The organism is Roseateles sp. GW821-FHT03B02 (assembly GCF_059421025.1).
Map to the genome: position 1 here is coordinate 1 of NZ_JBWKUV010000006.1, position 55,111 is coordinate 55,111.

The following is a 55,111-nucleotide window of genomic DNA, read 5'->3' on the forward strand; positions in this document are numbered from 1 at the left end:
CCAACCCCCACTGCCGAAAGGCCGTGGGGGTTTGTGCTTTGTGGGCTGCAAAAATACTCGCTGCAATAAACTGCAGCAATGCGCGCCCCGCCGTCGAAGGTATTCCGCACGGATTCGATACTGCCGAACGTGGTGAATGCGCCGGCGGCACGGCGCGCCAGAGAGTCAGCGTCCTTCCAGCAGCGAATCTCGGACAAATCTCACCAGCACCCTCGCAGTTTCTGAGCCAGCCGGCAGTGGCAGCGTGAGCGCCTGCACCGTGTCCAGCCCCACCAGCAGGCGCCATCCCGGCAGTGACGTGGAGTCGCCCGCCGGCGTGCAAACTCAGCGTGGGCCTGCGTCAAACTCTGAAACCTAGTGCTTGTTCAGGCGCTTGTCGCGGCGGGACATGCTGTTGAAGCTCTCGATGCAGGCGCTCGGCTTGCGGGTAGCCTCTGAACTGCGCCACTTGGTCCAGCAGCGCACGAGGTCACGGCAGCGCGGGCGCCCTTGCCGCTGAGCTTTGAAGATGAGGCAGACAACAAAAAGCCCGCCGAAGCGGGCGATCGAGGCGACTGGACCTCGGTTCAGACGTTGAACAGGAAGTGCAGCACGTCGCCATCCTTGACGACGTACTCCTTCCCCTCGGCGCGCATCTTGCCCGCGTCCTTGGCGCCCTGTTCGCCGCGGTACTGGATGAAATCGTCGTAGGCGATGGTCTGGGCGCGGATATAGCCGCGCTCGAAGTCGGTGTGGATGACGGCAGCGGCCTGAGGGCCGGTGTCGCCGATGTGGATGGTCCAGGCGCGCACTTCCTTCACGCCCGCCGTGAAATACGTCTGCAGGCCTAGCAGGTTGAAGGCCGCGCGGATCAGGCGGTTCAAGCCGGGTTCGTCCTGCCCCATCTCCGCCAGGAACAGCGTGCGGTCTTCGTCGCTCATGTCAGCCAGGTCGGCTTCGGTCTTGGCGCAGATGGCGACGACCGGTGCGTTCTGCCCGGCGGCGTACTCGCGCAGGCGGTCGAGGAAGGCGTTGTTCTCGAAGCCGTCTTCCGACACGTTGCCCACGAACATTGCCGGCTTGGCCGTGATCAGGCACAGCGGCTTCAGGATGGCGAGCTCTTCCTTGCTGAAGTCGATGGAGCGCACGGGCTTGGCCTCGTTCAGCACGGCTTCGCACTTCTCCAGCACCTTCACCAGGGCGATGGCCTCCTTGTCGCCGGCGCGCGCCACCTTGTTGTAGCGATGCAGGCTTTTCTCCACCGTGCCCATGTCGGCCAGGCACAGCTCGGTCTGGATGACCTCGATGTCGGAGATGGGGTCGACCTTGCCGTTGACGTGGATGACGTTCGGGTCTTCAAAGCAGCGCACCACGTTGACGATGGCGTCCGTCTCGCGGATGTGCGAGAGGAACTTGTTGCCCAGGCCTTCACCCTTGCTCGCACCAGCCACCAGGCCGGCGATGTCGACGAACTCGACGACGGCCGGCAGCACCCGCTCGGGCTTCACGATCTCCGCCAGCGCCGCCAGGCGCGGGTCCGGCAGTTCGACGATGCCGACATTGGGCTCGATCGTGCAGAAGGGATAGTTCTCGGCGGCGATGCCGGCTTTGGTCAAGGCATTGAAAAGCGTGGACTTGCCGACGTTGGGCAGGCCCACGATGCCGCATTTGAGGCTCATGGCGGGGCTTTCTGGTGGGGAGGCAACCGGCGGCGGGCCGGAGCCGAAGTCGGCGATTTTAGTCGGCCGGCGCGAGGACTGCCCCGGCCCGCGGTGCGGTCATACCCCCTGCCTACAATCGCCGCATGCAAAGCGTTGACGTATTGGTCAAGGGCCGGGGTGCGGTAGGCAGCTGCCTCGCCCTCAGTCTTGCCGCCCAGGGGTTGACCGTCGGGATGACCGGCGTGCCGGACACTGCGCGCGAGGACGATGTGCGCACGTATGCGCTCAATGCCGCATCCGTCGCCCTGCTGGTCGAGTTGAAGATCTGGGACAGCCTGCCGGCGGACGCCGTCTGCCCCGTCTACGACATGGTCGTCTGCGGTGATGCTGCCGCCAATCAGCCCGCTGGCCGGCTGAGCTTCTCCGCGTGGCAGCAAGGCGTGCGCGAGTTGGCCGTCATCGTCGATGCGGCGTCGCTCGATGCGCAGCTGGCTACGGCGCTGCGCTTCTCGCCGCACGTGCACAAGGCCGGTCCCCATACCTCGGCCGCCTTGACAGCGCTTTGCGAGGGGCGCGACTCGGCGGCCCGCGAAGCCTTGGGCGTGACCTTCGAACCCAAGCTCTATGGGCATCGTGCCCTGGCCACGCGCCTGGTGGCGGATCGGCCCCACCAGGGTGTTGCCCGCCAATGGTTCGGCGAGGGGGGCGAAGTGCTGGCCTTGCTGCCTTTCGAAAAACCCAGCCCCTCGCAGTCCTATGGCCTGGTCTGGTCGTGCGTGCAGGAGCGTGCGCAGGAGCTGCTGGCCATGACCGAAGCGGACTTCGAGGCCGAACTCAACGCCGCCACGGCGGGGGCTGCCGGCACGCTGAAGCTGGCGGGGCCGCGTGCCGGCTGGCCCCTCGTGCTGGCGCGGGCCGATGCGGTCACCGGACCCGGCTGGGCCCTGCTCGGCGATGCGGCCCACCTGGTCCATCCGCTGGCCGGACAGGGGCTCAACCTGGGCCTGGGCGACGTCGTGGCGCTGTCCCGTGTCATCGCTGCGCGCGAGCCGTGGCGCCCGCTGGGCGACGAGCGCCTGCTGCGCCGCTATGCCCGCGAGCGCCTCGCGCCGACGCTGGCCATGGGCGAACTGACCGACGCTTTGCAGCGACTCTTCGCCCACTCATCCCCAACGGCGCGCGGATTGCGCAACCGCGGCCTGGACGCGCTGAACCAACTCACTCCCGTCAAGCGCTGGTTGACCCAGCGCGCCCTCGGCCTCTGACCTCTTTTCTGGACGCCAACGTGCTCAACCGTTCCCTTCTGCTCGCCGCGCTGCTCGCCGCCAGCCTGCCCGCCCTGGCCAACGAGGCCGCCATCCGCAAGGCCATCGCCGAGCGCATGCCCAATGCGCCCAAGATCGACGAGGTGCGTCCGGCGCCCATGCCGGGCCTGTGGGAGATCCGCATCGGCAACGAGATCCGCTACACCGATCCGACCGGCAGCTACCTGATCGAGGGCGAGCTCATCGACCTCAAGGCCAAGAAGAACCTGACGGACGAGCGCATCACCCAGCTCAACCGCATCGACTTCGCGACGCTGCCCTTCAAGGACGCGCTGATGTGGAAGAACGGCAACGGCAAGCGCCGCATCGCCGTCTTCGCCGATCCGAACTGCGGCTACTGCAAGCGCTTCGAGAAGGGGCTGCAGGAGCTGAAGGACGTCACGGTCTACACCTTCCTCATTCCCATCCTCGGCGGAGACTCCCCCGAGAAGACGCGCGCCATCTGGTGTGCCAAAGACGGCGCCGGCACCTGGCTGGCCTGGATGCTGCGCGGCGAGCAGCCGCCCAAGGCCCCGGCCAGCTGCGACGACGGGGCCATCGAGCGCAACCTGGCGCTGTCGCGCAAGATCCATGTGAACGGCACGCCGGCCATCCTGCTGGAAGACGGCAACCGCATCCCGGGCGCCGTCGGTGCCGTCGAACTCGAGAAGCGCCTTCAGGCTCTGGCAGCTGCCAACGGCAAGTCCTGACCCCATGAGCCCGGAAAACCGCCAGCTCGCGCACCGCCTGGGCTACGCCGGCCTCATCCCCTTCGTGCTGGGCTGCGCGCTGATCTGGCTCATCGCCGACCGCAATCTCGACCAGCACGCCTTCGTCAGCCTGGCGATGTCGGCCTACGCCGGCCTCGTCATCGCCTTTCTCGGCGGCATCCACTGGGGGCTCTCGTTCGCGCGCGGGCTGCCGGGGCGTCAGCCGCTGGTCTGGGGCGTCTGTGCGGCCTTGCTGGGCTGGTTGGGCGTGCTGATGTCGCCCTACGCCGGCCTGGCCCTGCATGGTGGCGTGCTGATCGCCTGCTACGTGGTCGACCGCCGCGTCTACCCGCAACTCGGGGCCGGGGACTGGCTCACGCTGCGCTTTCGGCTCACGGCCGTCGCCTCGTTGAGCTGCTTCCTCGCCGCTGCGGGCAGCTGATGGCCGACGCGCCGCGCTACTGCATCGAGCTGGCCGATCTCGCGGCGCACCGCTACCGCGTCACGCTGACGTTGCCGGCCCCGGCCGCCGAGCAGGATTTCAGCCTGCCGGTGTGGATTCCGGGCAGCTATCTGGTGCGCGAGTTCGCCAGGCATCTGAGCCGCCTGCAGGCGCGCCAGGGGCGTCGAGAACTGGCCGTGGAGCAGCTCGACAAGGCCAGCTGGCGCGTGCGCTGCAGCGGCCGTGCCGCGCTGGTGCTGAGCTACGAGGTCTACGCCTTCGACGCCTCGGTGCGCACGGCCTGGCTGGACAGCCAGCGCGCCTTCTTCAACGCCAGCAGCCTGTGCCTGCGCGCTCATGGCCGTGAAGCCGGTGTGCATCGTCTCGAACTGGCTGGTGTGCCCAAGGGCTGGCGGGTGGCGACCGAGATGCGCGCCCGGCAGGGGGGCTACGAGGCCGCCGGCTATGACGAACTGCTGGACCATCCCTTCGAGATCGGGCCGCACTGGCAAGGCGAATTCGAGGCTGCCGGCGTGCCGCATCGCGTGGTCGTCGCCGGTGCCTGGCCCAGCTTCGACGGCCGGCGACTGCTGGCCGACGTGCGGCGCATCTGCGAGGCGCAGATCGCCTTGTGGGGCGGTGCGCCGTTCGAGCGCTACAGCTTCCTGCTCTGGGCCGTGGACGAGGGTCATGGCGGCCTGGAACATCGCGCCAGCACCGCGCTGATCTGCGCTCGGCGCGAGCTGCCGACGACCGCCGAGCCCGGCGTCCCGGGCGACCCCTACGCCCGGCTGCTGGGCCTGTTCAGCCACGAGTACTTCCACGCCTGGAACGTCAAGCGGCTGCGCCCGGCCGAGTTCGCCTGCTTCGACTACCAGCGCGAGAACTACACCGAACTGCTCTGGTTCTTCGAGGGCTTCACGAGCTACTACGACGAACTGATGCTGCTGCGCAGCGGCCTGGTCGACGCGCCGCGCTACCTCAAGCTGCTCGCCGCCTCCGTCAACGGGGTGCTGGCTGCGCCCGGGCGCCGCGTTCAGCCCCTCGCCTCGGCCAGCTTCGAGGCCTGGACCAAGTACTACCGTCCCGACGAGAACAGCCCCAACGCGACGAGCAACTATTACAGCCAGGGTGCGCTGGTCGCGTTGTGCCTGGACTTGAGCCTGAGGTCGCACAAGTCCAGCCTGGATGCCTTGATGGCGCGCCTCTGGAAGGCCAGCGCCGGCGGCCCGGTCAGCGAAGGCGACATCCTCGACGCCGTGCAGGCGCTGGGCGGCCAGGACCTTCGGACTCGGCTGCACGGCTGGGTGCATGGCATCGACGAGCTGCCGCTGCGCGAGCTGCTTGCGGCGGCGGGCGTCGCCTGGCGCGACGAAGGGCGCCAGAGCGTGGCCCAGCGCATGGGGCTGCGCGTGCGCGAGAGCGCGCTGACGGGCGTCACCGTCACCCATGTGCTGAGCGGAGGCGCTGCGCAGGCGGGCGGGCTCAACGCGCGCGACGAAATCATCGGCTGCAACGGCTGGCGGCTGCGGCGGCTGGACGACTTGCCGGCCCTGCTGCCCACCGGGAGCGATCCCGTGCGCCTGCTGGTCAGCCGTGATCAGCGCCTGGTCGAGCTGGACGTGGCGCTGCCGCCGTCCGGTGCCGCCGGCGTGGCGTTGAGTCTGGCCGAGGGTGCCCACCCCGCGCGGCGGCGCTGGCTCGGCGCCTGAACCGCGGATGGAGGCCGTGCGGCCACCGGGGCTGCTGGTGCTGGCCGTGCTGGCCTTGCATCTGCTGCTCGGCCAGGAGGTGCAGCGCATTCACGAGGGCTGGCTCAGCGCCGCTGCGCCGCCCATGCCCACCCGTATGCAGGTGGCCTTCGTGCAGGAGATGGTGCTGCAGGCGCCGGCGCGCGCACGCATGGCACCGTCTGGCGAGGCCAGGCGGCAGTCCTCGCCTGCGGCGGCCCCGGGCGCGCCCCGGCCGGCCTCGGCACCCGATCCCGTGCAGGAGGCGCCCGCGCCGCCGCCGCAGCCCGCTGCCGCGGCAGCCACCCAGCCGGCCGACGTGGCCGAAGTGGCCGCTCCTGCCGCCGCCACTGCCTCCGCAGCAGCCGTCGACGAGCCGGGGCCGGAGTGGCCCCTGTCCACGCGGCTGAGCTATGTGTTGACCGGCAACTACCGGGGGCCCATCAATGGCCAGGCCCAGGTCGAATGGCTGCGCAAGGGCAGCGACTACCAGGTCCACCTTGACGTCGACCTGGGCCTGATCACGCGGCGCATGAGCAGCCAGGGCCGGCTGACGCCCGAAGGCATCGCGCCGCAGCGCTATGACGAGGAGACGCGGCTCGTCCTCGTCGAGGCTCGGCGCAGCAGCGTGTTCTTCCTCGGCAACGAGGTGCAGCTCGCGAACGGGCAGCGCGAGCCGGTGATGCGCGGCGGCCAGGACTCGGCCAGCCAGTTCGTGCAGCTGACCTGGCTCTTCCTGACCGGCCGCGAGACCTTGCAGGCAGGGCGGGTCGTGCGTTTCCCGCTGGTGCTGCCGCGCCGCCAGTACGCCTGGCAATACGAAGTGCTGGGCGAGGAGATGATGGACACGCCCATGGGCCAGGTGGCCAGCTGGCATCTCAAGCCCAGCCGGCCCGCCAGCAGCGGCGACCTGACCGCGGAGGTCTGGCTCGCGCCCGCCCTGCAATACCTGCCGGTGCGCCTGCTCATCCGCCAGGACGCCGACACCTACATCGACCTCATGCTCAAGCACGCGCCGCTGCAAGCCGCGCCAGAATCACCCAACGGCATCCCCAGGAGACTTTCCCAATGACCTACGAATGCATCACTACCGCCGTCCATGGCGACGGCCCGCGCAAGACCGCACTGATCACGCTGAACCGCCCCAAGGCGCTGAACGCGCTGAACGACCAGCTGATGGACGAGATGGGCGAAGCCCTGCTCGCCTTCGATGCCGACGACACCATCGGCTGCATCGTGCTGACCGGCTCCGAGCGCGCCTTCGCAGCCGGTGCCGACATCCCCACCATGCTGCCCCACACCTTCGCCAGCGCCTTCAAGAGCGGCCTGATCTCCAAGAACTGGGAGACCATCCTGCAGGTGCGCAAGCCCGTCATCGCGGCGGTGGCAGGATTTGCGCTGGGCGGCGGCTGCGAGCTGGCCATGATGTGCGACTTCATCATCGCCGCCGACTCGGCCAAGTTCGGCCAGCCCGAGATCAAGCTGGGCATCGTGCCTGGCGCCGGCGGCACCCAGCGCCTGCCGCGTGCGGTCGGCAAGAGCAAGGCCATGGACATGCTGCTGACCGCCCGCATGATGGGCGCGGCCGAGGCCGAGAGCGCCGGCCTGGTGTCGCGCGTCGTGCCCGCTGAAAAGCTGCTGGAAGAGGCGCTGGCCGCCGCCGACACCATCAACGGCTTCAGCGGCCCCTCGGTCATGCTCATCAAGGAACTCGTCAACCTGGCCTACCAGGGCCCGCTGACAGACGGCGTGGCCGTCGAGCGGCGCTACTTCCACGCTCTCTTCGGCAGCCACGACCAGCGCGAGGGCATGGAGGCCTTCCTTGCCAAACGGGCGCCAAGCTTCCAGCACCGTTGATGACGTGTGGCGGAACGATGACGATCTAGGGATGACTGTTTGCGTTGAATGAATAGTCAGTTCCCTCCAGCCTAGTATTTCTACTGAGATTGACTGCCTACAGTTCAGGCCATGGACAACGCGGTCGCGATGTCCAAGTGATCCAAACGCAGGACGTTCCTGCCAGTAACTGAAGGAGCCCGTCATGAGCAAGCTGTCTACCGTCATCGCCGCCACCCTGCTGATCGCCGCTGGTGCCGCATCCGCCCAAACCATCCCGCTGACCCGCGAGCAAGTCATCGCCGATCTGGTCGCCGCCCGCAACAGCGGCGAACTGGCCGCCATCCAGGGCGAAAAGGGCGTCGAAGTGACGACCCCCGCCACTGCCAAGGCTGCCGCCGTCGCCACCGTCAAGCTGCCCCGTCAGGCCGTGCTGACCGTCAAGCCGACCGAAGTGCGCGCCGACGAGAAGACCGCCGCTGCGCTGGCCGCCGACCACGGCGAGAACGCCGCCCGCGAGCTGGGTGATTTCCCGGCCCCGATCGTGCGCCGCGCCTCGGCCCTGGCTGCCCGCTGAAACAAAGCGGTTTCAAGCCGATGAAAGGCGACCCGAAAGGGTCGCTTTTTTGTTGTCTGCATTCCTAGAATCCGCGGCCCGGACAACAGGGCGATGGAGACAAGATGCGAATGCAGCAAGTGTGGGCAGCGGCGGCGCTGCTGGCGAGTTCAATGGCGTCGATGACAGCGTTGGCTGCCGGCCCGGTGGTGGGCGTGAGCTGGTCCAACTTCCAGGAAGAGCGCTGGAAGACCGACGAGGCCGCCATCAAGGCCGAACTGGCCCGGCTGGGCGCCAGCTATGTGAGCGCCGACGCCGGCGGCTCGCCCGAGAAGCAGATCGGCGACGTCGAGTCTCTGCTGGCCAAGGGCGCCAAGGTGCTCATCATCCTGGCCATGGACAAGGACGCCATCGTCCCCGCGCTGAACAAGGCCAAGGCCCGCAAGGTGCCTGTCGTGGCCTACGACCGTCTCATCGAGGCGCCCGAGGTCTTCTACCTGACCTTCGACAACCGCGAGGTGGGGCGCCTGCAGGCCAGGGCCGTGCTCGCCGCCAGGCCGCAGGGCCGCTACGTGATGATCAAGGGATCGCCCAGCGACCCGAATGCCGACTTCCTGCGTGCCGGCCAGCAGGATGCGCTGGCGGACGCGGTGAAGAAGGGCGACGTGAAGATCGTCGCCGAGGAGTACACCGACGGCTGGAAGCCCGAAGTGGCGCAGAAGAACATGGAGCAGATCCTCACCAAGCTCAAGGGCGGGGTGGATGCCGTGGTGGCCAGCAACGACGGCACGGCCGGCGGTGCCATCGCGGCGCTGGCGGGCAAGGGCATCAAGGGTGTGCCGGTCAGCGGCCAGGACGCCGACCACGCCGCGCTGAACCGTGTCGCGCTGGGCACGCAGACGGTGTCGGTCTGGAAGGACTCGCGCGCGCTCGGCAAGGAAGCCGCCGCCGCCGCGGTGCAGCTCGCATCGGGCCAGAAGGTGCCGGGGGCTGCGCCTTGGGCGGGTGGTGAGCGCAAGGTCAGCCTGCAGGCCAAGTTCCTCGCGCCCGTGGCCATCACGCAGGCCAACCTGGGCGAAGTCATCAGCGCCGGCTGGATCAGCAAGGCCGTGGCCTGCAAGGGTGTCGACGCCGCCAAGGCGCCAGCCGCCTGCCGTTGAGGACTGCGATGAACGCCCAGACCCAGCGGCTCGCCGTCATGGCGGCCGTGCTGGTGGCCATCGCCATCGGCTTTCACGCGCTCACCGGCAGCTTCCTGACGGCAGAGAACCTCTACAACATCGCCCAGCAGACGGCGGTCGTCGGCATCGTCGCCAGCGGCATGGCGCTCATCATCGTGGCGCGCCAGATCGACCTCGCCGTGGGCTCGCTGCTCGGTGCCGTGGGCGTGCTGATGGCCTGGCTGCAGTACACCCAGGGCTGGTCGGTCGTCGCCTCGCTGTTCGCGGGCCTGGGCCTTGCGCTGGTGGTGGGGCTGTTCCAGGGCTGGCTGTCGGCGGTCATCGGCATCCCGTCCTTCGTCGTCACGCTGGGCGGGCTGGTGTCGCTGCGTGGCGTGGCCTTCCTCGTGGCCGACGGCAAGACCCAGCCGGTCACCGAACCCTGGCTGCTGGCCCTGGGGGGCGGGCTGGACGGCTCGCTGGGCGAGCGCGGCAGCTGGCTGCTGGGCATTGTCCTGGTCGCCTTGCTGTGGGGCTGGCAGGCCGTGCAGCGGCGCGCACTGTCGCGGGCCGGCGGCGTGCCGGGCGACATGAGGCATGAGCTGCTGAAGGGTGGGCTCGCGGCGCTGGCGGTGCTGGGTACCGTGGCCGTCTTCAACGCCTATCGCATCGAAGGCCAGGAGCAGGGCCAGGGCCTGCCGCTGCCGCTGGTGATATGGGTGGCTGTCGTGCTGCTGCTGGGCTTCATCGCCAAGCACACGCGCTTCGGTCGCTACGTCTACGCGATCGGCGGCAACCCCGACGCCGCACGCCTGGCCGGCATCCCGGTGCGCCGCGTGATGATCCAGCTCAACCTGCTGCTGGCCGCGCTCGTCGCACTGGCAGCCGTCGTTGCGATGGCGCGCCTGAACGCGGGTACGAACTCGATGGGCACGGGCATGGAGCTGACCGTCATCGCCGCGGCCGTCATCGGTGGCGTGAGCCTCGCCGGTGGTAGCGGGAGCGTCGGCGGCACGGTGCTGGGTGCCCTCATCATCCAGAGCATCGACAGCGGCCTGCTGCTGACCGATGTGTCCATCGGCTGGCGCATGGTGGTGCTGGGCCAGGTGCTGGTCGCGGCCGTCGTCTTTGATCGTGTGGTGCAGAAATGAGCGCGTTGCTTGAAGTGCGCGAAGCGCGCAAATCCTTTGGCGGCGTGCACGCGGTCGACGGCGTGTCCCTGAGCCTGGCGCCCGGCGAGGTGCTGGCCGTGCTGGGCCACAACGGTGCCGGCAAGTCCACGCTGATGCAGATGCTGGCCGGGGCCCTGCCGTTCGATGGCGGCGAGCTGCTGCTGAACGGCCAGCCGGTGAAGTTCGCCAGCCCGGCCGACTCGCGTTCGGCTGGCATCGAGACCATCCACCAGAAGCTGGCACTTGCAGACAACCTGGATTCGGTCGCCAACCTGTTCCTGGGCCGCGAGCTGCGTACGCGCTTCGGCCTGCTGGACGACGCCGCCATGCGTTCAGCCGCCGTGCCGCTGTTCGCGCGGCTGAATCCCAACTTCAAGAACATCGCCGACCCGGTGCAGTCGCTGTCGGGCGGCCAGCGTCAGGTGGTGGCCATCGCGCGGGCGCTGCAGTTCAAGGCCCGCGTGCTCATCATGGACGAGCCCTGCGCGGCGCTAGGCCCGTCGGAGACGGCCATGGTGCATGACCTGATCCGGCGCCTGTCGGCAGAGGGCGTGGGCATCCTGCTCGTCACGCACGACATGCCGGATGTGTTCGCGCTGTCGAACCGGCTGATGGTGATGAAGAACGGCCGCCCTGTAGCCACCTGCCGCACGGCAGACGTCAACGAGGACGAGGTGCTGGCGATGATCATCGCGGGCAAGGCGCCCGCGGCCTGCCTGCCCGCCTGATCGCCCTCAGTACGAGATCAGCACCAGCGCGTTTTCGTCCACCACCAGGGCCCGTCCCGGCGTGATCACCACCACGCCCTGGACGGCGACGCCCTGGTAGACCGTCTTGACCTGGCCGTCCGGTGCGACGCGCCGGACAAGGTCCGGGCCGTCCGCGACCAGCAACTGCCCTGCCGCGTCGACCGCGATGTGCTCGGCGCGCTGGAAGCTCGCGCTCGAGCGGTAGCCGTCGATGCTCGTCATCCGGCCGGGCTGGCCGGCGACCGTGGTCACGACACCTAAAGCGTCGATCTTGCGGACTGTGTGTTGGTCGGCCACGTAGACATTGCCGGCGCCGTCCACGGCGATGCCCCTGGGCATCGAGAACGTCGCCGCCGCGCCGCTACCGTCCTGGCTGCCCGTGACGCCGGCCTGACCCGCCAGCAGCGTGACCTCGCCGGTGGCGGACATGCGCTGGACCGTGCGGTTGACGACGTCGCTCACGAACAGGCCGCCGTTGCTGCCATAGGCCAGCCCGCCAATGCCGGGGAAGTCGCGGAGAGTGGTCAAGCTGCCGTCGGCGGCCACCTTGCGAACCCTCTGGTAGTCCGCCACGAACCAGGTGCCGTCCGGACCGGCTGCCACATCGCCGGGCAGATCGAAGCCGCCCGTGCCGCGCGGGCCGTCCGCCGCGCTGCTGCCGGCTTGACGGTTGCCCGCCAGCAGGCCCGCGGTGCCATCTGCGGTGACACGCCTCAGCAGGCGGTTGAAGGAGTCCGCGACCGCAATCGTCCCCTGACTGTCGATCGCCACACCTGCCGGATTCCTGAAGCGAGCCACGCGCCCCACGCCGTCGACATCGCCTTCGCCGTTCGCCATCCCGGCCAGTGCCTGGATCGAGCCGTCCGCCCCGATCTTGCGGAGCAGCCCATCGTCCAGCACCGCGATACCTGCCAGGGGGCTGACAGCCACGGCCACGGGCCGCTTCAGCCGCGCCTGCTCCCGCGTGCCGTTGCTGGCCCCGGACTGCAGCGCGGTTCCTGCCACGGTGCTTACCCGGCCGTCGACCTGCACCCGGCGCAGGGTGAAATTGCCGGCGTCCACCACCAGCAGGCTGCCATCGGTGTCGAACGCCAGTGACGAAGGCCTGTTGAAGCGGGCCGCAGCGCCCACGCCATCGGCGCTGCCTGCGCTGCCGCTCTGACCCGCCAGGGTGCTCACCTGGCCGAGGGTGTCGATTTTGCGCAAGCTGTGATTGCCGCCATCGGACACGAGGATGTTGCCGGCGCCATCCAGCGCCAACCCCGAAATGCTGCCGAAGCGTGCCTGCGCAGCCGGTCCGTCAGTGGTGCCCGCAAGACCTGCCGTGCCGGCCACCACCGTGATCACACCCTGGGCGTCGAGCCGGTACACGCATGCGATGCCGCTCAGGTAGAGGTTGCCCTGCGAGTCGCCGGCGATGGCGGTCATCGCCGTCGTGGGCGTCGAGCTGCCAACGGCCTGGTTGAAAGCGGCCTGGTCAATGATCAGGGTTGCCGTTGAGGTGGCGCGTGAGATCCTGTCTAGGCGGATGAAGCTGGTGTCGATGAAGCCACCAGGCAGGTTGGTGATGAAGTTGGTGGCCACCACCCAATCACCACCCGGCAGCGAGGCGAGCAGACTGGGTGCGCCGCCCTCGTACCGGTACGGTGTCAGCGTGGCCACGGTCCCGTCGGCGGCAACACGCCGCAGCCGCGAAGGGGCGTCGAGGACCTCCCAGCCGCCATCCGGCCCGGCCACAAGGGCGGTGGGGGCGCTGAAGCGCGCCTGCTCGCCCACGCCATCGCGAAAGCCCGGCCCGCCGGGTTGGCCGGCCAGCACGCCGACCGCCTTGTTCAGGTGAATCACGGCGCTGGAACTCGCCACCTGGCCCGCGCTGTTGCTGGCGAGCAGGCGAAGGCGCGTACCCTCGTCAGCGTCGGTCAGCGTGGGCAGTGTCAGCGATGCGCTGGTGGCGCCAGCCAGATCGGTCCAGTTCACGCCGTCTGCGCTGCGCTGCCACTGCAGCGCCGGGCTGGGCGAGCCGCTGACCGAAGCCGACAGGACTGGACGGGTGCCGACGAAGGCGGTCGTGTCCAGCGGTGAAGCGCTGAATGCCGGCATGGTGGCCGTAGGCCCGGGAGGCGTCGTGGTGCCACCACCGCCGCCACCGCCGCAACCATTCAGCATCAGCACGATGCCGATGCCAGCCCCCAGGCGCCGCGTCAATCGCCCGATGCAATCAGCGGTGTTGCTCACCGTTTTCCCCTGTCGTCTGAACGGGCCGCATGCTAAGAGCGCGAGGGGGCGATTCGTGTCTTGGCTTACCGACTGTCACCAGGGGAATATGCACGCGGCGCTGCCGCCGCGTGGCGTGGTTAGGGTTCTTGCCTCAGCGCCGGGAACAGGATCACGTCGCGGATCGACGGCGAATCGGTGATCAGCATCATCAGCCGGTCGATGCCGATGCCGCAGCCGCCCGTCGGGGGCATGCCGTATTCCAGCGCGCGGATGAAGTCGGCGTCGAAGAACATCGCTTCCTCGTCGCCGGCATCCTTGTTGGCCACCTGGGCGTGGAAGCGCGCGGCCTGGTCCTCGGCGTCGTTCAGCTCCGAGAAGCCGTTGGCGTACTCGCGGCCCGTGATGAAGAGCTCGAAGCGCTCGGTGATCTTGGGGTTGGCGTCCGATGCGCGGGCCAGCGGCGAGACCTCGACGGGGTAGTCGATGATGAACGTGGGATGAAGAACGGTCGCCTGGTCGGGGTGTACCGCATGGCCGATGTGACGGAAAACGAGGTGCTGGCGATGATCATTGCGGGGAAAGCGCCCGCAGTCGCTGCAGCTTGATTGTTTCTCATTTTGTTCAAAATTCAGCCTTTGACTAAAATGAGAAACATATGCCCGCCAAAGCGCCGCCCGTTCCGCCCCATGTCGCCACCCAGCTGGAAGCGCTGGGCGAGCGCATTCGCGCCCAGCGCGAGCGGCAGAAGGTGACGGCAACCGATGCTGCCGAGGCCGCCGGCATGTCGCGCGTGACGCTGCACCGCGTGGAGCGCGGCGAGCCTTCGGTGACCATGGGCGCCTATCTGAGCGCCATGTCGGCCGTCGGGCTGAGCCTGCAGGTGCGCGAGCCCGACGCGGCATTCGCGTCGGCGCTGCCGGCTACGGTGCGCCTGGACGACTACCCCGCGCTCAGGCAACTGGCCTGGCAGCTGCCCGGCGTGACCGAGCTGAGCCCTGCCCAGGCCCTCGACCTCTACGAGCGCAACTGGCGCCACCTCGACCGTGACGGACTGCAGCCGCAGGAACGCCGGCTGATCCAGGCACTGGTCGACGAGTTGGGGGGAGGGCGGCTGCTTGTTTGAGCGCGAGCACCACCGCCGCATCGCGGCCGTGCTCGCCGCGCTGGATGCTGACGTGTTGGCCGCTCACGCCTGCTGGTTTGGCGGCGGCACCGCCATGGCCCTGCGTTATGGCGAATACCGCGAGTCGCTGGACATCGACTTTCTCGTGTCCGACCTCGCCGGCTACCGCGCACTACGCCAGTTGCTGACCGGCCCGGCAGGCCTGGGCGCCCTCGTGAAGACAGGTGCCGAGCTGGCGCTGGCGCGTGAGCTGCGGGTAGACCAGTACGGCATGCGCACGCTGGTGCGCGAAGGCGGGGTGGCGATCAAGTTCGAGATCGTGCTGGAGGCGCGTATCGCCTTCGACCCACCCGGTCCGGCAGACGCCATCGCCGGCGTGCTGGGGCTGACGCCGCTGGACCTGGCCGCGGGCAAGCTGCTGGCCCTCGCCGATCGCTGGCGCGATGACGGCGTCTTCAGCCGCGACCTCATCGACCTCGCCATGATGCAGCCGCCCAAGCCCTTGCTGCGTGCGGCCATCGCCAAGGCGGCAACGGCCTATGGCGACAGTGTCGAAAGCAGCCTGGCCAGCGCCGTGCAGGACTTGCGCGAACGCCCCCACCGGCTGGATGCCTGCATGGCGGCGATGCAGATGACGACCCTGTCCAAGGCCCAGCTGTGGGCCCGGATCAAGGCGCTGGAGAAGCGCTGAGCGTCAGGCTTCGCGCCGCAACGCCGGGAACAGGATCACGTCGCGGATCGACGGCGAATCGGTGATCAGCATCATCAGCCGGTCGATGCCGATGCCGCAGCCGCCCGTCGGGGGCATGCCGTATTCCAGCGCGCGGATGAAGTCGGCGTCGAAGAACATCGCTTCCTCGTCGCCGGCATCCTTGTTGGCCACCTGGGCGTGGAAGCGCGCCGCCTGGTCCTCGGCGTCGTTCAGCTCCGAGAAGCCGTTGGCGTACTCGCGGCCCGTGATGAAGAGCTCGAAGCGCTCGGTGATCTTGGGGTTGGCGTCTGACGCGCGGGCCAGCGGCGAGACCTCGACGGGGTAGTCGATGATGAAGGTGGGCTCCCACAGCTTCTCTTCGACGACGGCTTCGAACAGGCCGAACTGCAGCTCGGCCAGGCTCCAGCGGGCCGGGGCTTCCTCGCCGGCGGCGACGATGCGGGCGCGCAGCACCTCGGGGTTGTCGGCTTCCTCACCGGTCAGCCCGGCGAACTGGATCAGCGAGTCACGCACCGACACGCGGGCGAAGGGCTTGTCCAGGGCCACGGGCTTGCCGGCATAGGTCAGCGCGGCGCTGCCGGTGGCGGCAACGGCGGCGTGGCGCAGCACGGCCTCGGTGAAGTCCATCTGGTCGTGATGCGTCCAATAGGCCGCATAGAACTCCATCATCGTGAACTCGGGGTTGTGCCGGACCGAGATGCCTTCGTTGCGGAAGTTGCGGTTGATCTCGAACACGCGCTCGAAGCCGCCCACCACCAGCCGCTTGAGGTACAGCTCCGGCGCGATGCGCAGGAACATCTCCTGGTCCAGCGCGTTGTGGTGGGTCTTGAAAGGCTTGGCGTTCGCGCCACCCGGGATGGGGTGGAGCATGGGCGTCTCGACCTCCAGGAAGCCGTGTTCGACCATGAAGCTGCGGATGGCCGACACCGCCTTGGAGCGCGCCGTGAAGCGCTTGCGAGCGTCCTCGTCGGTGATCAGGTCGACATAGCGCTGGCGGTACTTCTGCTCCTGGTCGGTCATGCCGTGGAACTTGTCAGGCAGCGGGCGCAGGCTCTTGGTCAGCAGGCGCAGCGTCGTCACGGCGACGGACAGCTCGCCGGTCTTGGTGCGCATCAGCGTGCCCTCGGCGCCCAGGATGTCGCCCAGATCCCAGTGCTTGAAGGCGTCGTAGACCTCGGGGCCCACGTTGTCGATGGTCACGCGCAGCTGGATGCGGCCGGTGGCGTCCTGCAGCGTGCAGAAGCTGGCCTTGCCCATCATGCGCTTGAGCATCATGCGGCCGGCCACGGTCACCTTGACGGCCTGGGGCTCCAGCTCCTCGTTGGGCACCTCGCCGTACTGGACCTGCAGGGGTTGGGCACGGTGCTGGGGCTTGAAATCATTGGGGAAGGGCACCGCAGTGGTGGCCCGCAGCGCGGCCAGTTTGGCGCGGCGCTCGGCGATCAGTTGGTTGTCGTCGGCAGCGGGAGTCGGAGGGGTCGTGGTCATTGCGGGCCTTCAGTCGAACCAGCGATTCTAGAATCTCGCGCCCTCTATGAGCCTGACGCGCGCCACCTTCACCTTGCTTGCCGGCAGCGCGCTGGCCCAGGCCATCCCGCTTTTGCTGGGGCCGTGGATAGCGCGGCTCTACACGCCGGCCGAGTACGGGCAGTTCTCCCTGGTCTGGACGGTGGCCAGCAACCTGGCCGTTGTCGGCTGTGCGCGCTACGAGTTCGCGCTGGCCTTGGAGAAGGACGAGGCCGTCGCCGCCGCCCTGCTGGCGCTGTGCCTGCGCCTGCTGCTGGCGATGGCGGCCGTCGCCATCCTCGTCGGCGGGGCCTGGATGCTGTGGGCCGACCTGCCTGCCGCCGCGGCGCTGCCGCTGATCGTGCTGGCGGCCTCGGCCAGCCAGGCCCTGGCGCAGTGGGCGGCCCGGGCGGGCGAGTTTGCCGCGCTGGCCTGGGCCCGTGTCGTGCAATGGGGCGGCGGCGCCGTCGCCCAGGTCGGTTTCGGGCTGCTGCAGGCGGGGCCCTGGGGCTTGATCGGCGGCGCGACGCTGGCCACTGCTGCGGCCGCCGTGATGCAGGCCCGGCCGGCGCCTGCGGGCGGCTGGCGCGGGCTGCTGGCGCCCCGGCCGCTGCGCGAGATGGCCGTCAGGCACCGCGACTTCCCGTTGCTGAACACGCCCCATGCCTTTGCCGGCGCGCTGCAGGACACGCTGGCCATCGCGCTGCTGACGGCCTGGCTGGGTTCGCCCGAGGCCGGCGCCTGGGCGCTGGCCCTGCGCTATCTGAAGGCGCCGGCGTCACTGGTCGGCGGATCGCTGTCCCAGGCCCTCTACCCGCGGCTGGCGCAGGCGGCTACCCTGGCCGAAGCGCGCGCGCTGGTGCGCCACAACCTGCTGCTGCTGGCGGCCCTGGCGTTGCCGCTGATGCTGGCTCTGCTGGCCTTCGGCCCCTGGCTGTTCGCCACTGTCTTCGGGCCCGAATGGCGCGGTGCGGGCGAGCTGGCGCGGTCGCTGGCGCCCTACATAGCGCTGCACTTCATCGCCTCGCCGCTGTCCGTCGTGCTGATGGCCTGGGGCGCCCAGGCCTGGGGGCTGAAGCTGGCCCTGGTGGGCCAGGCGCTCTTCATCGCCGGGCTTGCGGCAGGCCTGCAGCTGGGCGGCCTGGCCGGCGCGGGCTGGGGTGTGTCCGCGGCGATGCTGCTCTACTTCGGCTACTTCTTCTGGGCACTGTGGACCTGGGAATGATGCGTGTCTTCCTGAACCGCCTGCGCCGCCGCTGCGTGCGGCTGATCGGCTTTCGCGTGCTGTTCGGCGAGGCCGGCGCGCCGCATTCGCGCATTGCGCCCAGCACCTGCATCGAGGGCGAGGCCGGCCTGCAGCTGGCCGATCACGTCTTCATCGGCCAGTTCAACTTCATCGATGCCGGCGCCGGTCTCGTCATCGAGGAGGGCGTGCAGATCACCAATTTCTGTTCCATCGTGACCCACAGCACCCACGACGCCCTGCGCGTGAACGGCCGACGCAGCGCCACGCTGGGCGGCGAGCTGCCGGGCTACCGCAAGGCGCCGATCCGCCTGGGCGCCTACAGCTTCGTCGGCCCGCACAGCCTCATCGAGCCGGGCAGCACGCTCGGCAAGGGCGCCATCCTGTGTGCCTACTCGCAGCTGCGCGGCACGGCGCCCGACTTCGCCATCATGGCCGGCCGGCCGGCCGCCCAAGTGGGCGACACCCGCGAGCGCGACGAGGCCCTGCTGCAGAAACATCCCGAGCTCCGGGCGGCCTACGAGGCTTGGGCCGGAGGCCCGCAATGAGCCTGGGCGGCGGTCTGAAACTTGTCCTCATCGGCGACGGCGAAAGCCCCCACCTGCTGAAGTGGGCCCGCGCGCTGAAGCCGCGCGTGCAGCTGCATGCTATTTCCTCCCGCGGCTTCCTGCCGGAGTTCCATCAGCTGCTGCCCGATGCGCAGCGGCTGGCGCTGAACACCGCGCCCGATCATGGCGGCGGCAATGTCGCGCTGATCAAGCAGCTGCCCAAGGTCGGCGCCTGGCTGGCCGAGACCGATGCCGACTGGCTGCATGCCCACTACCTGACCTCGCACGGCAGCCTGGCCTGGGCGGCCCGCATGGGCTGGCGGCTGCGCGCGCAGATCGCCGGCTCGGCCTGGGGCAGCGACATCCTCGTCACGCCCAACCGCGGCGGCGCCTGGCGCTGGATGACGAAGAAGGTGCTGCGCGAATGCGCCGTGACGACATCGGACTCGGCCCACATGGCCGAGCGCATGCGCGAGCTCGGCGCGCGCGAGGTGATGACCTTTCCCTTCGGCCTGGAAGCCCTGCCGAAGCAGAACGCGAGGAAGCAGCCCTGGCTGTGCTTTGCCAACCGCGGCCTGGAGCCCATCTACCGGCCGCAGCTCGTCATCGACGCCTTCGCCCGCATCGCCGCGGCCCAGCCCGAGGCGCGCCTCGTTGTCGCCAACGACGGCTCGCTGCGCCAGGCGCTTGAAACCGACGTCAAGGCGCGTGGCCTTGCCGACAAGGTCAGCTTCGTCGGCCGGCTCGACGCGCAGGCCCAGGCCAGCCACTACGCCCGCTCAACGTGGTTCATCAGCCTGCCGGAGAGCGACTCCGTGTCGGTGTCGGTGCTCGAGGCCATGGCCCACGGCTGCGTGCCGCTGCTGTCGGAGCTGCCCGCCAACCGCGAGCTGATCGGCGACTCGGCGCGAGGCCTCATCGTCGGCTCGCTGGACGACCTGCCGGCGCGCATGGCCACGCTGGACGCGGCCAGGCTGGCCATCGTCAACCGCGACTGGGTCGCCGCCAACGGCCTGTTCGAGCCCCATGTGCAGCGTTTCCTGACCCGCTTGAAGGAGCTGACTCCGGCATGAGGATCCTCCTCGTCAACCACTACGCCGGCTCGCCCGCCCATGGCATGGAATTCCGGCCCTACTACCTGGCCCGCGAATGGGTGAGGGCGGGGCACGAGGTCACCATCGTCGCGGCCAGCTACTCGCATGTGCGGGCCGTGCAGCCCGCGATGCAGGGACTGCCGCGAGAGGAGCTCATCGACGGCATCCGCTACCGCTGGCTGCCGACGCCCCACTACGCCGGCAACGGCGTCGGCCGGCTGCGCAACATCCTGTCCTTTCTCCGCCAGCTGCGTGCTGACGCCTGGCGGCTGACGCGCGAGTTCCGGCCCGATGCGGTCATCGCGTCCAGCACCTACCCGATGGACGTCTGGGTGGCGAAGAAGCTGGCCAAACTCGCCAAGGCCAAGCTGGTCTACGAGGTGCACGACCTCTGGCCGCTGTCTCTCATCGAGCTGTCCGGCATGTCGCCGCGCCACCCCTTCGCGCTGATGTGCGGCAAGGCCGAGGCCGACGCCTACCGCGACGCCGATGTGGTCGTGTCCATGCTGCCCTGCGTGCACCAGCACATGGCTTCCCGGGGCCTGGATCTCGCCAAGCTGCACATCGTGCCTAACGGCTTTGCGCCCGAGGAATGGCAGGGCGAGAGCGCGCCGCTGGGCCAGACCTTGCAGGCCCACCTCGACGCCGAGCGCGCGGCCGGCCGAGTCATCGTCGGCTATGCCGGCTCCATGGGCCTGCCCAATGCGCTGGACGTGCTGCTCGACGCCGCCGCCAGGCTGCGTGACCAGCCCATCAGCTTCGTGCTGGTGGGCAGCGGCCACGAGGCGACGCGCCTGGCCGATCGCGCGGCAGCCGAGGGCCTCGGGAACGTGCGCTTCTTCGCCCCCATCCCCAAGGCCCAGATCCCGACCTTGCTGGGCCAATTCGACATCGCCTACATCGGCTGGCAGCGCACGCCCATCTACCGCTTCGGCATCGCGCCCAACAAGCTCATCGACTACCTGATGGCGGGGCGTGCCGTGCTGCATTCGGTCGAAGCCGGCAACGACCCGGTGGCCGAAGCCGGTGCCGGCCTGACCGTGCCGCCCGAGGATGCCGAGGCCGTGGCCCGGGGCCTGCTGGAGCTGGCCGCCCTGTCGCCCGCCGAGCGTGCCGCGATGGGCGCACGCGGCCGCGCCTTTGCGATGGCACACCATGCCTATCCCGTGCTGGCAGCCCGCTTCATCGAGGCCTTGTCATGACCGAGCTGCAGCGTATCGCCGAGCGCTACGCCCGCCGTGACGCGGGTGATCGCTACAGCCTGCTGCGCCCCGAGGTCTGGCAGATGTGGCAGGAGCGCCAGCGCGAGCTGCTCAGGCTGCTGGCGCCGCGCTCCGGCCGCCCGGCCGAGTGGCGTGCCGCAGAGGTTGGCTGCGGGGCAGGCGGCAATCTGCTGGACCTGTTGCGCCTGGGCCTGCTGCCCGCGCACCTGACGGGGGTGGAACTGCTCCCCGAGCGCCTGGCCGCCGCCCGTGCGGCCTTGCCCGAGGGCGTGCGCCTGCTGGCCGGCGACGCCTCCACGGCCGACATCGCGCCCGCCAGCCAGGACCTGGTGCTGCAGTCCACCGTCTTCTCCTCCATCCTCGACGACGCGCTGCAGCAGCGCGTGGCTGACGCGATGTGGCGCTGGGTGAAGCCTGGTGGTGCCGTCGTCTGGTACGACTTCACCGTCGACAACCCGCGCAACCCCGACGTGCGCGGCGTGCCGCTGGTGCGTGTGCGCGAACTCTTCCCGCAAGGCCGCTTCACGGCCCGCCGCGTCACGCTGGCGCCACCCCTGGCCCGCGCCCTGCCGGCTGCCTACGCCCTGCTCAACCTCGTCCCCTGGCTGCGCACCCACCGCCTGGTGCTGATCGAGAAACCCTGATGCCTGAAAATCCTGCCCGATGAGCGCCCAGCCCTTCCTCCCCTTTGCCCTGCCGGAACTCGGTGACGACGAGATCGCCGAGGTCGTCGACACGCTGAAGTCAGGCTGGATCACGACCGGCCCCAAGGCCAGGCGCTTCGAGCAGGCGTTCGCCGAGTTCCTCGGCGACCCTCAGATCGAGTGCATCGCCGTCAACTCGGCCACGGCTGGCCTGCACCTGGCGCTGGAGGCCATCGGCCTGGGCCCCGGCGACGAGGTCATCACGACCACCCATACCTTCACGGCCACGGCCGAGGTCGTGCGCTATCTCGGCGCCGACGTGAAGCTGGTCGATGTCGATCCGCTCACGCTGAACATCGACATCGCGGCCATCGAGGCCGCGATCACGCCCAAGACCCGCGCCATCCTGCCCGTGCACTACGCCGGCCTGGCCGTGGACATGCTGGCCGTCCTCGACATCGCGCGCCGCCACGGCCTGCGCGTCGTCGAGGACGCCGCCCACGCGCTGCCGACGACGCTGGAGAAGGAGCTGATCGGCACGCTGGGCAGCGACGCCACCGTCTTCAGCTTCTATGCCAACAAGACCATGACGACGGGCGAGGGCGGCATGCTGGTGACGCGCAACCCGGAACTCGCCAGGCGTGCCCGCGTGATGCGCCTGCACGGCATGAGCCGTGATGCCTTCGACCGCTTCACCGCCAAGGTGCCGAGCTGGTACTACGAGATCGTCGCGCCCGGCTTCAAGTACAACCTGACCGACATCGCCGCGGCCCTGGGCCTGCACCAGCTCAAGCGCCTGCCGGCCTTCCAGGTGCGTCGCGAGCAGATCGCGATGCGATATCACGAGGCCTTCGCCGACCTGCCCCTCATCCTGCCGCCCGACGCACCCGAGGGCGACGTGCATTCCTGGCACCTCTACGTCATCCGCCTGGCCGACGACGCCGGCCTCACGCGCGACGAATTCATCGAGGGCATGTTCGCCGCCGGCATCGGCTGCAGCGTGCATTACGTGCCCCTGCACCTGCACCCCTACTGGCGTGACCGCTACGGCCTCACGCCCGAGCAGTTCCCGAAGTCGCAGAAGGTCTACGAGCGCACGGTCAGCCTGCCGCTGTACACGGCCATGAGCGATGCGGACGTGGAGCGCGTCATCGCCGCCATGCGCGGCCTGCTCACTTGATCAAGCGCCTGTTCGACGTGCTCAGCTCGGCGCTCGGACTGCTTGTGCTGGCGCCCGTGCTGCTGCTGGCGGCCGCCTGGATCAAGCTCGACTCACCCGGCCCGGCCCTGTTCCGGCAGACCCGCGTCGGCCGCTTCGGCGTGCCCTTCACCATCCACAAGTTCCGCACCATGCGCGTGGAGCCCGGCGCAGCCATCACCGTCGGTGCCGACCCGCGCATCACGCGCTCGGGCCATTGGCTGCGCCAGACCAAGCTCGACGAACTGCCCCAACTGTGGGACGTGCTGCGCGGCGCGATGAGCCTCGTCGGCCCGCGGCCCGAGCTGCCGCGCTACGTCGAGCTCTACCCGGCCGGGCTGCGCGAACGCGTGCTGTCCGTGCGCCCGGGCATCACCGACCCGGCCTCGCTGGCCTTCAGCCACGAAGCCGAGCTGCTGGCCGCTGCCGCAGACCCCGAGCGCGAGTACCGTGAGGTCGTCATGCCGGCCAAGCTGAAGCTCTCCGCCGACTACGCGGCACGGGCCAGCCTCGCGACCGACCTGCGGCTGATCCTCGCGACCCTGGCCCGCGTCGCCCGGGGCTGACAATCCCGCTTCCGATGAACTGGCAGTTTCTCGACACCCTGCTCACGCGCCTGCGGCCCCACCGCGAGGCGCTGGCCCTGCTGCTGGACGTCCTCGTCGTCGCCATTGCCTGGCAGGCCACCTACCTCTTTCGCCTCGGCTTCGAACGCTGGTTCTCGGCCCGGCCCGACTACGACGGCTGGGTCATGCTGGGGCTGCTGGGCGTCTACGCGGTCGTGCTGTGGGGGCTGCGCGTGCCCAAGGGCATGTGGCGCTTCTCCGGCTTCGGCGAGGTCAAGCGCCTGGCCGTGGCCTGCGCGTTGGCCGGCCTGATCGGCGCCACCGTCGTGCTGATGGCCCACCTGCGCGCCGTGCCGCGCGCGGTGCTGGCGCTGCATCCCCTCTTCACGCTGATGCTGCTGGCCATGATGCGCATGGGCTACCGCATGCTCTACGAACACATGCGCAGCCGCATCAGCGGCAGCGCGCAGGAGCGCCGCCGCGCCCTCGTCATGGGCGCGGGCGACGCGGGCCGGCTGCTGGTGGCGGGCATCCAGCACAGCCAGGGCTGGGTGGTGGTCGGTTTCCTTGATGACGATCCCGCCAAGCTGGGCGGCCGCGTGGCCGGCCTGGCGGTGCTGGGTGACCTGAGCCAGGCGCGGCGCTTTGCCGACGTGCATGGCGTGACCCACCTCATCGTGGCCATGCCGGCGGCGTCCGTGGCGCAACGCCGCCGCGCACTGGACCTGGCCGGCGCCACCGGCCTGCCGGTGCTGACCGTGCCCAGCAGCACCGAGCTGCTGGCCGGCCGCCGCGTCAACGAGGTGCGTGACATCGAGCCCGAGGACCTGCTGGGGCGCCCGTCGGTGCAGCTCGACGAGGCCGGCATCTCGGAGAGCATCAATTCGCGCATCGTCATGGTGACGGGCGCCGGCGGCAGCATCGGCAGCGAGCTGTGCCGCCAGATCGCCCGCTATGGCCCGCGGTCCATCGTGCTCTACGAGCTCAGCGAATACGCCCTCTACACCATCGAGCAGGCGCTGGCCGAGGCCTTTCCGCACCTGCCGCTGGTGCGCGTCATTGGCGACGTGAAAGACCTGGCGCACCTGCGCGCCTGCTTCGCGCGCCACCGGCCGCAGCTGGTCTTCCATGCTGCCGCCTTCAAGCATGTGCCGCTGATGGAGGAGGCCGACAACTCGGCCGCCTGCATCCGCAACAACACGCTGGGCACCTTCAACGCGGCGCTCGCCGCGGCCGAGGTGGGCGCGGAGCGCTTCGTGCTGATCAGCACCGACAAGGCGGTGAACCCCACCAATGTGATGGGCGCCACCAAGCGCGCCGCCGAGATGGCGCTCGTGGCGCTGGCCCAGCGGCACCCGGCCACGCGCTTCATGGCCGTGCGCTTCGGCAACGTGCTGGGTTCCAGCGGCAGCGTGATCCCGAAGTTCAAGGAGCAGATCGCCCGTGGTGGCCCCGTGACGGTGACGCACCCGGACATCATTCGCTACTTCATGACCATTCCCGAGGCCGCCCGCCTCGTCATCCAGGCCGCCGCCATCGGCGAGAGCGGCCAGGTGCTGGTGCTGGACATGGGCGAGCCGGTGCGCATCGCCGACCTGGCGCGGCAGATGATCCGCATGAGCGGGCATTCCACCGACGACATCCGCATCGAATACACCGGCCTGCGGCCCGGCGAGAAGCTCTACGAGGAGCTGCTGGCCGACCAGGAGACCAGCCTGCCGACCACCTGTGCGGGCGTGCGTATCGCGCGCCTCGTCGACGACGGGGCCGGCGAGCGCGTGCTCGACGACCTGACCCACCTCGACGCCGCGCTGCCGCGCGCCCTGCTGGGGCGCTGGCTGGGCGCCGAGTTCCACGCCCCCCACACGGAGCCCCGATGACCGTCTTCCGATCCGTCCGCCGCGTCGCCGCGCCGCTGCTGCTGGCCTGTGCAAGCCTGATGGCACTGCCGGCTTCGCCGGTGCACGCCGCCGAACTCGCCGTGGCCGCTTCCGCGGCTTTTCATCTGCCTGCCCGGCCCAGCGAAATGCTTCGCGTGCCCCAGGCCACCTGGGAGCCCCTGCTCGTCGAAGCCGCCGCGCAGCTGGAGGCCCAGGCCCGGAGCTTCGATGCGCTGCCGCGCGGAGCCCGCATCGAGCTGTGCATCCGTCGCGCGCTGCTGGCCCAGATGCGTGGGCAATGGGCCGAGGCCATCGCCGCCGTGACCCAGGCGCGTCAGTTGCAGGACAACGAGAACGGCCGCCACATGGCCGGGCTGCTCAACGAGCTGCTGGCACGCCATGCCCTGGCACAGGCCGCGCCGCAGGACTTGACGAAGGCGCTGCGCGAGCGCGTGCTGGCCATGCCCTGGGACGAGGTGGGTGCCACCGTGCGCACCTTGTCGGCACAGCTGGCGACGATGAAGGCAGAGGACGTCGAGGCCTTCGTGGTGCAGCGCCTGGATCTGTCTGCCGAGGTCACCCGGCGCCAGGTCGACCTGGCCTTCGTCATGCAGGTCATCGGCCTGCGCTTCCAGTTGCTTGAAGTGCTGCCGCGCCGCGACGCCCTGCTGGCAGGCCTGGACGAAGCCATCGCCGTGCGGGAGCGGGCCCAGTGATGCCGCCACGGGTGCTGTGGCTGACGGGGCTGTCGGGATCGGGCAAGTCCACGCTCGCGACGAGCCTTCACAGGCGTCTGCGCGACAGCGGTCGCATGGCCGTCGTGCTCGACGGCGACGCCGTGCGGGCCGGGCTGTGCCGGGGCCTGGGTTTCAGCCCCGAGGACCGCAGCGAGAACATCCGCCGTGTCGCGGAAGTCGCCAAGCTGATGCGGGAGGCGGGCCTCGTAGTCATCTGCGCGCTGATCTCGCCGCTGCGCGCCGATCGCGCGATGGCACGCGACATCGTCGGCGAGGCGCATTTCCGGGAAGTCCATGTGGCCACGCCGCTGGCCGTCTGCGAGCAGCGCGACCCCAAGGGCCTGTACCGCAACGCCCGTGCCAATGCGCTGATCCAGTTCACCGGGATCTCGGCGCCCTACGAAGAGCCGCAGGCGCCCGACCTGCGCATCGACACCAGCAAGGTGGACGTCGACACCGCCGTGGCTGCCCTCGAGGCGCTGCTCAGCGACTGACCAGGCTGGCCGCCAGTGCGGCTGCGTGCTCGCGCAGCTCGGGCACGGCGGTCGCCTCCCAGCGCTGGGCCCGTAGATGTGGGCCGAGATAGTGCAGGCCCGGTTGACCCTGACCGCTGGCGTCAAGGATGCGATAGCCCTCGTCCACCAGCAGGCCCAGGCCGTGCGGGCAGGCTTGCAGCCGGCCGGCCTGCTGCAGGCGCCACAGCAGCGGTGACGAGCCGGCATCGATGGCCGAAGACGGCCCCGAACAATTGACGATACGGTCCGCGCTGAAACGCTCGATGCGGCTGCTGCCGCGCGGCCGCCAGTGCAGGCTCAAGGTCTGTCCCTCGGGGCGCACGGCCACCACCCGGCCCGCTGCCTGGCGCAGGCGGCCGCTGGCCAGCGCCTCATCCAGCACGGCGCGGGCCTGTGGTGCGGCACGGTGGCGGTGCACATCCCAGTAGGGCAGCAGGTGGCGCAGGAACCGGCTGCGGTCGCGCGCGTCCAAAGCCTGCCAGGCGGCGGGCGTGCGGGCGCGCAAAGCCGCCCAGACGTCGCGCCAGTCGACTCCCGCAGCGCGGGCGCGGGCCAGTTCCCCCCTGAAGCGCCGCAGGCCTTCACGCAACCCCGGCAGGCTGGCGATCTCGGGGGCCAGTGTCCAGGGCGGCGGCGGCAGCTCGTTGCTGCGATGGCCTTGAGGCAGCAGGCCACGGCGTGACAGGGCCAGCACGGGACCGCGGTGGCCGTGGGCGCGCAGCGAGATCAGCACGTCCAGCATGGTCAGGCCGCTGCCGATGAGGGCGACACTCGCCTGCGGCGCCAGGCCCTCCCAGGCCGCATCGATCCAGGGGTCGGGCACATAGCCGGCAAGGCCCGGTGCAGCGAGGTCGGGGTGGGGCGGGCGCGGCGCCAGGTTGCCCAGGGCCAGTACGACGGCATCGAAGCGGGCCGCCGGGCTGTCGTCCGCAAAGTCAAGCCACCAGCCGCCGGCAGACCCGGGCCGGCAATCGGTGACGGTCGCGACACGCTGGTGCAACCCCACTTGAGGGCAGCTGGCCGCGCGCTGGGCCAGCGCCGCTTCCAGGTAGTCGCCATAGCAGCGGCGTGGCACGAACTCGTGGCCGTCGAGCGTTCGCCACCTGGCGTCGCTGGCGCGCAGCCAGTCGACGAAGTGCGCGGGCCGTGCCGGATCCAACCCCATGCGCGCAGCGGGCACGTTGAGCAGGTGGTCTGCGGAGCTGGTGCCATAGGCGAGGCCGCGGGCGAAGCGGCCCGAGCCGTTGATCATGGTCACGCGGCTGCCGGGTGGCAGCCGGCCTAGCAGCTGCCAGGCGAGGGCAACGCCGCTGAAGCCGGAACCGACGAGGGCGATGTCCAAGGCGGGCGGCCGCGGGTTCAGATCAGCATGCCGCCGTCGACGCCGATGACCTGGCCGGTCACGTAGGTCGACAGGTCGCTGGCCAGGAAGAGGGCCACGCGGGCCACTTCGTCCGGGCTGCCGATGCGGTTCATCTTGATGGAAGCCAGCCGTTCGGCGAACTTGTCGGCGGGGATGGAGCGGGCCATGTCGGTGTCGATGAAGCCCGGCGCGATCGCGTTGACCCGGATGTTCTGCGGTGCCAGCTCCTTGGCGAGCGACTGCGTGATGCCGATGACGGCAGCCTTGCTGCCCGCATAGACCGTCTGCCCGACGTTGCCGTTGCGGCCGATGATGGAGCTGACGTTGATGATCGCTCCGCCGCCGCTGCGCGCGATCAGGCGGCTGGCGTACTGGGCGCAGTAGATGGTGGCGTAGGTGTTGGTGGCGAAGGTGCGCTCGATCTGGTCGCGACTGACCATGCCGATCAGCGCATCGTCCAGCACGCCGGCGTTGGCCACCAGTGCGTGCAGCTTCTTGTGCTCGCGCAGGATGGCCTGGAAAACCTCGCGCACCTGGCTGCTGTCGGTCACGTCGCAGACCTTGCCCTGCACCTGCGCCGCCGGGCAGGCGTCGCGTATGCCCTGGCAGGCGACTTCGAGCGCGTCGGCATGGCGGCCGAGCAGGATGGTGGTGGCGCCGGCTTCGGCAAACACGCGCGCGGTGGTCAGGCCGATGCCGCGCGTCGCCCCGGTGATGACGGCGACCTTCTGGTCGAGGAGGGCGGGAATGATCATGGACGTTTCAACGCAGGCCGGCCAGGCGGTTGGGGACGACGAGGGTCTGGCCTCGCACGGAGATCAGCTGGCGGTCCGGGGCTGACTGACGCACGGCACTGTGGGCATCCACCGTGCAGTCGGCGCCCAGCTGCACCTTGGGGAAGAGGGTGGCGCGCGTGCCGAGGAAGCAGCCCTCGCCAAGGCCCGAGTCGCCGCTGAGGGCGCAGTAGGGCGACAGCACCGAATGCGCGCCGATGCGGCTGCCGTGGCCAACGCTGCAATGGACGTTGACGGCGACGTTGTCCTCCACCACCGCATGGGCGTTGACGATGCTGAAGGGGCAGACGATGGTGCCCTCGCCCAGGCGCGCTGACGGCGAGACGCGGGCGCCCGGGTGGACGTAGGTGAAGAGCCGGCCGCCGCGCTCACGCAGCAGCGAGGCGATCTTGCGCCGCCCGGCCACGCTGCCCACGGCGATGACGATGCGGTCGTCCGGGCCGGGCTGGAAGTCGGCGATGCTGCCGACATGGCGCACGGCCGGGTCGCGGCGCAGCAGCTCGCAGTCGCTGCCGTCGTTGAGCAGCCCCAGCGTGGCGTCGGGCCAGCGTCCGGCCTGCAGGTCGCTGCACAGGTAGTCCCACAGTTCGAGACCGAAGCCGCCGCCGCCGGCGATCAGGATTCTGGGCATGGGTCGCTCAGGAGGTTGTGGGAGGCAGGCTGATCTGGCGCGTGAACGCGCCGAACAGGTCCATGCCGTCCCAGAGGGTGTCGAAGTCGAGCGCGCGGCCCAGGGGCACGATGCGATCCACTGCGCGCGGGGGCAGGGCGTCGACCAGCTCCAGCAGCGTCTCGCGCGAGAAGCCGTGCACCGTCAGGGTCTGTTCCTTGTCGGTGAGCTGGGGCGCCAGGTCGGCGAGGCGGTCCAGCCGCTGCTCGAGAAATAGGCCATTGCCGCAGTGCAGCTCCTTGGCCAGCGGATCGATGCCGGCTTCCAGGTCCAGGCGGGTCGGGAAGGCCGCGAGGGTGCCAGCGTCGGCCGGATGGGCTCGCGCCGCCGCAGCCAGTTCGCAGGTCGCGGCAAGGCGGGCCACGGTCATGGCCGGCGTGTTCTCCGGCTGGCGCCGCGCCAGGTCGGCCTGCACCGCGGCCCAGAAGCGGGGGCGAGCCTGCTGGCAGGCCGCCTCTGGGCCGATCCAGGCCAGCACGCGCGGCGATGAGCAGGCCTGCTGCGCGAACCAGAAGGCGTCGTTGTGGAAGGCCTCGGCAAGGCGCGGCCAGCCCTCCTCGGGCAGGGCCAGCAGGGCCTGTGCATCGAAGGCGGCCAGTGAGAAGCGGTCGGGGAAGCACAGCTCGAAGGCCGTGGGTCGCAGCGGGATGGCGCGCAGTGCGCTGACGGTGGCGTCGCCGCCCCAGACCACGCGCAGCATGGCCGCCATCGAGATGGTACGCGTGACGGCCTCGTCGTGCGGGTAGGTGAAGAGCACGATGCGGCCGGCGATGGGCTGGCCGGCATCCTCGGCCAGCACGTCGCGCAGTGCGCCGAGGAAGTAGTTCAGCTGGGCCGAGGTCTTCTGCGACACGCGCACCCAGTTGACGTTGCCGGCCAGAAGCGAGATGAGCCAGGAGTACATGGCCACCGAGTCGACGTTGGCCGGCGCGATGTGGAAGGCCAGGCCGCGGCCGCGCGCGACGCGGTCCGCGGCACGGGGGAGGGCCTCTGCCAGGTCGCGCAGCCGCGCGGGGCGGAACCAGTGCGCCAGCGCGGCCAGCTCGGGAAACTCGCGCACCTGCCGGTCCGTCAGCAGTCGCCGCGACAGCCGCCCCACGAAGGCCACGGCACGCGGGTCGAAGGGGGTCCAGGCCGGCGTTGCGGCCGCTGCCTGCAGGGCCGTCGCCAGGTCCGCGCCGGCGGGCTGCCCGACGAAGAAATGCACGGCGCTCATGCCAGCACCCGCGTATCGCTGCAGCCGCGCAGCTCGACCTGGGGCAGGCGGCCCAGCACCGTGAAGTGGCGGCCCGGGCGGCCGCAGGGGCAGTCGTCCTCGCCTTCGAGCCGGCCCAGGTCCTCGGTCAGCAGCGAGTGGCCGGGATAGCTGGTCGGCAGCGCGCTGAGCACCTGGATCGCGCCGGGCTGGCCGGCCGGCAGGGGCTTCAGCGTGGCCGTGTCGCGCACGATGACGTCGGCAAAGACCGGGGCGTGCAGATGGCCTTGCTCGCATTCCATGAAGATGGAGCCGACCTGCTCGACCATGCCGTAGTAGTTGTAGACCCGCTCGATGCCGGTGCAGGCCGCCAGGCGGCGCTTGAAGCTCGCGTTGTCCACCTGCTGGTCCGTCAGCCGCTTCCAGCCGCCGCCGTGGATGAGCACGCTGCCCGGCGGGAAGCGCAACACCTGGCCACGCTGCTCCAGCGCCTGCACGAGGCGTTGCCAGACGACGAAGGTGAAGCCGAAGGTCAGCACCGGTGTCTCGGGGTGGCGTGCCAGCCAGTCTTGCAGTGCGTCGAGCTGCAGCTCCAGGTGGCGGTCCAGGCAATAGTGGTGATCGCGGCCGAAAACCGAGAAGCCCAGGATGCCGGCAGCGCGTGCGTTGAACTGGGTGCGGTCCCTGAGCAGGTCGGCACTGTCGACGATGACCATGGGAAGTCGCTGGCGACCCAGGAAGGACGCCATGATGGCGGCCAGCACGCGGGTCTGGCGCACCGAGGTCTCCTTGTCCAGCACGATGCGCGAGACCGCCTGGCCGGTGGTGCCACTGGAGGTCAGCGTCTTGATGATGTCCTGGCTCGGTGCGCTGCGCAGGTCCAGCGTCTTGAACAGGCGCACCGGCAGGTACGGCAGGTCCTCGCGCGTGGCCGCGGGGCCTGGAGCGAACAGGCGCTCACGGATGTTGGCGTAGGGCGGGCAGCGCTCGGCGTGCCAGCGGGTCAGCGCGTTCAGCGTGGGCAGCAGCAGGGCTTGCTTGTCGGTGCGGCCCAGGCCGTAGGGGGCCGCCATGTCGAAGGGCAGTCCCGGCAAGGGGTGCTGCGTGATCATGCGCGTTTCACGGTCTGCGGCCGGTCCCAGAGGTTCATTCGAAGTCGGCCCGGAGGGCCTGGTAGTCACGCTTGCCCGAGGCCAGCGCGGGCAGTTCCGGCACCACGCGCACGCGCTGCAGGCTGTGGTGGATGCGCAGCGAAGCCTGCAGGAATTGTCGCCCAGCTTCAGCTAGCGCCTCGGAGTTGCCTTCGATCCAGGCCACCAGCCGCTCGTCACGCCCCGACACCATGACTGGCGTGTCCAGTGCCGTTTGCAGCTGACGCTCCACTTCGTCCAGACCGATGCGGTTGCCAGTCAACTTGATGAAGCGGCTGCGCCGGCCGGTGATGTAGAAGTAGCCGTCTTCGTCGCAGCGTGCGAGGTCGCCGGTGTGCAGACGGCCTTGCAGCATGTCACCCAGGGCCAGGTCTGTGCGTGACTCGGCGTAGCCCAGCATCACGTTGGGGCCGCAATAAATCAGCTCGCCGTGCACGGGGTCCAGTTCAAGCCGGCCGCCCGGGATGGCGATGCCGATGCTGCCCAGCTTGTCCTGTAGGCGCTCGGGCGGCACGTAGGCGATGCGGGCAGTGGCCTCGGTTTGGCCGTACATAACGAAAAAGCGCCAGTCGCGTTCGCGGGCGTGCTGCGCGAAGCGGGCCATCAGCCGCTCGTCCAGGCGGCCACCCGCCTGCGTCAGCGTGCGCAGGCAGGGGTAATCGGCCGTCAAGAAGCCGGTGCGGGCGAGCATCTGGTAGACGTAGGGGACGCCGGCCAGCGAAGTGACCTCGTGCTCACGGAGCGCCTGGCTGAACTCGGGGCTTATGACGCTCAGCTCCCGCAGCGCCAGCGAGGCTCCCGCGGCGAGGTGGCTGTTCACCACCGAAAGACCATAGGAGTAGTGCATCGGCAGCACCGTCAGCGCGCGTTCGCCGGGATGCAGTCCCAGGTAGGCGGCAATGGACTCGGCGTTGCTCTGCAGATTGCCGTAGGACAGGCGGACCAGCTTTGGGCTACCGGTGGAGCCGGAGGTGCTCAGCAGCAAGGCGAGCTCCTCGCCCAGCACGAGGCCGTCGCCCGCTGCCGGCCCGCTTTCGAGCGGCAGACCCGAGCCTGCGAGCGTCGCCCCGGCATCCGCGCCAGGCCGGCCCAGCATCCAGTCGGGCCGGTAGCGCTCCAGCAGGGCATTGGCCAGATCGGGGCGGATGTCGGCCGGCAACAGCAACGGTACCTGGCGGGCACGCAGGCAGGCCAGGTAGGCCACCAGGGCGGCCCGCGTGTTGGTCATGTAGAGGAAGCCCAGCCGCCGCTCGCCAAGCAAGCGCAGCTGCGCAGCTGCGCGCTCAGCCAGAGCAGACAACTCCGCGTGGTCTAGCGAGCCTTGAGCGTCGACCACGGCGGGCCGCAGGGCGAGGTGGCTCGGCGGCGGGGCCCAGAATGCCATTGGTGTGATCGTTGCAGCTCGGGCGGTGCCCGAGCGGGTCAGAGGTACTTCGCGACGATTTTCTTGGCCTCGGCGAAGCTGCTCATGGCGATCACGTCCTCCGCGTCGATCATGATTTCGAAGCCTTCCTCGATGGCGGCGATCAAGGCCATGTGGGCCACCGAATCCCATTCGGGCAGCTCGGCGTATTTGAGCTCGTCGGTGACGGCGCTGAGCTTGAGGCCCAGGGCCTCGGAGAAGATCTGTTGGAGTTTGTCTTGCATGTTTGAAGGGCCTGTGGCGCAGGCTTTCTCAAAGGCGTGGAAAGGCTGTGGTTGGCGTCGGGCTGTTCAGCCCTTCGCGCTGGCGGCGATCACGTCGATGATGCGGGCCTGGTCAGCAGCTTCCAGCTCAGGGTAGATCGGCAGGCACAGGACCTGGTCCGCGGCCTTGGTTGCCACCGGGAGGTTGGCCGGCGCCGACGAGGGCAGGGCGCGGTACATCGGGAAGCTGCTGATCAGCGGGAAGAAATAGCGCCGGGCATAGATGTTGTGCTCGCGCAGCCTGGCGTAGAGCTCGTCCCGGGTGAGGCCGTAGTCGGGCCCGACGAGGATCGGGAAATAGGAGTGATTCTGGCGCCGCGCCGGGCCGGCCGGCACGCAGCTGATGCCCTTCACTTCGGCAAGCGCCGTACGGTAGCGCGCGTCGACCTCGCCGCGCAGGCGCAGGGCTTCGTCCACATGCTGCAGCTGTGCCAGGCCCAGCGCGGCATTGAACTCGCTCATCTTGCCGTTGATGCCCGGCGCGACCACCGTCGTCTCGTCGACGATGCCGAAGTTCTTCAGGTGGTCGATGCGCTGCTTGGTCTTGGCATCCTTGCAGATGATGGCGCCGCCCTCGAAGGTGTTGAACACCTTGGTGGCGTGGAAGCTCAGGATGGACATGTCGCCATGGTTGAGCACGCTGCCGTCCTCGCCATCGACAGCGAAGGCGTGCGCCGCGTCGTAGATGACCTTGAGGTTGTAGGTGTCGGCGATGCGCTGGATGGCCTCGACATCGCAGGGATGGCCGTAGCAGTGCACCGGCATGATGGCCGTCGTCTGCGGCGTGATGGCGGCCTCGATCTTGGCCGGGTCGAGGTTGAAGTTCTGCGGATCCACATCCACGAACACCGGCTTGATGCCGTTCCACAGCAGGGAGTGGGCCGTCGCGACGAAGGAGTAGGGCGTGGTGATCACCTCGCCGGTGATGCGCATGGCCTGCAGCGCAGTCACCAGCGCCAGCGTGGCGTTCGAGAACAGGGCCACCTGGGGCACGCCCAGGTACTCCGCCAGCGCCTTCTCGAACTGCTGGTGCATGGGCCCGCCGTTGGTCAGGAACTTGCTGTCCCAGACCTTGCGCAGGTAGGGCAGGAACTCTTCCAGCGGTGGCAGGTAGGGCTGGGTGACGTAGATAGGTTTCTGGCTCATGGCGTCAGGCGGGGATGGGCTCGCCCACCTTCAGGAGGTGCTGGGAACTGGCTTGCAGGGCCTCGTGGTTGCGGTAGATCCAGTCCACCGCATCGACGAACTCGGTATCGTCGCTCGCATCGGAGGCGTGGAACAGCCGTGCCTTCACGTCGGTGGCCTTCAACTGGTCCACGATCGCCTTGCGGGCGGCATCGTCGTGGATCAACTTCATGGCCGTCTGGAAATAGTCCTCGTCGTTCTCGGCCACCAGCCAGTCGGGCAGCCCGACCATGCGCATCACGTCGCGGTCGAAGTGGCTCAACGGTTCGTTGGCCCAGTAGGCCACGTTCGGAATGCCCAGCAGGCAGGTGTCCACCGTGCTGTTGGTGTTGCCGAAGGGGAAGGCTGCCAGGGCCAGATCGCAGCGGTTCAGCTGCGCGAGGAAGGCGCCGTAGTTGCGCGAGGGCTCCAGCGTGAAGTAGCGGAAGCGCCGCTCGAACACCTGGCTCAGCCGGTCGTACATGACGCCCATCGCGCTGGCGAAGAAATGGAAGTGGACAGGCCGCGTGGCCGCCGCCTCGATGCGCTCGCACAGGGTCAAGAAACGCGGCGACAGCTTCATCAGCGAGCTGTTGACGGCGATGTGCAGGCGCCCGTCGTCGAAGGGGTTGGGCTGCAGGTCGAACTTCTCGAGGTCGTCGTGCGGAACGTATTGGCCATACCCCCGGCGCTCGATGACCTTGTTGCCGAATTCCCAGGAAGCCTCGCCGACGCCGGCGTGCGCCAGCGTGTAGTCGATGGTGTCGGTCATCGCCGGTGCAGGATGTCCGAAGGACATCATCTGAATAGGCGCAAATCGGCAGTTGGCCGTCATCTGCGTCCATTCCGACATACCAAGACTGGGATAAAAAATAATGTCCGGCGCGAGTTTGATCAGTTGCGCACCGATTTCCTTGATATTGATTCCCGGGCGCAGGACGACGACTTCGTCAAACTGTGAATGCGTGTCGTCCGAGATATAGCCATGTGCCGCCACGCATACCGTGCGGAATTTCTTGCGGAGTTGCAGCAGGGCGCTCGCATAGGAGCGCTGCATGGCGTGTCCGGCAAGCATGCGCTCTGCGGCAATGACGACGGTCGGGCGCTCCACCACGCGGCGCGGCGCCCAGTTGGATTTCAGGCCGCCGCCCTTGCTGAGCCGGCGCCACACCTCGTTCAGGCTGCGCTTGACGCGATGCTTGTCGGGGTGGTCGGCGTAGCTGCAATGCATCCACGCCGAGTTCACGGCGCCGATGCCGGCGGCGCTGGGATGGGCGCTTTCGATCTTGTCGCTGTTCTCGATCAACACAGCCCGGTTGCGCTCGCCCTGGGCGTGATGCACGAAGGGGGACGCGAACCAGCCCGCATACAGCGGCAGCAACTGGTCGGGCGGCAGCATCAGTACGCCTTGCAGCAACTCGTTGGGCAGGCCGTCGAGCGAGAAGAACATCGACAGCACGAAGACCTGCACGCCATTCAGCGAACGCGTGCCGTCGGGGTTCGGCTTGCCGTGGAACTGCAGCAGGTGGGCCGGGCCGCCATAGCCGCTCAGCTCGAAGATGGCCTCCAAAACGGGCTTGAGCGAAGACAGATAGTCGATCTGCCCCATGTCCAACTGAAAGTCCGGGCTGCATACCAGCGCGGAGATCATGGCTGCGACGCGTGTGTACACCGCCCGCCGCTGTTCGGCCGTCGAGCCGGGAGGCAGCACGCCCGTGGGGGTGCGCGCGCCCGTGATGGCCTTCAGCAGTTCGATGAGCAGTTTCGTGGCGTCGGCGGTGCGTCGCTGGAATACTGCGCGCTCCAACTCATCGGTCACTTGATCGATCGTGGGCGAAGGAGGGAGAGTGGTCATGCGTTGGAGAAGAGGGAAGAGGTACGGGGCGTGCGGTCGGCCGAGGCAAGCGCGCGATTCTAGGTGTCAGCGTTCGTGAAGCATTTGGCACTCGGCCAAACCGGCTGCCGGCACCGGTCGAAGCCGCCCGCCGCCACTTGATGCTTTGGAGCAACGTTGCCCGGGCAAACCCCGAGCGACACGCTGGCGTGCTGGACTTTCTGTCTGTTTTTGTCTGCTATGCTGCCGGTCAACCTGCTGGGCTCACGGCTACTTCTATTGCGGCTGAAGGCAAGGTAGGGGAGGCAAGGCAGCAGCTTTGCGTCGACGCAGCGGTCGCCGTATTGGTGGCTGCGGGATCCTGGCGACAGGGCCTCGGCATCGACTCAATGCGGCGCGCTCAAGGCTACTGGCTTGCTGTCGATAGTTAAATTGTTGCAACAACGATCCGGAAGGTTCATCAAGATGAAGAGCTTTAACTACAAGGCCCTCGCTGTCGCTGCTGCCTCGGCTTGCGGCGCGTCGGCTGCAATCGCTGGCACGGTGTCGGCTCCTAGCCCCGCCATTAAGTTCGCCCGCGAAGCTGTCACCAACACGACCACTGTCACGGTGCCGTCGCTGCAGTACAAGATGGGTGTTGCCCGTGCTGCTGCCCAGAACTTCACCTTCATCGTGAAGGTGCCGGGTGCTGGTACGGCCTTCAGCGGTACCTGCCCGACCACCTACACGGGTACGGACGCCAACCTGTCGCTCGCTCTGAAGCGCCAGTCGGCCACCGAGTGCGCGTATGACGTCACCGTCTCCAACGCCACCGCCGTGAACGCCGTGGTTGCCCTGACGAACCTGACGGTCACGAACCACGCTCTGGGCGACGGTACGAACCTGTCGGTCCTGATCAACCTGGCCGACCCGGGCGAAACCGCTCGTGTTGACAACTCTGCCGACATCAGCGCCACGCTGGCCACGTCGACCAACATCGTGTCCCTGTCCGCCTCTTCGGACACCCACACGACGGCTGACGTGAACTTCAACAGCGGCAACAGCCCGCTGTTCGGCTTCGTCGCCAACACCACCGGTGGCACCAGCGCCACGGCTGACTCCTCGACCAGCACGTACGCGAACTTCTCCGTGAACGTCGCTTCGGGTTATGTCGTTGCCGACGGCACCACGGCTGCCAACGCTGCCAACGCCCTGGCCAACGTCAGCCTGAACGTCAGCGGTGACTTCTCCGGCCTGATCACCAACTTTGCCAACGGCAACAGCACGATCAGCTACGTCGGCGCCACCAACGGCACCGCCACGGTGAACTACAGCTCGGGTGCTGCCACCTTCACGCTGGCCAACACCGACCTGACCGCCACCGGCGCCACCAACGTCCAGGTCAAGCTGACCACGGCTGCCACCGCTTCGCTGGGCACCGCTCGCACCTTCACGGTGTCGGGTACCGACCGCGGCATCGCCGGCGGCTCGTTCGCTCTGGCTGGTACCGGCTGGTGGGTGTGGAAGGCTAACGCCATCCAGCTGCAGACCGCGTTCTTCAACAACGACACGGCCAACGGCAACCTGACCCGCTTCTTCTTCCAGAACCTGGGTACGGCTGCTAACTACTCGGCTCAGTGCTACGGCGAGCCGACCAGCTTCGCTGGTGGCGACACCTCCGTGCCGGTCTACGGCACGAAGAAGTCCGGCACGCTGGACGCAGGTACGACGGCTATCAACGCCTCCGACATCTGCACGTTCCCCGCCGGTAGCAAGCGTGGCTCGGTCGTGTTCACGATCAACTCCGCTGCCGCCAAGATCAAGGGTGTCTACCAGCAAGCCATCAACGGCGCTGCTGCTTCGTACATCCCGCTGGAGCGTCCGTACTCGCAAGGTACGTTCTAATCAGCGACCGCTCACGCGGTTCTGCAAAAGGGGCGCTTCGGCGCCCCTTTTTTCATGGGTGCAGGCCATCCCTTACACTGCCGACCCCTTGCGACACAGCAGCAACATGGCTCGACTCCAAACCGCTTCGCCGGCGCGCACGCGCGGCTTCACACTGCTTGAGATGCTCGTTGTGCTGGCCATCATTGGCCTGATCGCCGGTCTGGTGGGGCCGCGGCTGTTCAAGAAGGTCGACCAGTCCCGGGTCACGACGGCGACGACCCAGATCAAGCTGTTGCGCGGCGCGGTCGAGAACCTGCGCCTGGACATCGGGCGCTACCCGACCGCCCAGGAAGGGCTGACGCTGCTGAACAAGGCGCCGGCCGATCCTGCGCTGGCCTCGCGCTGGCGCGGCCCCTACCTGGATGAAGCCGTGCCGCTGGACCCCTGGTCCAAGCCCTATCAATACGCGCTGCCCGGGCGCGATGGCCAGCCGTTTGCGCTGTACTCGATGGGCTCGGACGGCCAGCCCGGCGGCGAAGGCGACGCGCAGGATCTCGGTGTCCTGCCCGCCAACTGAGCGCTGCATCGACCGATCGCGGTATCGACTTCACCGCAGCCCTTCGTTGTCGACTGACAAGACCCGAATGACATGAGCCTCTGGCGCAACCGTGGTTTCACGCTGCTGGAGATGCTTGTCGTGATGGCCCTGATGGCGCTCGCCATCGGCATCGTGCTGCCCCGCGCAGCGGGCTGGCTGGACAGCGTGCAGCAAAGAGGCTGGCGCGCGGATCTGCGGGCCTATGTGGAGGCGATGCCGGTGCGGGCGTTCCTGTCGGGCGAGGAAATCCGGCTGGATGCCTCCGCGATCCTTGCCGCGGTGCCCGGCGGCCCGCCTGGCCTGGAGTTGCAGTTGCCGGAACCCCTGACCTACAGCCCGACGGGCGCGGCTGGCGGGGGGCGCATGGAGCTGCATCGCCGCGGCGTGCGCGAGGTCTGGGTCATCGAGCCTGTCAGTGGCCGCGTCAGCGAGGGGTCCTGAGGCAATGCTGCTGCGCCGGCGCGTTGCGCCCAAGTCTGCGCGAGGATTCACGCTGCTGGAGGTGATCGTCGCGCTCGTTATCCTGTCGACGTCGGGGCTGGTGCTTTTCGCCTGGATCAACCAGAACCTGGCCACCGCCAGCCGCCTGCGCGAGTCGCAGGCGCGCTCCCAGCTCCAGCTCGAAGGCGTGTCCTGGCTGGCAACCATCAACCCCGCAGCCGAGCCCGAGGGCGCGCGCGAGATGGGTGGCCTGCGGCTGGCCTGGCGCTCGACGCTCGTTGAGCCCATGCGCACCGAATTCACCTATGGCGGCAGCATTCAGCCGCGCTGGGTCATCGGGCTGTACCGGGTGAGCGCCAGCGTTGCGCGAGTGGACGGGGGGCTGCGGGCCGAATGGGAGCAGGTGGCCACAGGCTGGCGCTCGGCCTTCGCGTTGCCAGCGCCCGCGCAGGCAGGTCGTCCATGAGGGGGGCCACATGGCTGCGGCGGCGGCGCACGATGCGCGGCTTCACGCTGGTCGAGATGCTCGTCACATTGGCGCTGATGGCCATGATCTCGGCGCTGCTCTGGCAAGCCCTGCAGCAGGTGCTCAGGGTGGAGCGGCTGCTGCAGCGCTCGGGGGTCGACGGCCAGCTGGACGTGGTGCGACGCGAGTGGGTGCGCGGCCTCATCCAGGCCAGCCTGGTCGAGCAGACAGGCGCACCACGGCAACTCCAGGGGGACGATCGCCAGATCAGTGTCGTCAGCGCCGAGGCCCTGGGCATGCCCGGCCTGCGCTCCGGCAAGGTGCAGCTGCGCTTCGACACGGAGGCCCGCTCCGGCCGGCAGCGCCTGCTGGCCGCCGAGGCGCCCGCTGCGGATGCATTCGACCAGGGGCTAGGCACGCCGGCGCCGCCGGTCGAGGTGCTGGCCTGGCAGGGCAAGCCGGGCGCGATCCACTACCTCGATGCCAGCGGGCAATGGTTCGACCAATGGCCGCCGCCGCCGTCGGTGCTGCTGGCCACGGCGACCGGCGAGGACGACGAGATGCGGGCGGCGCGGGCGGCTGTACCGCGCCTGCCCCGTGCCGTCTGGCTGGAGCTCGGCGGCGACGTGGGAGGGGCCCTCGTGGCCTCGCTGAGCGTCACCGAGCCGGGGCGGCTGCGTCGCGCCCTGTGGGAGCGGCAGTGAAGCGCGCGGCGACTGGCCGGCTTGGCCAGCAGGGCTATGTCCTGCTGATGGTGCTGGCTGCGCTCGCGGTCATGGCCTACGTGGCTCAACGCTTTGCGCAGCGCAACGATGAACTGCGGCGCAACGCGCTCGACTTCAGCCAGTACGCGCAGGCGCGTGCGGCCACCGCCGGTGCGCTCTCCGCCACGCTGTACTGGAATGCCACGCGGCCGCTGATGCCGGCCGGCCGCGGCTTGCCGGATGGCCAGCTGCGCCAGGACGGCCAGCGCTACACGACGACGGAGGGGGCGCTGGTCGCGCTGCAGGATTTTCGCGGGCTGCTGGCCATCAATGGCGCCAGCCGGACGGTGCTCAGGAACCTGTTGACCCAGGAGGGTGTGCCTTTGCCGCGGACCCAGGCCATGATCGATGTGCTGGACGACTACATCGACACCGACAACCTCAAGCGGCTCAACGGCGCGGAGCGCGACGAATACCGCGCGCTGGGCTTGCCGGGGCCGCGCAATGACTGGATGGTCAGTCCCCTGGAGCTCGAGGTCATGCCGTTGTGGCGTGACGAGCCTGCGGCACTGGCGCGCTGGACGCGCTGGTTCAGCGGCGACATCGGCCACCCCATCAATCCCGCCACCGCGCCGCTGCCGGTGCTCAAGGCGCTGCTGCCCACGGCCAGCCCGCCCCAGCTCGAATTGATCCAGACGCTGCGCCGTGCGGACCAGCTGCGCGATGGCCGCTCCGCCCAGATCCTGACCGGCCTGCCCTTTGACAACGACGACTATCTTTTCGCGCCCGGCAACGACAGCCGCGTCACGGTCTGGGCACCCGGTCTGCCGAGGGCCCTTGAGTACAATGTTCGGTTGGTACCTGCAGGGGAGCTTGGCCCGTGGGTGATCACAGAACAGCACAGCATCACGCGGCTCAACTTCACCGATGAAGCTCCCCCAGCTCTCCCATTCCCCCTTGCGTTCGGCGCGCGGCCCCAGGCCGCAAGCAGTCCTGCGCCTTGAGGGTTTCGACGCGCCGGCGCGCGCGATCTGGTGGGCGCAGACCCCTGTCGTGCTGGCTCGCAGCCGCTGCCGCCTGCGCTGGTTTCGTCTGGCGGGCATCCCTGCTGCCGAGCGCCTGGCCGCATTGCGGCTGCAGGTCCAGGCCTGGCGCCCGTATGCCAACACGGCGGCGCGTCTGCTGGTGTCGGGCGAAGACGGACTGGCCATCGCCTGGGACGCCGCCGAGGCGCATCAGCAGATGCTTGCTGCCGGCCTGGTGCCGGAGCGTTGCGCAGCGATCCCCGAGACGCTCGTGCAGCCGGCCGGCCCCGACGGACTGCGCCTGCTGCGAGGTGCCGAAGGATTCGAGGCCCAGTGCTGGAAAGACGGCTGGCTGCGCGCGAGCCGCTGGTGGGCAGAGCCGCTGACGTCCCAGGACTGGCTGGAGTTCGTGCGGGCGAGCGGCGCGGGCCGGGACGGTGTCGGTGAAGCTTTGCCGCAGCCGCAGGAAGCTGCATTCGCGGCCGGCGCCTGGACCCGACACCACCCCTTGCATGCCGCGGCGGACGGTGGCGATGGCACGGAGCAGCGCCTGGTCTTCGCCGGCGCGCTGGCGCTGGCACTGGCGGCCGGTCTGCTCGCCCACCAGCTGTGGGACGCCCGCCAGCAGGGTCAGGCGCTCACGCGCCAGATCGCCGAGGTCAAGGCCGCAACCGCACCGGTGCTGGGTGCCCGCGACGCCACGATGGCCGCCGCCGATGAAGTGGACAAATTGGCCGGCTGGTTCGCGCTGCCGCTGCCCGTGGACGTGATCGGCTACCTGCACGACGCGCTGAGCCGCTCCGGCGTGCAGGTCAAGGACCTCGACCTCGAGGGCGACAAGCTGCGTCTGGGTCTGCAGCTCTCTGCGAACGCAACGCGCGCCGGCATCGTGAAGGATCTGCAGTCCGGCGGCTGGTTCACCGACGTGGCCGAGGTGCGCGCCGACAATGCGCGCGGCCTGCTGACGATGGACATGCGCATCGTGGGCCTGCGCCCGCCGGTCGGCGAGACCGCCGCCGCTCCTGCCGCCGCCCCCGTGGCCCAGACGACGGTGGCCTCCACGCCGGCGCCGGTCACCCCGCCGCCCGCGCCGGCTCCTGTCGTCAAGGCGCCCGCTGCCGCGCCGGTCCAGGCAGCACCCGCGCCTGTCCGCCCGCCCCAGGGCCCGCCCAAGCCCATCGTCGCCAAGCCGGATGCGGACGGCATGCCGCCGCCCGATGTCTTCAACGCCATACCCAATCGCTGATGAGCCGTGACGCTGTGCTGACGCCCTGGGCGCAATTGCGCGAGCAGTGGCAGGAGTCCCGCCTGGTGCGTGTGGGTGCATGGGCGGGTGCAGCGCTGCTGAGCGTCTACGTGCTGCTCGCCGGCTTCGACGAAGTCGATGCGATGCTGGAGCGCAACCGCGCTCAGGCGGCGGAGCTGGTGCGCCTCAAGGCCCTGGCCAGGGAGACGGACTGGCCCGAACGCCGCCGCGAGGCCACGGCATTGAAGGCGGCCTACGACACCGCCGTCTGGATGGATCCCGATCTGGCCCTGTCAGAGGCCGGCCTGCAGGACTGGCTGCGCAACGTGACGCAGCGCCTGGGACTCAAGGTGCGCGAGATCACCCTGGTGCGTGCCGAGCCGTCTGCGAAGGCGGCAGGGCAGGTGCCGGCGGGCTATGTCGAGGTGCGCGCCCGCTTGAGCGTCGAACTGCAGCGCACGGCTCTGTTCACGCTGCTGGCCGAGATGGCCAACCAGGAGCGGCGCATCGTCGTCGAGCGGCTGTCCATCCGCAGCCAGGTTCAGCCCGCGGTTGCCGATATCGACCTGCGCATCCTGGCCCGTCCCGGGAGCAAGCCATGAAGACCATGTCCTGGGTGCTGCTGGCGATTGCGCTCGGCCTGGGCTGGCTGATCGCGCCCGCACCGGGTGCCGATACCTCCCTCGTCCAGGCGCGCAAGGAGAGCTGGCGGCTGCCCGACCTGCCGCAGCGCCCCGATCAGGCCGGCCGCGCCATCGGCCTGGCCGCATCGCCCATCTTCGAACCTGAAACCGCGCTGCTGGCTGCCGCGGCGGCCGAGGCTGCAGCCAAGGCCGAGGACCGGCGCTGGCGGGTCGCCGGCGTGTTCGGCCGCGGGCAGGAGCGCAAGGTGCTCATCAGCTTTGTCGCGTCGAGCAAGGCGCCGCTGCGGCTGGCCGTGGGCGACAAGGTCCCCAGCGGCGAGCGCATCACCCGGATCCGGGACGGCGAGGTGCTGATCCGCGTCGGCAACAAGCAGGTTCCGCTGGGAGCCGATTACCGTGAGTGAAAACAAAATGTCCCTGACGCTGCGACCGATTGCCCTCGCGACCGGAGCGCTGGTCGCCCTGAGCGGCTGCGCACCGTTGGTGCCCCAACTTCCCCAGCCCCTGCCCGTGGCCAGGTCGGCTTCCGACGCGGAGCCCCAGCGCGATGGCGGCGGCCGTGAGCAGACACGCGTCGCAGCAGGCCCCAGGGCGCCCGAGGCCGAGGCGCCGAAGCTGGCGGTGACGGCCCCCGTGGCCCTGCCTGCGGATGAGGTCGTCGCTGCCGTCCAGCTGCAGCAGGTGGCCCTGCCGACGTTCATCCAGGTGGTCTACGCCGACGTGCTGAAGAAGAACGTCAGTGTCGACCCCGCCGTGACGGCGCGCCCCGATCTCGTGACCTTCAAGACCGGCACCGGCCAGACAGCGGCCCAGGTCGAGACCGCCGTGCGCCTGCTGCTCAAGAGCTATGGCCTGTCGGTGCTCGAGGTTGGCGGCCTGGTGCGCGTGGTGCCCGACAACGCGAGCCAGGGCGGCGACCTGCCGGGTATCCGCTACGGCGCAGCCCTGCCCGAGGTACCGCCGTCGCTGCGCCCCATCTTCCAGCTGATCCCGCTGGAGTCGGTGCGCCAGACCGACGTGACAGGCTGGCTGCGCACGCTGTTCGGCGATCGCATCAAGGTCCAGGAGGACTCGACCCGCAATGCGGTGCTGATCAGCGGCAATCCCGACAACGTCAAGGCGGCCGTCGAGGCGCTGGCGGTGCTGGACCAGCCCGCGCTCAAGGGGCGCACCAGCCTGACCCTGACCCCCGCCTTCTGGTCTGCCGAGGACCTGGCGCGCCGCCTCGCCGAGGTGCTGTCGGCCGAGGGCTATGCGGTCCACCCCGTGGGCACGCCCATCACCCAGGGCGGCTTGCGCAGCCCCATCATCCTGCTGCCGGTCTCCAGCCTGAACCAGGTCTTCGTGTTCGCCGCCGGCGACAAGGTGGTGGCCCATGTGTCCGAGTGGGCCAAGACGCTGGACCGCCCCAACGAGCGAGGCGTCGGCAAGAACCTGTTCACCTACGCGGTCAAGCACAAGGACGCCGAGCAACTGGCCGGAACGCTCGAGCGCGTGCTCGGTGGCGGCACGGCCGCGAGCACCACCACTCCCGCTGCGGCGAGCGTGGCGAGCACGGCCACGACAGCCAGCAGGCTGTCCAACGTCGTCGTCGACAAGGCCACCAACACGCTGATCTTCCAGGTCAACCCGGAAGAGTTCGGCCAGATCTCGGCGCTGCTGCAGACCCTGGACAAGCCGACCAAGTCGGCGCTGATCGAGGTGACGGTGGCCGAGCTGAAACTGGACGACAACTCCCAGGTGGGGGTGCAGTGGCTCACCAGCCACCTGGAAGGCAAGGGCGGCTACACCGCTTCGGCCAGTAGCGGCTCGGGCAGCTCCGGCGGCTTCAACTTCCAGATCCTGAACGGGTTGGGCAACCCGCGCCTGGCCATCGATGCGCTGGCAAGCAACACGCGTGCAACCATCCTGTCCAGCCCGCGCCTGATGGCGCGCAACGGCGAGACGGCCACCATCCAGGTCGGTGACGAAGTGCCGGTGCAGACCTCTCAGCTCGGCACGACGAACTCCTCGGGCGGCACCACCGGCACGCTGCTGGCGACCTACCAGTACCGCTCGACGGGCGTCATCCTCAAGATCAAGCCCGTCATCCACTCGGGCGACCAGATCGACATCGACCTCTCTCAGGAGGTCAGCCAGCCCGTGTCGGTGGCGACCGGCGTCACGACTACGCCTACCATCTCCACGCGCCGTGTCGAGACCAAGCTCACGCTGCGCAATGGCTCGACGCTGCTGCTGGCCGGCCTCATCGACGGCACCTCGTCCGACCTCAACGGCGGCGTGCCGCTGCTCAAGGACATCCCGTTGCTGGGCAGCCTGTTCCGCAACCAGACGGTCAAGAAGGCCCGGCGCGAGATGATCATCCTGATCACGCCCTACATCGCCAACGACTCCACCGAGGCCGAGGCGATCACCGAGAGCTTCCGCAAGTCCCTGGGCGACTGGGCGCGCGTGCCGACGCCCGAGGCAGGCAAGGGCAGCACCCCGCCCAAGCCATGAGCGACGCCGCCGCCCCGCGCCTGATCGGCGAGCTGCTGCTTGCCCGCGAGCAGATCCGTGCCGACGATCTGAACGCCGCGCTGCGCTTCCAGGCGGAGCAGGGCGGGCGTATCGGCGCCGTGCTGCTGCGCATGGGCGCGGTGACGGCCGAGCGGCTCTATGCCGCGCTGTCCGAGCAACTGGGCATGGGCTGGCTGCGCTTCGACGAGCTGGACGAGGCGGCCCTACGCGTGGGCCTGAAGGAGCTGGAGGCAGGTTCGGCCCAGCTGCTCCGGTTGGGCGTGCTGCCCTGGCTCACCGAAGCCGGCTGGCAGCTCGCCTGCGCCGACCCGCTGGACGCCGAGCTGCGCGAGTTCGCGCAGTCGCAAGCTGCGCTCAAGTCGGCCCGCTGGTGGCTGATTGCGCCCGACGATGCGCAGCGCTGGGTCCAGCGGCTGCAGCAGGGCGACTTGGCCATGCAGACGCTGGATGAGCGGGCGCTGCGCGAGATGGCCGAGGACGCGCCCGTCATCGCCTGGGTCAACAACCTCATCGCCCAGGCCGTCGAGTCGCGTGCGTCGGACATCCACCTGGAGCCCGGCGAGCGCGAGTTCGAGGTCAGGCTGCGCATCGACGGCCAGCTGCACACGCGGCTGGCGCTCGGCATGGACCGCTACCCGGCCGTCGCCTCGCGCATCAAGCTGATCGCGGGCCTGGACATCGCCGAGCGCCGCCTGCCGCAGGACGGCCGCATCTCCACGCGCGCCGCCGGCGCCGAGATGGACGTGCGGGTGTCGTCCATCCCCGCCGTCTACGGCGAGTCCATCGTCATGCGCCTGCTGCCGAAGAAGCGCGCGGACCTGTCGCTGGAACGCCTGGGCCTGCGGCCTTCGCAGCTGCGCCAGTTCAAGCGCTGGCTGGGGCTGGCCAACGGGCTGGTGCTGGTGACCGGCCCGACCGGCGCCGGCAAGAGCACCACGCTGTACTCGGCGCTGGCCGCCACCAACGACCAGACGCGCAAGATCCTCACCGTCGAGGATCCGGTCGAGTTCCGCCTGCCCCAGGTCATCCAGGTGCAGGCACAGCCCGAGATCGGCTACACCTTCGCACGCGCGCTGCGCGCTTTCCTGCGCCACGACCCGGACATCATCATGGTCGGCGAAATCCGCGACCGCGAGACTGCCGAGATTGCCATCCAGTCCGCGCTGACCGGCCACCTCGTGCTGGCCACGCTGCACACCAACGATGCCCCCTCGGCCGTGACGCGGCTGGTGGACATGGGCGTCGAGCCCTTCCTCGTCGGGGCCTCGCTGCGCGCCGTCATGGCCCAGCGCCTTGTGCGCCGGCTCTGCGAGGCCTGCGCCGTGCCCAGCGACGAGGCGCCCGCGCTGGGTGCCGCCGAGCTGGCCCTGGCCATCGCCGATGCGCGCGCCGAGGAGGGCGGCAGCGAGCTGCCGCGCTGGCGCCGCCACGTGGGCTGCCCGGCCTGCCAGAACACCGGCTTCAAGGGCCGCGTCGGCATCTACGAGATGCTGGACGTGGGTGCCGAGATGCAGCACGCCATCGCGCGCGAGGTGGGGCTGCCCGAGCTCGTCGCCATGGCGCGCCAGACCGGCTACCGCTCCCTCGCCCAGGAAGGCGCACTCAAGGTCGTGCAGGGCGCGACGACGCTGGATGAGGTGCTGCGCGCCACCGGCGCGGCCGACGCCTGATGCGCTTCGACTACACCGCACGCGACACGGCCGGCCAGCCTCACAGCGGCCAGCTGGAAGCCAGCGACCAGGCCGACGCCGTGGCACGCCTGGCGGCGCAGGGCATGACGCCCGTCAGTCTGCGCGCACGCACGGCGGCGCCGGCGCGCACGGTGGCGCGCGGCAGCATCAAGCTGGCCGACCAGGTCGTGCTGCTGCGCGAGCTGGCCACGCTGCTGACCGCCGGTGTCACGCTGGGTGACGCGCTGCCCAGCCTCGTGCAGGCCTACGAAGGCCAGCCGCTGGGGGTACCGCTGGCGCAGATGGAGGCGCTGGTGCGCGGTGGCGGCAAGCTGTCGGACGCGCTGCGCGGCGAGGCGCTGCGCATGCCCGTCTACGTCATCGCGCTGGCCCAGGCCGGCGAGGCCAGCGGCGACATCGCCCGTGCGCTGCAGGAGTCGGCCGAGCAGCTGGAACTCAGCCGCAAGGCCAACGAGGACCTGCGCAGCGCCCTCATCTACCCGAGCGTGCTGGTTGGTGCTGGTTCGCTGGCCGTGTTCTTCATCTTCGTTGGCGTCGTGCCGCGCTTCGCCAACCTCATCAAGGGCAGCCGCCAGGTGCCCGAGCTGTCGCGCTGGGTCATCGAGTCGGGTGTCTATGTGCGCGGCCACCTCTTCGAGGCGCTGCTCATCCTCGCAGCGATCGTGGGCGTCATCGTGACCAGCCTGTCGCGCGAGGCCACGCGCCGTGCGCTGCTGCAGGGCCTGCAGCGCGTGCCCGTCGTCGGGCCCTGGCTGGTGCAGGCCGAGATCGGCCGCTGGGCCACGGTGCTGGGCAGCCTGCTGTCCAACCGCGTGCCCATCCTGACGGCCATGGAGCTGGCCCAGGGCGTCATCCGCCTGGACCTGCTGCGACTGGGCCTGGAGCGCGCCACCAAGGGCCTGCAGCAGGGCCAGACGCTGAGCGCCGGTCTGGAGACGCAGGCCTGGTTCCCGCGCACGCGCCTGAATCTCATCCGCGTCGGCGAACGCTCGGGCGAGCTGCCCAGGATGCTGCTGGCCCTGGGCCACAGCCAGCGCGACGCGGCCGCCGTGCTTCAGCGCCGCATGCTGGGGCTCATCGAGCCCATCGCCATCCTCATCATCGGCGCCGTCATCGGCCTCGTCATGGTGGCCGTCATGATGGCCATCACCAGCTTCGACACGCTGGTCTGATCAACCGCGTTGCGCGGCATCCAGCGCGGCAACGCCCGCTGCCGCCGCGGCGGGCACCGCCTGCTCGTAGCGCTCGATGCGGCCTTGCCGCGTGCGCGCCAGCGCAGCCTCCAGCGCCGCCTCGGGGCCGAGTTGCAGGCCCAGCTGGTGCATGACCTGGGCCACGGTGGCGCGCGGGTCGGCGGCCAGCGCGGTCTGCTCGACGGCGATCCAGCGCTGCGGCGGCAGCTCGGCCTGCAACTGGCGCAGCACGCCCGCGCAGCGTTGCAGCGCCGTGCCGAGGAAGGTGTCCAGCCCGTCGGCCGCGCCCGGCGTCAGCCGATGCTCGGCGAACATGGCCTGCCACATCTTGCGGTTGGAATGGAAGACGGTCGCCGCGTCGCGCACCATCCACACCACCTGGGCCTCGGGGAAGCGCTTCAGCAGCGCCGGCAGCCGGAAGCTGTGGTTGGGCGACTTGAGGATGAGCCGCGGGCCGGCCTGGCCGCCGGACGCCAGCACGCCGGCCATGAAACGCTCGAAGCGCGGCAGCCAGTCGCCGCCTTGCCAGTAGCCCGGGTCCAGCGTGTGCAGCAGCTCGGACAGGCGCTCCGGCATCAGGAAGCCGCGGTAGGCCGAATCCACGCCCAGCGCCAGCAGCGCGAACTCGTCCTCCTGCGGCGACAGCGCGCTGATCTCCAGCCCGTCCATAGGCCGCGCGACGCCACTGCTGCGCGGCGGCGCAGGCAGCAGCTGGAAGGACGTGGCGTTCATGCACTGCCAGGTCAGCGGCGTGGGCCAGCCGGTGGCCGCGGTCAGCAGCTCGTGCATGACGGTCGTGCCGCTGCGCCAGGGGCCGACGATGAACAGGGGCGGTGCCAGCGGCGGCGCGTCCGCGACGCGGGCTTCGCTGAGCCTGCGGTTCAGCGAGGCCCAGTGCGAACGCCAGCGCAGCTGCGCGCGGGTGGCCAGCGGCAGCCGGCCCCACTGCGGGCCACCACGCAGCCAGCGCAGCAGCTCGGCATCGAAGCTGTGCAGCGGGCTGGTGCTCATCACGGCTTGTCGAACTGCGCCGCGCGTCGCCGCTCGGCGTCGGCCAGGCGCTGCTCCAGCGTCGCCCGCAGCCGGGCGGCCACGGCGGGCGAGGTCGCCGCAATGTCCTGGCGTTCGTGCGGGTCCGTCGCCAGGTCGTAGAGCTCGGCGCGCGCCTCGGCCGGGTGCAGCACGAGCTTGTAGTCTCCGTCGATGACGGCGTAGTGGCCGTTGCGGATGGTGTGGAAGCGGCTTTGCCGCTCCATCGCCATCGTGAAGACCGGCTGCCCGGCCAGCGGCTCGCCCAGCAGGGCAGGCTTGAGGCTGCGCCCCTCCACGCCAGCGATGGCGGGCAGGCCCAGCACGTCGCTGACGGTGGGCACCACGTCGGCCAGGCTGACCGGCGTGCTCACCACGCGGCCCTGACGCTGGCCGGGCAGCTTGATGACCAGCGGCACGCGCACGACGGCCTCGTGCAGCCATTCGCCGGCGTGGCCGATGTAGCCGCGCTCGAAGGACTCGCCATGGTCGGAAGTGACGATCACCAGCGCGCTGTCCAGCTTGCCCTGGCGGTCCAGCTCGTCGAGGAAGCGGCCCAGCGACTCGTCGGCGCCCATGATGGCCTCGCGGTAGCGCAGCCGGTGTTTGTCGATCAGGCCCTGCTGGGCGGCGCCGTAGCCCGTCATGCCCAGCAGCTGCGACCAGCGGTCCAGCTCGCCGGCGGGCAGCAGCTTGTGCTTGGTGCTGGGCGGCGGCAGATAGGGGTCGTGAGGCGGCAGCGTGTGCAGCCAAAAGAACTGCGGGCGCCTCGCGCCGGCGATCAGCGGCCGCGCAGCCTCGTAGGTCTGCTCGGGCGCGAAGGGGCTGTGCTCGGGGAAGAGGTGGACGTCCAGCGTGTCCAGCAGCGGGATCAGGCCGGAGAGCCAGAACGGCAGCGTCGTGTCGGGAAAGTGGCTTAGCGCCACGCGCGGCTTCAGGCCCAGCGACGGGGAGGGCGAGATGGCCTGGCTGTCGTATTCGTCGAAGCTGCCGTGGTGGCGCGGGCTGGCCATCAGGTTGGCACTGACGGAGTGGGCCTCGTAGCCCTGGGCGCGCAGCTGGCTGGCCAGCGTGCGGCCATGCATGGCGGGCGCCATCTTGGCAACGATCTGCACGCCCCAGTGCGTCCAGGGCAGCACGCCGGTTTCCATCGTCGCCGTGCTGGGCGTCGTGAAGTTGCTGGTGGCGTAGTGGCGGTCGAAGCAGCTGGCGCGCGAGGCCAGCTCGCGCAGCCGGGGCATGCGCGTGGGGCCGTCGCCGCAGACGGCGGCATCTTCGGCGGCCAGCGTGTCCAGTGTGATGAGGTAGACGTCCGGCCGCACCGGGCCGGCAGGGGCCGTTGCCGCGGCCCCGGTCGGCACCCAGCCCATCACGCGGGGCGGATGCCAGGCCAGCCAGGCGAGCGACAGCACCAGCAGCAGCAAGGCCGGGCCGCGCAGGCTCAGCAGCAGCGGCACCACGCGGGCCATCAGCCGGGTCAGCTTGCCCAGCCGCCACAGCAGCAGCACGGCCGCCACCAGCACGACGACGGCAGCCAGCCGTGTGTTGGCGGACAGCGCGATGTCGGGGTTGAAGGTCAGCTTCAGCCAGGCCCAGGTCGCAGAGCCGAACTGCCACAGGCACAGGAAGGACACCGGCAGCACGGTGACGGCCCAGGCGACGCCCTGCGCCACGCGGGGCGGCGTGCCCAGCCGCAGCGTGGCGAGGGCCACCAGCCGGGAGAGCGAGGCCAGCAGCGCCGCCGGCAGGGCCAGCACCAGCAGGGCCAGGGCGATGTCACGCGTCAGCTCGGCCGGGGTCAGGAAGGCCAGGAAGGCATCGACCTGCTTGAGCAGCACCCAGGGCATCCACAGCAGCGCCAGCGCCGCGAAGGCGGCTGCAAAGCAGGCGAAGAAGCTCGCCGGCGGCAGTTCAGGGGCAGGGCGTCCGGCGCGGCTGCCGGACTTCATTCAGCGTTGCGCCCGGTCAGCAGGCGCCACACCCGGCGCAGCAGGCCGCTGATCCACTGGCGCAGGAACAGCCACACGCCGATCAGCGTCGCGAAAAGCGGCGCGAGCAGCTGGAACAGCATGCCGCCGGCGTTGGGGTCGATGTAGGCCTGCGCCGGCATGCTGACCAACAGCAGGTAGAGCGCGACGCAAAGCAGATAAAGGGACGACTTCATGGCTGGTCTCGGGCGGCCCAGGCTGGCTGGAGATCCCGTCGAGGGGTGGACCCAAATGAGGATTCTAGGGCCGGCCCCCGGGCGGACCGGCCCTGGCCGGCGGGCCTCCCTACAATCGCGCGCCCTCCCTGCCGGTGCTCCCGCGCCACCCATGCCTTGAAGCTCGCCAAGCACGCGCTGTACAACCTGGGCGGCCTCGGCGCGCCCCTGCTGGTGGCGCTGTTCACCATCCCGGCGCTGATGCATGGCCTGGGCGCGGAGCGCTTCGGGCTGCTGACCCTGGTCTGGGCCGTCACGAGCTATTTCGGCCTGTTCGACCTGGGCCTGGGCCGGGCGCTGACCCAGCAGCTGGCCGTGCTGCTCGCCAAGGCCGATGACGAGCGTGTCGGCCCGCTGTGCGCCACGGCGCTGGCGATGATGCTGGGGCTGGGACTGGTGGGGGGCGCAGCGCTGATGGCCGCCGCGCCCTGGGGCGTGGACCTCATCAAGGCGGTGCCGGACCGGCACGAGGCCATCCTGGCCTGCGTCATCATGGGCTGCGCCACGCCCTTCATCGTCGTGACGGCCGGCCTGCGCGGCATGCTGGAGGCCCGTCACGAGTTCGAGGTGCTCAATTACATCCGGTTGCCATTGGGCGTCTGGACCTTTGCCGGGCCCTGGGCCGTGCTGGCCTGGCAGGGGCCGGACCTGGTCGCCATCACGCTGGCGCTGGCCGCGGGGCGGCTGCTGGCCTTGCCCGTGCATGCGCTGTTCGCGTGGCGGGCGCTGCCGCAGCTGCGCGGGCGGCTGCAGTGGCGCCGCGAGTGGCTGCGGCCGCTGCTGGTGTCCGGGGGCTGGATGACGGTCAGCAACCTGGTCAGCCCGCTGATGGGCTATGTGGACCGCTTCGTCATCGGTGCGACCGTGTCGGCCGCCGCCGTCGCCTATTACGTGACGCCGCAGGAGATCGTCACCAAGCTGTGGATCATTCCCGGCGCGCTGACGGCCGTGCTGTTCCCGACCTTCGCCGCCCAGGCCGCCCGCCAGGACGACGCTGCGCGCCGGCTCTACCGGCGCGCGGTGGGCGCGCTGTTCGCGGTGCTGCTGCCCATCACGGCAGGGCTGGCGCTGTTCGCGCAGCCGCTGCTGACGGCCTGGATCGGCCCGGCGCTGGCGGCCCACAGCGCACCGCTGCTGCAGGTGTTCGCCGTGGGCATCCTCGTCAACTGCCTGGCCCACGTGCCCTACACCTGGCTGCAGGCCTCGGACCGGTCGCGGGTGACGGCGCTGCTGCATGGCGTGGAGCTGCCGCTGTTCCTGCTGGCGCTGTGGCTGCTGGCCAGCCACTGGGGCGCGATGGGGGCCGCCATCGCCTGGCTGGCGCGCATCTGCGCCGACTCGGCGGTGCTGTTCTGGCTGTGCGCGCCGGGCCGGGGGCACGGGCCGGCGGCGCGCACCGAGTGAATACAATCCCGCCTCGTTCAACGGACCGCCCGAACCGCGGCCCCATCTCTGAGGCGTGAGGCGCCTTTCGAGCAGCCCATTCATGCCCCAGCCCCTCGTCAGCATCGTCACGTCGGTCTTCAACCAGGCGGAGTACCTGGAAGCGACCATGCTCAGCGTGCTGGGGCAGGACTATCCCGAGCTGGAGTACATCGTCATCGACGACGGCTCGACCGACGGTTCGCTGGCCGTGGCCGAACGTGTGGCCGCCAACTTCCCCGGCAGGGTCACCGTGCTGACCCAGGCCAATGCCGGCCAGGCGGCCAGCCTGAACCGGGGCTGGGCGCTGTCCCGGGGCAGCATCCTGGCCTATCTCAGCTCCGACGACGTCCTGGCGCGCGAGGCGGTCAGCCGCATGGTCGCGGCGCTGATCGAGCGCCCCGACGTGGCGGTGGCCTATTGCGACTTCGAGCTGATCGACAACCGCGGTGCGGTGATCCGGACCGTGCGCGCCGAGGACTTCGACCTGCGCCGGCTCTGCGTGGACCTGGTCTGCCAGCCTGGCCCCGGCGCCTTCTTCCGCCGCCAGGTGTTCGAGCAGACCGGCGGCTGGCGCCCCGAGCTGCGCCAGGTGCCCGACTTCGAGTTCTGGCTGCGCGCCGCCCGCCATGGCCCGTTCATCCGCGTGCCCGAGGCGCTGGCGCAGTACCGCATCCATGACCGCTCGGCGACCTTCCACGCCATGCCCGTGGCGCGCGCGGAGGAGATCTGCGGCGTGATGCGGGACTACTGGCAGGGCCGCGCCGGTGCCGACGCCGACATCGCGATGGCGAAGTCGCTGTGCATCGCAGCCAAGAACCATGCCCAGGCCGGCCGGCCGCTGCGTGGCGCGACGCGCCTGCTGCAGGCCTTCCGCCTGGCGCCGCGCCTGCTGGTGTCGGCCGCGAGCTGGCGGCCTTTCTTATTCGGCCTGGCCTTCCGGGCCCTGGGCATCGTGTCGGTGGTCCGGCGTTTTCGCAGGGCGCAGGGATGAGCGGCGCGGCCACGCAATCCAGGCCTCAGGCCGCCCGCCGGCCCTGGCTGCTGGCGGCCCTGCTGTGGGTCTTCATGCTGGGCCCCTACGCGATCGGCGAGGGCTACGGGTCGTCCGTGGGGCCCCACGTGCTGTTCATTCTCGTGCTGGCCGGCATGGAGCTCAGCCGCGGCTTCGGGGCAGGTCGGTCCTGGCGCGTCGCGCTGGGTGCCTGTGCGCTGCTGGCGCTGCATTTCGTGGGTTCGCTGCTGTCGACGCCCTGCCAGGACCTGGCGGAGAAGTCGATGGGCAGCTTCGTGCTGTTCTTGGCCCTGATCTGGGCCCTGGCCGTGCTGGCCCAGGCGGTCGACTTCGACAACCCCAGGCTCGCCAGCACGCTGGTCTGGCTGGCCGGCGTGGCGACCGCGGCGGTGATCGTCCACTACCTGATCCTGCTGGTGGGTGGGCGGACGACCTACGAGCGCGCCAGCGGCATCTTTCCCGAGCCCAGCCACCTGGCGCTGGCGCTGACGCCGACGCTGGTGGCCATGGTCTTCAGCGGGCGCTGGTACCTGACAACGCTGGCCCTGGGCTTCATCGCGCTGCTGCTGGTGATGTCGAGCTCGTCCACGCTGATCGTGCTGCTGCTGGTGGCGCTGGTCTGCGTGGCCATCGCCATGGGGCATGCGCGGCGCGTGAAATCGCTGATGACGCGGCTGGTGCTGCCG

At 69.7% G+C, this 55,111-nt stretch carries 53 protein-coding genes and 1 pseudogene (1 of these 54 cut by a window edge); 37 read left to right on the plus strand and 17 right to left on the minus strand.

The features are described from left to right. Together AC07VX_RS16645 and ychF are read right to left on the minus strand one after the other, a co-directional pair. On the minus strand, positions 1-197 hold a 197-nt coding region (locus AC07VX_RS16645; RefSeq protein WP_493165797.1), incomplete at its 3' end, for a hypothetical protein. A 369-nt stretch (positions 198-566) separates the two neighbouring features. Continuing rightward, positions 567-1,658 (minus strand): redox-regulated ATPase YchF, encoded by a 1,092-nt coding sequence (gene ychF, locus AC07VX_RS16650; protein ID WP_493165796.1) that lies wholly within the window; start codon positions 1,656-1,658, stop codon positions 567-569. Positions 1,659-1,783: 125 nt separating this feature from the next. On the opposite strand from ychF, the gene AC07VX_RS16655 reads away from it, so the two are divergent. The 10 genes from AC07VX_RS16655 (at position 1,784) to AC07VX_RS16700 (ending at position 11,278) form a co-directional block, all read left to right on the plus strand. Next, positions 1,784-2,905: an FAD-dependent monooxygenase gene (locus AC07VX_RS16655; RefSeq protein ID WP_493165795.1), complete on the plus strand. Its 1,122-nt coding sequence runs from the start codon at positions 1,784-1,786 to the stop codon at positions 2,903-2,905. Positions 2,906-2,925: 20 nt separating this feature from the next. After that, positions 2,926-3,654 carry a DsbC family protein gene (locus AC07VX_RS16660; RefSeq protein ID WP_493165794.1) on the plus strand — a complete coding sequence of 243 codons (729 nt, stop codon included), beginning with the start codon at positions 2,926-2,928 and terminating at the stop codon, positions 3,652-3,654. Positions 3,655-3,658: 4 nt separating this feature from the next. Next, entirely contained in the window at positions 3,659-4,096 is a 438-nt protein-coding gene (locus AC07VX_RS16665) for a DUF3429 domain-containing protein (RefSeq protein ID WP_493165793.1), read from the plus strand. After that, positions 4,096-5,808 carry a M61 family metallopeptidase gene (locus AC07VX_RS16670; RefSeq protein ID WP_493165792.1) on the plus strand — a complete coding sequence of 571 codons (1,713 nt, stop codon included), beginning with the start codon at positions 4,096-4,098 and terminating at the stop codon, positions 5,806-5,808. Before AC07VX_RS16665 ends, AC07VX_RS16670 begins: the two co-directional genes overlap by 1 nt. A gap of 16 nt (positions 5,809-5,824) precedes the next feature. Continuing rightward, a complete protein-coding gene (locus tag AC07VX_RS16675; protein ID WP_493165791.1) occupies positions 5,825-6,898 on the plus strand; it encodes a DUF3108 domain-containing protein in 1,074 nt (357 codons plus the stop codon). Further along, a complete protein-coding gene (locus tag AC07VX_RS16680) occupies positions 6,895-7,683 on the plus strand; it encodes an enoyl-CoA hydratase (protein ID WP_493165790.1) in 789 nt (262 codons plus the stop codon). The genes AC07VX_RS16675 and AC07VX_RS16680 overlap by 4 nt, the downstream gene beginning before the upstream one ends. A gap of 184 nt (positions 7,684-7,867) precedes the next feature. Beyond that, complete coding sequence (locus AC07VX_RS16685; protein WP_493165789.1) at positions 7,868-8,239, plus strand: DUF4148 domain-containing protein; 372 nt, start codon at positions 7,868-7,870, stop codon at positions 8,237-8,239. A gap of 104 nt (positions 8,240-8,343) precedes the next feature. Beyond that, positions 8,344-9,378 (plus strand): substrate-binding domain-containing protein, encoded by a 1,035-nt coding sequence (locus AC07VX_RS16690; protein WP_493165788.1) that lies wholly within the window; start codon positions 8,344-8,346, stop codon positions 9,376-9,378. Positions 9,379-9,386: 8 nt separating this feature from the next. After that, positions 9,387-10,529, plus strand: a complete 1,143-nt coding sequence (locus tag AC07VX_RS16695) for a sugar ABC transporter permease (protein WP_493165787.1) — start codon at positions 9,387-9,389, stop codon at positions 10,527-10,529. Further along, positions 10,526-11,278, plus strand: a complete 753-nt coding sequence (locus tag AC07VX_RS16700; RefSeq protein WP_493165786.1) for an ATP-binding cassette domain-containing protein — start codon at positions 10,526-10,528, stop codon at positions 11,276-11,278. Before AC07VX_RS16695 ends, AC07VX_RS16700 begins: the two co-directional genes overlap by 4 nt. Positions 11,279-11,284: 6 nt before the next feature. Here the strand turns inward: AC07VX_RS16700 and AC07VX_RS16705 are convergent, their stop codons facing one another. Both AC07VX_RS16705 and AC07VX_RS16710 read right to left on the minus strand, forming a co-directional pair. Next, entirely contained in the window at positions 11,285-13,534 is a 2,250-nt protein-coding gene (locus tag AC07VX_RS16705; RefSeq protein ID WP_493165785.1) for an NHL domain-containing protein, read from the minus strand. A gap of 119 nt (positions 13,535-13,653) precedes the next feature. Next, positions 13,654-14,013 (minus strand): annotated as a pseudogene (locus AC07VX_RS16710) (amino acid--tRNA ligase-related protein); the annotation flags it as partial. Between the two features lie 251 nt (positions 14,014-14,264). On the opposite strand from AC07VX_RS16710, the gene AC07VX_RS16715 reads away from it, so the two are divergent. After that, the gene (locus tag AC07VX_RS16715) at positions 14,265-14,639 is read left to right on the plus strand and encodes a helix-turn-helix domain-containing protein (protein WP_493165784.1); all 375 of its coding nucleotides are present in this window, start codon (positions 14,265-14,267) and stop codon (positions 14,637-14,639) included. Beyond that, positions 14,632-15,330: a nucleotidyl transferase AbiEii/AbiGii toxin family protein gene (locus AC07VX_RS16720; RefSeq protein WP_493165783.1), complete on the plus strand. Its 699-nt coding sequence runs from the start codon at positions 14,632-14,634 to the stop codon at positions 15,328-15,330. The genes AC07VX_RS16715 and AC07VX_RS16720 overlap by 8 nt, the downstream gene beginning before the upstream one ends. Positions 15,331-15,333: 3 nt before the next feature. On the opposite strand, the gene lysS is transcribed toward AC07VX_RS16720, so the two are convergent. Continuing rightward, positions 15,334-16,839 (minus strand): lysine--tRNA ligase, encoded by a 1,506-nt coding sequence (gene lysS / locus AC07VX_RS16725; protein WP_493165782.1) that lies wholly within the window; start codon positions 16,837-16,839, stop codon positions 15,334-15,336. Positions 16,840-16,885: 46 nt separating this feature from the next. On the opposite strand from lysS, the gene AC07VX_RS16730 reads away from it, so the two are divergent. The 10 genes from AC07VX_RS16730 to cysC are packed head-to-tail and all read left to right on the plus strand — an operon-like array spanning position 16,886 to position 26,484. Then, positions 16,886-18,082, plus strand: coding sequence for a lipopolysaccharide biosynthesis protein (locus AC07VX_RS16730; RefSeq protein ID WP_493165781.1), 1,197 nt, complete (start codon positions 16,886-16,888; stop codon positions 18,080-18,082). Beyond that, on the plus strand, positions 18,079-18,648 hold the full coding sequence (locus tag AC07VX_RS16735; protein ID WP_493165780.1) for an acyltransferase: 570 nt from the start codon (positions 18,079-18,081) through the stop codon (positions 18,646-18,648). The genes AC07VX_RS16730 and AC07VX_RS16735 overlap by 4 nt, the downstream gene beginning before the upstream one ends. Continuing rightward, a complete protein-coding gene (locus AC07VX_RS16740; RefSeq protein ID WP_493165779.1) occupies positions 18,645-19,721 on the plus strand; it encodes a glycosyltransferase in 1,077 nt (358 codons plus the stop codon). The genes AC07VX_RS16735 and AC07VX_RS16740 overlap by 4 nt, the downstream gene beginning before the upstream one ends. Next, on the plus strand, positions 19,718-20,944 hold the full coding sequence (locus AC07VX_RS16745) for a glycosyltransferase family 4 protein (RefSeq protein ID WP_493165778.1): 1,227 nt from the start codon (positions 19,718-19,720) through the stop codon (positions 20,942-20,944). Before AC07VX_RS16740 ends, AC07VX_RS16745 begins: the two co-directional genes overlap by 4 nt. Further along, positions 20,941-21,609 carry a methyltransferase domain-containing protein gene (locus AC07VX_RS16750; RefSeq protein ID WP_493165777.1) on the plus strand — a complete coding sequence of 223 codons (669 nt, stop codon included), beginning with the start codon at positions 20,941-20,943 and terminating at the stop codon, positions 21,607-21,609. Before AC07VX_RS16745 ends, AC07VX_RS16750 begins: the two co-directional genes overlap by 4 nt. A gap of 19 nt (positions 21,610-21,628) precedes the next feature. Beyond that, positions 21,629-22,789: a DegT/DnrJ/EryC1/StrS family aminotransferase gene (locus tag AC07VX_RS16755; protein WP_493165776.1), complete on the plus strand. Its 1,161-nt coding sequence runs from the start codon at positions 21,629-21,631 to the stop codon at positions 22,787-22,789. Further along, positions 22,786-23,373 carry a sugar transferase gene (locus tag AC07VX_RS16760; RefSeq protein ID WP_493165775.1) on the plus strand — a complete coding sequence of 196 codons (588 nt, stop codon included), beginning with the start codon at positions 22,786-22,788 and terminating at the stop codon, positions 23,371-23,373. Before AC07VX_RS16755 ends, AC07VX_RS16760 begins: the two co-directional genes overlap by 4 nt. Positions 23,374-23,387: 14 nt before the next feature. Further along, positions 23,388-25,253, plus strand: coding sequence for a polysaccharide biosynthesis protein (locus AC07VX_RS16765; protein ID WP_493165774.1), 1,866 nt, complete (start codon positions 23,388-23,390; stop codon positions 25,251-25,253). Then, entirely contained in the window at positions 25,250-25,969 is a 720-nt protein-coding gene (locus AC07VX_RS16770) for a hypothetical protein (RefSeq protein ID WP_493165773.1), read from the plus strand. The genes AC07VX_RS16765 and AC07VX_RS16770 overlap by 4 nt, the downstream gene beginning before the upstream one ends. After that, complete coding sequence (gene cysC, locus AC07VX_RS16775; protein ID WP_493165772.1) at positions 25,969-26,484, plus strand: adenylyl-sulfate kinase; 516 nt, start codon at positions 25,969-25,971, stop codon at positions 26,482-26,484. Before AC07VX_RS16770 ends, cysC begins: the two co-directional genes overlap by 1 nt. Here cysC and AC07VX_RS16780 read toward each other — a convergent pair. The 9 genes from AC07VX_RS16780 to AC07VX_RS16820 all read right to left on the minus strand — a co-directional run bounded on the left by AC07VX_RS16780 (position 26,474) and on the right by AC07VX_RS16820 (position 36,383). Continuing rightward, positions 26,474-27,847, minus strand: coding sequence for an FAD/NAD(P)-binding protein (locus tag AC07VX_RS16780; protein WP_493165771.1), 1,374 nt, complete (start codon positions 27,845-27,847; stop codon positions 26,474-26,476). The genes cysC and AC07VX_RS16780 overlap by 11 nt on opposite strands. A gap of 17 nt (positions 27,848-27,864) precedes the next feature. Continuing rightward, a complete protein-coding gene (locus AC07VX_RS16785; protein WP_493165770.1) occupies positions 27,865-28,623 on the minus strand; it encodes an SDR family NAD(P)-dependent oxidoreductase in 759 nt (252 codons plus the stop codon). A gap of 7 nt (positions 28,624-28,630) precedes the next feature. After that, positions 28,631-29,293: an acetyltransferase gene (locus tag AC07VX_RS16790; protein ID WP_493165769.1), complete on the minus strand. Its 663-nt coding sequence runs from the start codon at positions 29,291-29,293 to the stop codon at positions 28,631-28,633. Between the two features lie 7 nt (positions 29,294-29,300). Then, a complete protein-coding gene (locus tag AC07VX_RS16795) occupies positions 29,301-30,548 on the minus strand; it encodes an acyl-CoA reductase (protein WP_493165768.1) in 1,248 nt (415 codons plus the stop codon). Further along, the gene (locus AC07VX_RS16800) at positions 30,545-31,639 is read right to left on the minus strand and encodes a LuxE/PaaK family acyltransferase (protein ID WP_493165767.1); all 1,095 of its coding nucleotides are present in this window, start codon (positions 31,637-31,639) and stop codon (positions 30,545-30,547) included. The genes AC07VX_RS16795 and AC07VX_RS16800 overlap by 4 nt, the downstream gene beginning before the upstream one ends. Before the next feature lie 34 nt (positions 31,640-31,673). Next, the gene (locus AC07VX_RS16805; RefSeq protein WP_493165766.1) at positions 31,674-33,062 is read right to left on the minus strand and encodes an AMP-binding protein; all 1,389 of its coding nucleotides are present in this window, start codon (positions 33,060-33,062) and stop codon (positions 31,674-31,676) included. A gap of 38 nt (positions 33,063-33,100) precedes the next feature. Further along, the gene (locus AC07VX_RS16810) at positions 33,101-33,325 is read right to left on the minus strand and encodes an acyl carrier protein (RefSeq protein ID WP_493165765.1); all 225 of its coding nucleotides are present in this window, start codon (positions 33,323-33,325) and stop codon (positions 33,101-33,103) included. Between the two features lie 66 nt (positions 33,326-33,391). Next, a complete protein-coding gene (locus tag AC07VX_RS16815; RefSeq protein ID WP_493165764.1) occupies positions 33,392-34,510 on the minus strand; it encodes a DegT/DnrJ/EryC1/StrS family aminotransferase in 1,119 nt (372 codons plus the stop codon). A 4-nt stretch (positions 34,511-34,514) separates the two neighbouring features. Further along, entirely contained in the window at positions 34,515-36,383 is a 1,869-nt protein-coding gene (locus tag AC07VX_RS16820; RefSeq protein WP_495122020.1) for a tetratricopeptide repeat protein, read from the minus strand. A 444-nt stretch (positions 36,384-36,827) separates the two neighbouring features. Between AC07VX_RS16820 and AC07VX_RS16825 the strand changes: the two genes are divergently transcribed. The 12 genes from AC07VX_RS16825 (at position 36,828) to AC07VX_RS16880 (ending at position 48,735) form a co-directional block, all read left to right on the plus strand. After that, a complete protein-coding gene (locus AC07VX_RS16825) occupies positions 36,828-38,246 on the plus strand; it encodes a hypothetical protein (RefSeq protein ID WP_493165762.1) in 1,419 nt (472 codons plus the stop codon). A gap of 106 nt (positions 38,247-38,352) precedes the next feature. Further along, a complete protein-coding gene (gene gspG / locus AC07VX_RS16830) occupies positions 38,353-38,805 on the plus strand; it encodes a type II secretion system major pseudopilin GspG (RefSeq protein ID WP_493165761.1) in 453 nt (150 codons plus the stop codon). Between the two features lie 72 nt (positions 38,806-38,877). Further along, entirely contained in the window at positions 38,878-39,267 is a 390-nt protein-coding gene (locus tag AC07VX_RS16835) for a prepilin-type N-terminal cleavage/methylation domain-containing protein (RefSeq protein ID WP_493165760.1), read from the plus strand. Between the two features lie 4 nt (positions 39,268-39,271). After that, positions 39,272-39,733 carry a type II secretion system protein gene (locus AC07VX_RS16840; protein WP_493165759.1) on the plus strand — a complete coding sequence of 154 codons (462 nt, stop codon included), beginning with the start codon at positions 39,272-39,274 and terminating at the stop codon, positions 39,731-39,733. Further along, a complete protein-coding gene (locus tag AC07VX_RS16845; protein ID WP_493165758.1) occupies positions 39,730-40,437 on the plus strand; it encodes a PulJ/GspJ family protein in 708 nt (235 codons plus the stop codon). Before AC07VX_RS16840 ends, AC07VX_RS16845 begins: the two co-directional genes overlap by 4 nt. Beyond that, positions 40,434-41,441 carry a hypothetical protein gene (locus AC07VX_RS16850; RefSeq protein ID WP_493165757.1) on the plus strand — a complete coding sequence of 336 codons (1,008 nt, stop codon included), beginning with the start codon at positions 40,434-40,436 and terminating at the stop codon, positions 41,439-41,441. The genes AC07VX_RS16845 and AC07VX_RS16850 overlap by 4 nt, the downstream gene beginning before the upstream one ends. Beyond that, a complete protein-coding gene (locus tag AC07VX_RS16855) occupies positions 41,365-42,708 on the plus strand; it encodes a hypothetical protein (protein WP_493165756.1) in 1,344 nt (447 codons plus the stop codon). Before AC07VX_RS16850 ends, AC07VX_RS16855 begins: the two co-directional genes overlap by 77 nt. Continuing rightward, entirely contained in the window at positions 42,708-43,310 is a 603-nt protein-coding gene (locus tag AC07VX_RS16860) for a GspMb/PilO family protein (protein ID WP_493165755.1), read from the plus strand. Before AC07VX_RS16855 ends, AC07VX_RS16860 begins: the two co-directional genes overlap by 1 nt. Then, on the plus strand, positions 43,307-43,756 hold the full coding sequence (locus AC07VX_RS16865) for a hypothetical protein (RefSeq protein WP_493165754.1): 450 nt from the start codon (positions 43,307-43,309) through the stop codon (positions 43,754-43,756). The genes AC07VX_RS16860 and AC07VX_RS16865 overlap by 4 nt, the downstream gene beginning before the upstream one ends. A 7-nt stretch (positions 43,757-43,763) precedes the next feature. After that, positions 43,764-45,851: a secretin GspD/PilQ domain-containing protein gene (locus AC07VX_RS16870; protein ID WP_493165753.1), complete on the plus strand. Its 2,088-nt coding sequence runs from the start codon at positions 43,764-43,766 to the stop codon at positions 45,849-45,851. Continuing rightward, a complete protein-coding gene (locus AC07VX_RS16875; protein ID WP_493165752.1) occupies positions 45,848-47,542 on the plus strand; it encodes a GspE/PulE family protein in 1,695 nt (564 codons plus the stop codon). Before AC07VX_RS16870 ends, AC07VX_RS16875 begins: the two co-directional genes overlap by 4 nt. Beyond that, positions 47,542-48,735 carry a type II secretion system F family protein gene (locus AC07VX_RS16880; protein WP_493165751.1) on the plus strand — a complete coding sequence of 398 codons (1,194 nt, stop codon included), beginning with the start codon at positions 47,542-47,544 and terminating at the stop codon, positions 48,733-48,735. The genes AC07VX_RS16875 and AC07VX_RS16880 overlap by 1 nt, the downstream gene beginning before the upstream one ends. Here AC07VX_RS16880 and AC07VX_RS16885 read toward each other — a convergent pair whose 3' ends face one another. Genes AC07VX_RS16885 through AC07VX_RS16895 form a run of 3 tightly spaced genes read right to left on the minus strand, consistent with a single transcriptional unit; the run spans position 48,736 to position 51,949 of the window. Then, complete coding sequence (locus tag AC07VX_RS16885) at positions 48,736-49,767, minus strand: sulfotransferase family protein (RefSeq protein ID WP_493165750.1); 1,032 nt, start codon at positions 49,765-49,767, stop codon at positions 48,736-48,738. Continuing rightward, on the minus strand, positions 49,767-51,734 hold the full coding sequence (locus AC07VX_RS16890) for a sulfatase family protein (protein WP_493165749.1): 1,968 nt from the start codon (positions 51,732-51,734) through the stop codon (positions 49,767-49,769). The genes AC07VX_RS16885 and AC07VX_RS16890 overlap by 1 nt, the downstream gene beginning before the upstream one ends. Beyond that, complete coding sequence (locus AC07VX_RS16895) at positions 51,731-51,949, minus strand: hypothetical protein (protein ID WP_493165748.1); 219 nt, start codon at positions 51,947-51,949, stop codon at positions 51,731-51,733. The genes AC07VX_RS16890 and AC07VX_RS16895 overlap by 4 nt, the downstream gene beginning before the upstream one ends. A gap of 156 nt (positions 51,950-52,105) precedes the next feature. Between AC07VX_RS16895 and AC07VX_RS16900 the strand changes: the two genes are divergently transcribed. The 3 genes from AC07VX_RS16900 to AC07VX_RS16910 form a co-directional block, all read left to right on the plus strand. Further along, on the plus strand, positions 52,106-53,392 hold the full coding sequence (locus tag AC07VX_RS16900) for a flippase (RefSeq protein WP_493165747.1): 1,287 nt from the start codon (positions 52,106-52,108) through the stop codon (positions 53,390-53,392). A gap of 82 nt (positions 53,393-53,474) precedes the next feature. After that, positions 53,475-54,404, plus strand: coding sequence for a glycosyltransferase family 2 protein (locus AC07VX_RS16905; protein ID WP_493165746.1), 930 nt, complete (start codon positions 53,475-53,477; stop codon positions 54,402-54,404). Next, positions 54,401-55,111 carry the 5' portion of a hypothetical protein gene (locus AC07VX_RS16910; RefSeq protein ID WP_493165745.1) on the plus strand. It continues 588 nt past the right edge of the window, so only the first 711 of its 1,299 coding nucleotides appear in the window; its start codon is at positions 54,401-54,403; the stop codon falls past the right edge of the window. Before AC07VX_RS16905 ends, AC07VX_RS16910 begins: the two co-directional genes overlap by 4 nt.

Bases quoted from the DNA above. Each gene is read 5' to 3' on its own strand.
- ychF (WP_493165796.1), bottom strand. From the start codon at position 1,658: ATGAGCCTCAAATGCGGCATCGTGGGCCTGCCCAACGTCGGCAAGTCC.
- AC07VX_RS16655 (WP_493165795.1), top strand. From the start codon at position 1,784: ATGCAAAGCGTTGACGTATTGGTCAAGGGCCGGGGTGCGGTAGGCAGC.
- AC07VX_RS16665 (WP_493165793.1), top strand. From the start codon at position 3,659: ATGAGCCCGGAAAACCGCCAGCTCGCGCACCGCCTGGGCTACGCCGGC.
- AC07VX_RS16670 (WP_493165792.1), top strand. From the start codon at position 4,096: ATGGCCGACGCGCCGCGCTACTGCATCGAGCTGGCCGATCTCGCGGCG.
- AC07VX_RS16680 (WP_493165790.1), top strand. From the start codon at position 6,895: ATGACCTACGAATGCATCACTACCGCCGTCCATGGCGACGGCCCGCGC.
- AC07VX_RS16685 (WP_493165789.1), top strand. From the start codon at position 7,868: ATGAGCAAGCTGTCTACCGTCATCGCCGCCACCCTGCTGATCGCCGCT.
- AC07VX_RS16690 (WP_493165788.1), top strand. From the start codon at position 8,344: ATGCGAATGCAGCAAGTGTGGGCAGCGGCGGCGCTGCTGGCGAGTTCA.
- AC07VX_RS16695 (WP_493165787.1), top strand. From the start codon at position 9,387: ATGAACGCCCAGACCCAGCGGCTCGCCGTCATGGCGGCCGTGCTGGTG.
- AC07VX_RS16700 (WP_493165786.1), top strand. From the start codon at position 10,526: ATGAGCGCGTTGCTTGAAGTGCGCGAAGCGCGCAAATCCTTTGGCGGC.
- lysS (WP_493165782.1), bottom strand. From the start codon at position 16,839: ATGACCACGACCCCTCCGACTCCCGCTGCCGACGACAACCAACTGATC.
- AC07VX_RS16730 (WP_493165781.1), top strand. From the start codon at position 16,886: ATGAGCCTGACGCGCGCCACCTTCACCTTGCTTGCCGGCAGCGCGCTG.
- AC07VX_RS16735 (WP_493165780.1), top strand. From the start codon at position 18,079: ATGATGCGTGTCTTCCTGAACCGCCTGCGCCGCCGCTGCGTGCGGCTG.
- AC07VX_RS16740 (WP_493165779.1), top strand. From the start codon at position 18,645: ATGAGCCTGGGCGGCGGTCTGAAACTTGTCCTCATCGGCGACGGCGAA.
- AC07VX_RS16745 (WP_493165778.1), top strand. From the start codon at position 19,718: ATGAGGATCCTCCTCGTCAACCACTACGCCGGCTCGCCCGCCCATGGC.
- AC07VX_RS16750 (WP_493165777.1), top strand. From the start codon at position 20,941: ATGACCGAGCTGCAGCGTATCGCCGAGCGCTACGCCCGCCGTGACGCG.
- AC07VX_RS16755 (WP_493165776.1), top strand. From the start codon at position 21,629: ATGAGCGCCCAGCCCTTCCTCCCCTTTGCCCTGCCGGAACTCGGTGAC.
- AC07VX_RS16765 (WP_493165774.1), top strand. From the start codon at position 23,388: ATGAACTGGCAGTTTCTCGACACCCTGCTCACGCGCCTGCGGCCCCAC.
- AC07VX_RS16770 (WP_493165773.1), top strand. From the start codon at position 25,250: ATGACCGTCTTCCGATCCGTCCGCCGCGTCGCCGCGCCGCTGCTGCTG.
- cysC (WP_493165772.1), top strand. From the start codon at position 25,969: ATGCCGCCACGGGTGCTGTGGCTGACGGGGCTGTCGGGATCGGGCAAG.
- AC07VX_RS16785 (WP_493165770.1), bottom strand. From the start codon at position 28,623: ATGATCATTCCCGCCCTCCTCGACCAGAAGGTCGCCGTCATCACCGGG.
- AC07VX_RS16790 (WP_493165769.1), bottom strand. From the start codon at position 29,293: ATGCCCAGAATCCTGATCGCCGGCGGCGGCGGCTTCGGTCTCGAACTG.
- AC07VX_RS16795 (WP_493165768.1), bottom strand. From the start codon at position 30,548: ATGAGCGCCGTGCATTTCTTCGTCGGGCAGCCCGCCGGCGCGGACCTG.
- AC07VX_RS16800 (WP_493165767.1), bottom strand. From the start codon at position 31,639: ATGATCACGCAGCACCCCTTGCCGGGACTGCCCTTCGACATGGCGGCC.
- AC07VX_RS16805 (WP_493165766.1), bottom strand. From the start codon at position 33,062: ATGGCATTCTGGGCCCCGCCGCCGAGCCACCTCGCCCTGCGGCCCGCC.
- AC07VX_RS16810 (WP_493165765.1), bottom strand. From the start codon at position 33,325: ATGCAAGACAAACTCCAACAGATCTTCTCCGAGGCCCTGGGCCTCAAG.
- AC07VX_RS16815 (WP_493165764.1), bottom strand. From the start codon at position 34,510: ATGAGCCAGAAACCTATCTACGTCACCCAGCCCTACCTGCCACCGCTG.
- AC07VX_RS16820 (WP_495122020.1), bottom strand. From the start codon at position 36,383: ATGACCACTCTCCCTCCTTCGCCCACGATCGATCAAGTGACCGATGAG.
- AC07VX_RS16825 (WP_493165762.1), top strand. From the start codon at position 36,828: ATGAAGAGCTTTAACTACAAGGCCCTCGCTGTCGCTGCTGCCTCGGCT.
- gspG (WP_493165761.1), top strand. From the start codon at position 38,353: ATGGCTCGACTCCAAACCGCTTCGCCGGCGCGCACGCGCGGCTTCACA.
- AC07VX_RS16835 (WP_493165760.1), top strand. From the start codon at position 38,878: ATGAGCCTCTGGCGCAACCGTGGTTTCACGCTGCTGGAGATGCTTGTC.
- AC07VX_RS16840 (WP_493165759.1), top strand. From the start codon at position 39,272: ATGCTGCTGCGCCGGCGCGTTGCGCCCAAGTCTGCGCGAGGATTCACG.
- AC07VX_RS16845 (WP_493165758.1), top strand. From the start codon at position 39,730: ATGAGGGGGGCCACATGGCTGCGGCGGCGGCGCACGATGCGCGGCTTC.
- AC07VX_RS16855 (WP_493165756.1), top strand. From the start codon at position 41,365: ATGAAGCTCCCCCAGCTCTCCCATTCCCCCTTGCGTTCGGCGCGCGGC.
- AC07VX_RS16860 (WP_493165755.1), top strand. From the start codon at position 42,708: ATGAGCCGTGACGCTGTGCTGACGCCCTGGGCGCAATTGCGCGAGCAG.
- AC07VX_RS16865 (WP_493165754.1), top strand. From the start codon at position 43,307: ATGAAGACCATGTCCTGGGTGCTGCTGGCGATTGCGCTCGGCCTGGGC.
- AC07VX_RS16870 (WP_493165753.1), top strand. From the start codon at position 43,764: ATGTCCCTGACGCTGCGACCGATTGCCCTCGCGACCGGAGCGCTGGTC.
- AC07VX_RS16875 (WP_493165752.1), top strand. From the start codon at position 45,848: ATGAGCGACGCCGCCGCCCCGCGCCTGATCGGCGAGCTGCTGCTTGCC.
- AC07VX_RS16880 (WP_493165751.1), top strand. From the start codon at position 47,542: ATGCGCTTCGACTACACCGCACGCGACACGGCCGGCCAGCCTCACAGC.
- AC07VX_RS16885 (WP_493165750.1), bottom strand. From the start codon at position 49,767: ATGAGCACCAGCCCGCTGCACAGCTTCGATGCCGAGCTGCTGCGCTGG.
- AC07VX_RS16890 (WP_493165749.1), bottom strand. From the start codon at position 51,734: ATGAAGTCCGGCAGCCGCGCCGGACGCCCTGCCCCTGAACTGCCGCCG.
- AC07VX_RS16895 (WP_493165748.1), bottom strand. From the start codon at position 51,949: ATGAAGTCGTCCCTTTATCTGCTTTGCGTCGCGCTCTACCTGCTGTTG.
- AC07VX_RS16905 (WP_493165746.1), top strand. From the start codon at position 53,475: ATGCCCCAGCCCCTCGTCAGCATCGTCACGTCGGTCTTCAACCAGGCG.